This window comes from Planktothrix serta PCC 8927 (genome assembly GCF_900010725.2).
In the GTDB taxonomy this organism is placed as follows: domain Bacteria; phylum Cyanobacteriota; class Cyanobacteriia; order Cyanobacteriales; family Microcoleaceae; genus Planktothrix; species Planktothrix serta.
In genome coordinates this window covers 230686-288356 of the sequence record NZ_LR734883.1, presented here as the reverse complement: position 1 = coordinate 288356, position 57671 = coordinate 230686, and the positions used below count along the sequence as shown (strand labels likewise).

Sequence of the window (57671 nt, the reverse complement as noted above, 5' to 3'; positions counted from 1 at the left end):
GGAACTGCTGCTCCTTCTATTATACCGTTTCCTCAGTCCTCGGCTCCGACTGCGGTACGCTCTCGCCGATCTCCCGTTGCTCAGTTTTCCCCGTCTGAATCTCTTCTTCCACCGGGAAATAAACCCGTAAAACGGGTACGAAAAAAACGTCGGGTGTCTCCGATGGTCTATGCAACCCGTTTATTAATTTTAGGAATTGGTATTGGTGTGATTTCGGGAACGATTCTTTCGGCTTTAAATGCCTTGGGACGTTCTAGTGCGGAGGCGAATCAAACGGTCAGTTTAACCGCAGAACAACAAAAAAGTTTGAATGCTAATTCCTCTAATTCTTTAGCTCAATCTTTACAATTAACTCAAGAAGCATCGGATTTAAAAACAGCCATTTTAGGTTTAGCAAAAGATTCACCAAAGTTAAAACCTGGGGTGTTTTTAGTGGATTTAGATACAGGAAATTATGTCGATATTCAAGGAGAATTGCCACTTCCCGCCGCTAGTACAATTAAAGTTCCGATTTTAGTCTCATTTTTTCAAGCAGTTGATGAAGGCAGGCTCCGTTTAGATGAAGTCTTAACAATGGAGGAAAAACACATTGCTAAAGGGTCTGGAGAACTGCAAGATAAACCCGTAGGGAGTAAATTTACAGCCCTAGAAACAGCTACTTTAATGATTACTAATAGTGATAATACTGCTACGAATATGATCATTGATCGTTTGGGAGGGATTGAATCGTTAAATCAACAGTTTGCTTTTTGGCAATTAAAACAGACTCAAATGCAAAATATTCTTCCTGATTTGGAAGGAACAAATAAAACCAGCGCCAAAGATTTAGTCACTTTAATGGCGGAAATTAATCAAGGAAAGTTGGTTTCTGTGAAATCCCGTGATTTTATGTTAAGAATTATGCAGCAAACTCGCAATCGTTCTTTGTTACCCCGTGGTTTAGGAGAGGGAACGTTTATTGCTCATAAAACGGGCAATATTGACTCAGTTTGTGGGGATATTGGTTTAATTGATATGCTAAATGGGAAACGATATTTAGTTGGGATTTTAGTTGAAAGAGAAGCAGATGATCCCCAAGCAAATGAACTAATTCGTCAAGTTTCTTCTACTATTTATCAATATTTTGATACCTCAACCAACCCTCAACCCTCAACTGATCCCGATGAGGTTCAAGACGATCAACCCTAAATCGTAGGGTGCGTAAGCCAAGCGCACGCACCACCCAACAGTTTAAGGATAATTTTTATAAAACATAAACTGTTACGCACTTAAATTTTATATCTTAGCGAGCGGGGACGCTCGCACTGCAAAGATTCCACGATTTCGTACTATACAATTTAGACGCTGAACAGCTTAAAACAATATTGTCTCAAAACNGATTAATTCCGCTTCTCGATTTCCACTTTCTCCCCCCACTGGAGACATAATTGTTAATTCTCCTTGAGCATTTCTTTCAAATTTTAATTCTTGGTTATTTTGACAAAGTTGATAGAATTGTTCATCGCTAAGATGAACGCTATCTAAGTTTAATATCACAGGACTAATAACCATACTGTTAGTCTCAATGTGCGATCGCTATTTCTAATTATACTATAAAAATGTTTATTGTAACTTTTGGGTGAGATTCCAACAACCATTCCGATGTTCAAAAATATAAGCTCCTGGCTCTCCATAGGTGTAATCTAAATATTCTTCTCCTTCTCCCTTCGGATCATAAGCATAGTGAGCCTTGATATAATTAACTCGAAAAGTATTATTATTCATGCGGATTAAGTCAATTTGCAAGCGAGTATAAGGACTATTATCTACAGGAGAAGGTACAAGTTGTACCCAACGATAATCTCTTAAATCAATACTAAACTCATCATCTTTTTTTCTGAGAGTTCCTATCAGATAACTAGGATTTTTATAATCTCGAACTTCAATAATATCGGCTGTATAGGTTAAGCGTGTTTCATTTCCTTGATAATCTTGACCCCGGACAAAATGTTCAAAAAAAGTTCTGTATTCATCCGGTGAACAATATTCTGGTAAACTCGACGCTGTGACCATCCCTTTCGGTTGAATTTGAGCGTCAGCAGGCGGTAATAAATTAGAGATCATAGAATTTCTACAGCCTGTGATCAATCCCATACAGCTTACCAGAATAGTCATTGTTAAAACTGGGGGTAAAGTTGAAAATTGACTAAATTTTATAACCATAGAAAGATGCCAAAAATGAAGGTTTATGTCAAATCAAGAGAAGGAGAAAATACAATTTAAGACCGTTTTATAAGCCACAGGTAGACACAAAAAGTCTACTTCTAATAACTGACCATTCCTGAGCGGTAGCAGTTCCAGGCTGAAGTTTTTGTCCAAGCATTTCAGGATAGCGACTATAAAAAATTGTATCTGCTAAATAGTCATAGACACTAGAGTAAGACTTAGGCATTCCATTAAGATCGAAGTCCCAGCCAACATCAGATTTTTCCAAAGGACAAGCTTCCTGAGATGGTTTAATTAGTGGTGCAATTGCAGCGCGTAAATTATGCCATTCTCGAATATAATCTTGATCTGTATTTGTGAGTTTCCGACCCTGCAATTCAGGATTAGTTTGATAGAAGAAATGATCAGTATACTCATCAATTAAATCGGAAGGAGCTTGGCGATAAACTTGGGTTAACTCAGTATTAATACGCTGGGGGATTGCATTTGCTATTGTTGCATTAAAAAATAAAGTACCCGACAGCAGGCAAAGTACGGAAAATTTTGAGAGCGTTAGCATAGAAAACTAGATGAAGGTTATAGAGTTAATAACAATGAAGGACTCTATTTTTCCAGATACCGGATGATTAATTATTATAAATTTTGTAAAGTGGGGTGATTAATTTGGGATAGGTTCAAATATTCTAAGATTAATAATCGTAAGTAATCTAACATTCTCAAGTAAGATTTAAGATTTTCATATTGATCAGAAGTATTAAGATAAAATTGAGCAATGCTAGGAACATCAAACAGTCTGGTTCTGTGTAATTTTTCAATCGCTTGTTGTGGGTTTTCTATATAAAATCTAATTTTGATTTGATTTGCATATCCTCTAATATCTGTGGTTAAAAGTTCAATTTCTTCTAAAATCGTAAATTCTTCTTCAGATGTAGAAAATTCGGCAGCAATTGCTTTTCGTTCTGATTTAGTGTTTTGATAATCAATCGTTAGTTGATCTAAGAGTTGAATAATGTAATTTTGAGTTAACTCAGGATTTTGATTGGTAAGGGTAGTATTAGTCATCATTAACTCCATAGGTAACAATTTTTTCAATGCCAAATTGATCTGGACGAACAATTAAATATTCATTGCCTTTACGATAAATGGCTGAACCATCTTCACGATAACCTATTTTGGGTATTTTAACTGCTCCTTTTTTATTAAAGTTATGAGCCTGACGGAGTAGTTTTAAAGGATCAATATCCATCCAAACCCAGAAAGAAATGGGGTTTCTCTGTAATTGAAGAAACCCCGTTTCTCACTTTTGAATTATGGAGTCCAAGCGGTTTGGGAACCCTGACCCCAGAACCCGTCATATTTTTTAACTTTGATATCTCCGAGCACTTGAACCTGACAGGCTAAACGGCGCTGGCTACCGGACGAATGGGGAGGAAGGGAAAGGCGGGTTTTTTCTTTCCATTGGGGTTCGGAAACTTCCCCTTCAATTTCCACGCAACAAGTCCCACAAGTGCCAAATCCATGACAATTAATCACAGAAGCTTGGCCATTATAGAGATCAACACCATTCTCTAATAAGACTTTACGCAGATTCGCACCCGGTTCACAAGTGATGGTTTTTCCTTGAGCTTGAATTTGTACCATTTTTCCCTGAATAAAAGTTATGCAATGATTCTTAACTAAATTGTTACTTTTTTCAAGCCCCAAACGAGAGGATTAAAAGTAAAATCATAGTGAAAAATAAAAAATTAGCTGGAATGGATGATTACAAGCCCATAGAGGTCACACCACTAAACCCTAACCGTAAAATATAATCAAATGTTGATATTTGTGGCACTATCAATTAATTGTTAACGATAAATTTTAGAACCTATGACTAATCCACTTTTTATCTACGATACCACATTAAGAGACGGCGCACAACGGGAAGGATTATCGCTATCTCTTGATGATAAATTGCGAATTGCACGTCAATTAGATAGTTTAGGAATTCCCTTTATTGAAGGAGGATGGCCGGGAGCTAATCCTAAAGATGTTCAATTTTTTTGGAAGTTGCAAGAAGAACCGTTAGTTAATTCTGAAGTTGTTGCTTTTTGTTCCACAAGACGACCGAATAGTAAAGCCGCAGAAGATGATCATTTAAAAGCAATTTTATCAGCAGGAACGCGCTGGATCACGTTATTTGGGAAATCCTGGGATTTGCACGTTACTGAAGGATTGCAAACAACCTCAAGGGAAAACCTGGCGATGATTGAGGATACAATTCTGTTTTTCCGCAGTCATGGAAGACGGGTAATTTATGATGCTGAACACTGGTTTGATGGGTATAAAAAGAATCCTGATTATGCCTTACAAACGTTAAAAACGGCGGCAAAAGCTGGGGCTGAATGGTTAGTCTTTTGTGATACGAATGGGGGAACTTTACCCCATGAAATTACTCAAATTGTGCGCGATGTTATTCAAGCCACAAAAGACTTAGAAACGCCTTTTCCTCTGCAATTTGGAATTCATACTCATAATGATTCGGGAACAGCTATTGGCAATGCGATCGCAGCCGTATTAGAAGGGGTAAAGATGGTACAAGGAACCATTAATGGTTATGGCGAACGTTGTGGAAATGCTAATCTTTGTACCTTAATTCCGAATTTACAATTAAAATTAGACTATGATTGTATTGGAGATGAACAGATTAAAAAACTCACAGAAGTTAGTCGATTTGTGAGTGAAGTTGCCAATTTAGCTCCCGATGATCACGCGCCTTTTGTAGGATTATCTGCCTTTTCCCATAAGGGAGGAATTCATGTTTCTGCGGTACAGCGAAATCCTTTAACTTATGAACATATTCCCCCAGAAACGATTGGAAATCAACGGCGAATTGTCGTTTCTGATCAAGCGGGATTAAGTAATGTTTTAGCGAAAGCGCGAACCTTTGGAATTGATTTAGATCGAAATAATCCCACCAGTCGCAAAATTTTACAAGAATTAAAGGATTTAGAAAATCAAGGCTATCAATTTGAAGCGGCGGAAGCGAGTTTTGATTTATTAATGCGAGAAGCATTAGGAACTCGTAAAACCTTTTTTACGCTCAAAGGATTTCAGGTACATTGTGATAAATCCAGTGATGAAACTTGCCATGCTTTAGCAACGGTAAAAGTGACCGTCAAGGGTCAAGATATTTTAGAAGCTGCCGAGGGAAATGGCCCGGTGTCTGCTTTAGACGCAGCTTTAAGAAAAGCATTGATGAATTTTTATCCGATGATTGCTGAATTTCAATTGCGGGATTATAAAGTCAGAATTCTCGATGGGGGCTCAGGAACATCAGCAAAAACTCGTGTTTTAGTCGAGTCAAGTAACGGTCAGCAACGCTGGACAACCGTAGGAGTTTCTACTAATATTATTGATGCTTCCTACCAAGCCGTTGTCGAAGGATTAGAATATGGTTTATTGCTCAAACAACAGGAAACTCCTGTATCAGTGGTGACGGTGATTTAACCTCGTAAAAAACCAGAAACCGGGTTTCTTTCAGCCCTACCTGATAGCCAAAAGATCACCTAGAAACTCGGTTTCTTGAATTCTGATTCTATTTTTTTCTAAAATTTAATAAAAAATATAGTTTTTATTTCCCAGATTTGCTCTACTATAAAGGTAGAAATATTCCGTTTTAATTAGGGAAATGTAAACCAACAGTTGAACACCAGAGGAAGCTCAATTACAAATTAATGTAAACAATTAAAACAATTATCTGTTATTGAGTCATCCTCTTGTTCTCCAAGTTAATCCCCAAACAATATTGTTTAACTCTCAGGAGAAAAATATGCAGAATCAACAACAAGTATCAGGCGCTTTTGCCTTAATTGATAGTCTCAAACGTCACGGCGTTAAACATATTTTTGGCTATCCGGGGGGGGCAAATTTACCCCTTTATGATGAACTTTATCGAGCAGAACAGGCGGGAGATTTACAACATATTCTCGTCCGCCACGAACAAGCCGCAGCCCACGCCGCCGATGGTTACGCCAGGGCGACGGGTAAAGTCGGCGTCTGTTTAGCCACCTCTGGCCCCGGAGCCACAAATCTTGTCACTGGCTTGGCTACGGCTTACATGGACTCTGTTCCGATGGTGGCCATTACCGGACAGGTGCCGCGAGGGTCTTTAGGAAGTGATGCTTTCCAAGAAATTGATATTTATGGGATTACTTTACCCATTGTTAAACATTCTTATTTAGTGAGAAATCCGGCGGATATTCCTCGCATTGTAGCAGAAGCATTTTATTTAGCAAATAGTGGCCGACCGGGGCCAGTTTTAATTGATATTCCCAAGGATGTTGGTATTGCTAAAATTGATTATCATCCCGTTGAACCCGGTCAAGTTAAACTGATGGGATATAGACCTATAATTAAAGGAAATTCCCGCAAAATTCACCAAGCGTTAACGTTAATTCAGCAGGCAAAAAAACCCTTGTTATATGTTGGAGGAGGAGCGATTATTAGCAATTCCCACGCTGAAGTTCAAGAACTCGCTGAACGATTTCAAATTCCGATTGCCACAACATTAATGGGGAAAGGAGTCTTTGATGAAAATCATCCTTTAGCATTAGGAATGTTGGGAATGCACGGCACAGCATACTCTAATTTTGCCGTTTCCGAATGTGATGTATTAATTGCTTTAGGAGTGCGGTTTGATGACCGAGTAGCGGGTCAAGGCAATGATTTTGCTAAAAATGCTAAAGTGATTCATATTGATATTGATCCAGCAGAAATCGGAAAAACACGGCAGCCTGATGTTCCCATTGTTGGAGATGTGCGTCAAGTTTTAATTGATTTGTTGCGTCATGTTCATGAATTGGGGGATAGTATTAATCGAGAAAAAACTCGGTCTTGGTGCGAACATTTAACTCAATTGCGCTTAGAATATCCCTTGGAAATTCCCCAACCGGAAGGAGGTATTTCCCCGCAAGAAGTAATTGTAGAAATTTCTCGTCAAGCCCCCCATGCCTTCTATACAACGGATGTCGGACAGCATCAAATGTGGTCGGCTCAATTTCTAAAAACGGGGCCGCGTCGTTGGATTTCTAGTGGCGGTTTAGGAACAATGGGATATGGAATTCCGGCGGCGGTAGGTGCAAAAATAGCCCTCCCCCATGAGCAGGTAATTTGTATTAGTGGGGATGGAAGTTTTCAAATGAATATGCAGGAATTGGGAACAATTTCTCAATATAATATTGGCATCAAAGCTGTTATTTTAAATAATGGTTGGTTGGGAATGGTACGACAGTGGCAACATTTATTTTATGATGATCGCTATGAAGCCACAAATTTAGAAAAAGGGAGTCCGAATTTTGCCAAATTAGCCGATGTTTATAATATTCGGGCGCTGAATATTTCTCGACGGGAAGAGTTAGAAAATGCCATCAGCGAATTATTAGCTAATGATGGCCCTATGTTATTAGATGTGCGGGTAACGCGCAATGAAGACTGTTTCCCAATGGTGGCTCCTGGTCACGGTAACGAGGATATGATGGGTTTAAAACCTGCTATTTTGGAAACAAATAGTGAAGCGTTAGTGTGTCCAAATTGTGGAAAAATGAACCTGGCTGATTATAAATGTTGTACCCAATGTGGAACAAAATTAACACCGAATTTAGAGGTATCGAGTCTTTTTTAGAGTGATATTTTTTAACGATTGAGAACACAATGCTGAAGAAATCAGACTGAATACCGCTATAATTGATCAGGATTAATCTTTTGAACGGTGAGGTTTGTTGCAACTTTCACATAATTTTGTCATAATATAGCAGTTCTCTGTTAATCCATCAATCACCTAGATTTTAGGATTTTCACTGTTGCGGTGTTCGAGATCTGTTACCTAATTATTACCGATGCCATCCCCCCTCTTTCATGCAGCGACTGGATATTTTCTGGGTAAATATTTACCGAGAAATATCATCCCCCGATCCTATCAATTTCACCGTTTTGATTTCAATATTTTATATCCAGTTTTGATCGCAACCTGTGCCGATTTTGATTTTATTCCCCAAATTTTAACAGGAACAGGGTTTCATCGAGGAATTAGCCATAGTTTAATTTTTACGTTGGGTTTTAGTTTAATTGTAGCTGGGATTGCTAGTAAAATTTGGAAAATTTCTTATCAAAAATTATTGCGATTTACCTTAATTCTTTACAGTTCTCATTTAATCCTAGATTTTTTCGCCGAAGGACGAGGAATCAAACTCTTTTTACCCTTTTTAGATCAGTTTTTTAAATCCCCCATTCTGTTATTTCCCGGTATTCATTATTCTAAAGGATTGTTTGATCGGAGTCATTTTATCCCCATTTTATATGAATTGCTCCTATCTGCTGTTTTGTATAATCTGTTGACTCAATGGCAAGCTTATCAAGCCCACAAAGCCGCTAAATCTGCTATTAAGAATAATATCCATAGCCATCCTCAACTGCATTCCCAGAAATCGATTAAATCCTCCGATTCTTCTTTTTAATATTGTTGATAACAGTAAGGTGCGTAAGTAAGCTTTCAGCACACGCACCACTCCTGGCTCAATTTTTCCTAAGCTATTACGAATCTAAATCTAATACTAAGACGGGCAGGATGCCCATCCCACAAGAATATCCGAAAAACTGACTGTCAAATAAAATGCGTATCAGCTTAACTCATCATCCCGTAACAACTACAAAAATAAACACAAACAACCCGATTAATAAAAACCATAAAATCCCCTCTCCATTATCAACGGTTTGCTGTTTTTCTAACCTAAAAACACAACCATTTTTTAAACAAACCGCTTGATTTTCAGACGTTTTTCTGAGCTTGCAACCGACTTGAGGACAGGACATAATATTAACTCCTATTTAGATGATTTTTCAAGAGATCCAAGAAACCGGGTTTCTCGTTCAGGTTTTGTTGTGAAAATCAAGAGTTTTGATTCTGAAACCCGGTTTCTGTGTCATAACGTTGTTTTTTTGAGGGGAGGACAGTTATACAATAAAACGGCAGTTAATAACAGTGTCATCGCACAGAGTTGTAAAATAGTTACTGGTTTTTGATCCACTAAAACTGCAACAATAAACTGCACAACGGGAGAAAGTACCCCCAACATTCCCACTTGGGAACAGTCAATCATTTGAGAGGCTTTTGATTGTAAAAAACTAGCAATTGTGGCTAAGGCACATCCGCCAGCCAATACTAAGAAAGCACTGGAATTAACAGCCGTTAAGGGTTGAACATTAGCCGGAAAAACGCTATTGAAAATTACAATTACAATTAAAACCACTACAATTAAGCTTTGTTCCAACCAACTATAGGCGAGAGGGTTACTGACCATTTTTAAAGCGTGTTTACGTTCACACAAATACAGCCCCCAAGTTAACGCGATCAATACTGCAAAATAAGGGATTTCTTGAGCTTCATAGAAGAAAATAATCGCTGAAAATACGGAAATTCCCACACAAAACCGTTTAATTGTGTTAAGCTTTTCTCCTAATAAAATTGTTGATAAAACGGCTGTTGCTGCGGGAGCAAGGAACATTCCAATGGCGGCTTCTACTTGATGTCCCAGAGCGATCGCACCCATAAAAAAGCCTAAATGTAACGCTAAATAAAAAGCAGGTTTAGCGACTTTTGCAATGACATTTAAGCTGAAGTTACGGACTGTTTCCCATTCACCTATGATTAATAAAATCACTCCTGAAATGACAAAGGTGAATAAGCAGCGATCGAGAATTAAAAGCAGTGTTGGGAGGGGTACATACCGCCAACATAAGGGCAGTAAACCATAAAAGGAAGAAGCGATAATGGCAAAGGAAATGCCTATTGATTTCTGTCGCATAGCGGGTTTCTCTTGAACTCTGAAACCACGCTAGGTAAAATCATTAGTGCAGCAACAGCGCAAAACCACGCAGTTTAACTGCACCATTCTGCACCCTTCAGATTTAACGATAAACCGATGAGGAAACCATCATGGATATTAGCGATCGCACATCTTTTATTAAAAGTTCAACCTTACAAACTTTGATAACAGAACTTGGTGAAGAATGTCAAACCGTTATTCAGCTTTTAGATAAAATTCAGACACGAAACTCATTAAGTGATAGTGAAAAACTGGATAGTTTAGCAGAGTTATTAGCAGCAATCATTCATCTGCAAACCCATTGTGGCGAAGATTTGCAAACTTTAATTGCAGAAGAATTAGAACAGTTGCCTGATTCGGACTTGTTAGAATAATATTGTTAATGATACCGTTAAGCCTAAAAGCCTTAACTCTTGAGTTATCTTTAGATAACTTTAGCTTTTAGCCCGAAATTTATTTCCGGGCGCGGGGTTCTTCCGTTGACACCAATGGGTATTATTTACCCATACCCGTATCGAAAGATCTATTATTCTTCTTCTAAACTTTCATATAGTATCCCTTCTATATCTCTAGCTCCGTGAATAACTCGTAAAATCTCAATTCCCGTATTTGTAATTTGGTAAAAAACGAGATACTTTCTAAATCCTTTAATCGCTTGCTGTCGAACATTAGCTAACCTGGGGTGGGAAAGTTGGCTCAATTTTCCCATGTTTGGCATCTGTGCAAGTTGTTGAAAAGTTGTCTCGGCTGCTGATAAAAATAGATCGGAAGCATCTAAATTATTTAAAGCAATATAGGTGGCTAATTCCAACAAATCACGAATAACTTGCGGTCGTTTATTAATATTGCTCATTCACCTTGACCCGCATCATTATTTTTAGCGACTCGTTCCCGCACAGCTTGACGAATATCAGACCAATCTTCCGCCGTCATTGGTGTTACTTCCCCAGAGTCCAAACCTTCTAATAATAAAGTTTCTAACCGGGCTTGTTCTTTACGCTTTTGGTCTTGACGCACCAACTCCGAGAAATACTCGCTGGCTGTACCGTAAGCACCACTAGCTAACTGTTCTTCAATATAAGCCTGCATCGATTCAGGCAGAGAGATATTAATGCTTTTCATCGGCTTGACTGGCTCAATTTCTTTTTTTCATTATGGCAGATAATCATATAAAATGTCATCCTAAATCTCTTATTTATACCGCTTGATAATTAAACAGATTTGAGGTAATATTAAAAACAGCTACAAAATATCAGGCTTGTTGAAAAATGCCTCAATCTCGCAGTGTTAAAGCTACTTCTGAGGGAATCGCTAAAATTAAAGCGAGGATGGCTGAACTGGAAAAACCAATTCTCGAAGGAAAAACGGGAAAAAATTGCTGGACACAAGAGTATTTAGCGAAACAAGCTAACGTTAGTTTAGACACGGTTAAACGCTTTTTGAAAGGAACTGCTATTGATATCGGTTATGCGATCGCAATTGTAAAAGCGTTAAACTTAGAATTAGCAGATATTGTCAATCTCCCCAAACCTGAACCCGAACCACCACCACCTAATACTATTAACTGGTATCAAATTTGTGAATCTCGCCTCGACGCCTACGAAGAACGCTTTTTCAAGAATAACCCGTTAACGGGGATTAATTTTTATGTTCCTTTGGGGTTAGTGGAACCGAAACGGGAACAGGAAAAACGACACAAACAGGAAGTGAACCCAGAGGACGGGTCAGAATTTTATCAATTACCAGAAACGGAAATAACAAAAACCTACAGCGAACCGAATCAATTTTTTGAGGAAGTATTACGACAAGGAAATAGTAAAAGTAAAGGTCAACGGTTGGCGGTTATTGGGGAACCTGGGGCGGGAAAAACAACGTTATTATATCAAATTGCTCGATGGATTTTACAGGAAAATTTAGGTTATCCGATTTTAATTCGGTTGGCGGATGTTGATAAACCCATACGAGATTATTTAACTCAAAATTGGTTACGCGATGCGACGGGAAGTTTAACGGGGGTTTCGCCGGAATGGGTTTCTGGGTTTGAGAGGTTGATTACAAAAAAACAAAATTATTCGGCGGATTATTCGGCGGATATTTCGGTGGTTGAAACCGCGTCTACACAGACAAAACCCGCCGTCGCGGGTTGTGAGCCGTTGGATTTCTCATCTGTCCGCGAAGGCGGACATCGTTTGTATAGCAGCGAATTCCATTCGCCGGATACTTATTCGCCTTCTTCTTCGCCTTCTTCGGCGGATATTTCGGCGGTTGAAACCGCGTCTACACAGACAAAACCCGCCTGCGCGGGTTCGCAAATTGTGCCATTTTCCCAACAGGTTTACTTACTCCTCGACGCCGTTGATGAAATGGGGATAACGTCACCTTTGGTAACAATTAATCAACAGTTGGCGGAAGGATGGACGCAGGGGTTACGGGTGGTGTTAACCTGTCGGTTGAATGTTTGGGAGGGGGAGAAAAACGCTTTAAGGGATTTTGATGTTTATCGCAATTTAGATTTTAATTCCCAACAGATTCAGGAATTTATTGAACAATGGTTTAACGATAAAACCCAGAGTCAGGAATTATTAAAACAGTTAAATGAATCCAACCAAAACCGGATTAATGATTTAATTAAAAATCCCCTGCGGTTAGCGTTATTATGTCGGACTTGGACACTAGGGGAAAAATTACCGGAAACCCAAGCGGGACTTTATCAACGGTTGGTTAAGAGTCATTATCAATGGAAAGATGAACAGAAACCGTTTCAAATTCCTGAAGATGTGCAAGAATGTCTCCATCAACAGTTAGGAGAATTAGCGAAAACAGCGATAAATCGTGAACAATTTCGGTTTCGTTTAGAGGAAAAATTTGTTCAACAGTATTTAGGAAAACCGCAACGGGAAAATACTCTATTTGATTGGGCGTTAAAATTAGGATGGTTAAATCGGGTGGGGTTAGCTTCCGTTGAGGAAAAAGATTCAGACCAAGCGGTTTATGCCTTTTTTCATCCCACGTTTCAGGAATATTTTGCAGCTTTAGCGATTAACGATTGGGATTATTTTTTACCTCGAAATCATGTTAATTGTCCGGTGGAGGGGAAAGAGTATCGCATTTTTCAACCTCAATGGATACAGATAATTTTATTATGGTTGGGGCGGGATGATGTGGAGGCAAGGGAGAAAGAGTCGTTTATTCAGAAGTTAGTTAGTTTTGATGATGGCTGTGGAGAGTGGAGTTATGAAAAAGCAGATAGATGGTTGTATGAATACTTTGCCTATTGTTTAGCATCTGTAGGAATAGTTGAGTTTAAAGAATGTAGTTTATCGGATGAAATTATAGAACAGATTGTTAAATTGGGTTATGGTTATTTTAATATTGAGAAGCAAGAATGGATAACTTTTCTTTATCCAATTGAAGAAGTAGGCAAAGAAGTATTGGCATACACAAATAATTCTTTAATATGCAAAGCTTTAGAAAAAATCAATACTAAATTACTTCAAGTTTTAAAAACAAATAAAAATCAAGATTTGGCTATTAAGGTTGCTAATTTTTTATTTCAAATAAATCCTGGCAATAAAGTATTAGTAAAGGAGTTAGTTCGATTATTGGAAACTACTGAATCTGAAGATGAATGCTGCAAAATTGCCCTTATCTTGGGGGAAAATGCACCTGGAAATAAGATAGTAATAGGAGAGCTAATCCGGTTATTAGAAATGAATGAAAACAAAAATATATGTGAAGAAATTGCCGGAAATTTATGCTCAAATGTCCTTTTCTCAAAAAATGAATTACAAGTTTTGATTGAGACTTTAGAAACAACTGATCATAAAAACGATGACAGTTTTGTCACTCAGGATTTAAGCAGGATTGATCTTTTTAACAATAGAGTTATAAAGATGTTGATTCAAGTATTAAAAACAGCCCAAAATATTATGAATGTCATAAGTATTTGCTGTTTATTAACAAGATTGGCATCTGTCAACCAGTCATTTTTATTTGAATTAATTCGATTATTAAAAACCGACTTTTCAAAATGGTACATTAGGCAAATTATCATCGATATTTTTGCTAAATGTATCATTAAAAATGAAGTAGGAATATCTGAATTAATTAAAATATTGGTAGCTGATATAGAAGCAGATATTTTTTTACCGTACAATTTTTTTTTAGAAAATGCTGTCGGAAATAAATTTATAATACGAGAATTAATTCAGGTATTAGAAATTACTAATAATAAAAATGTTCGCCAGATTTTTGCTGAAATCTTATGGAAAATTGACCCTGGAAATGAGTTGGCAATACAGGCGTTAATTCAGATTTTAAATACTACTGAGAATGAAGATAATCGCAGTTGGGTTGCCAAGATTTTATGGAAAATCAACCCTGGAAATGAGTTAGTAATACAGGCGTTAATTCAGGTTTTAGAAACTACTGAGAATGAAGATAATCGCAGGATTGTTGCCGAGAGTTTAGGGGAAATTGACCCTGGAAATGAGTTAGCAATACAGGCATTAATTCAGATCTTAAATACTACTGAGAATGAAGATAATCGCAGGATGATTGCCGAGAGTTTAGGGGAAATTGACCCTGGAAATGAGTTAGCAATACAGGCATTAATTCAGATCTTAAATACTACTGATAATGAAGATAATCGCAGGAGGGTTGCCGAGAGTTTAGGGGAAATTGACCCTGGAAATGAGTTAGTAATACAGGCGTTAATTCAGGTTTTAGAAACTACTGAAGATAAATATACTCGCGGGAATGTTGCTAAGACTTTAGGGGAAATAATCAAAACCGAAAAACAGTATTCAGATGTGGTTTTTGCCCTCAAACATAACCTAATTAATGAAGTTTACAACAATAATTTTGATCTCTTTGAAAGCTGCTATAAACTCCTCTGGCAATACGCTCAAAATCTACCTTATCCCAAATTTTATCAAGCATGGCATCACAACACCATCACCCCCCATCCTGAAATTACCAATAATACCCCCGTAGGCAATACCCCAACAGTGCGACAATTAGAACAACAATTCACCGATATTTGTAGCCAACTTCCTCACCTCCCCGTCCACTGTATTAACATCAACAAACTACTAACCCTCAACACCAAAAACGAATTTATCCAAGCATTTTGTAACCGTCTTTATCAAAAACTCTTACCCGATGAAACTCCCCCCGACGTGCAGACCCCTGCTAACCTAGAAACCAAAATTATCCACCTGAAACAGCAACTCCAAACCTATCTGTTCATTCTGTTACTCGCAGATGGGACACCCACCCCCGAAGTCATCGACTGTTGCGACTATCTCACGGACGTCTTACACCTCGGTTGGATAACTCCCGACCCCCTCCCGTTACCATTCCCGCAACGTTCCTTTGTGACATCACAGGACAATTTATTAGAAGCAATTGAAAGTTGGGTTAAAGAATATTAACAAATGTGGAACAGGCATCTTACCTGTTAACTAAACCTTTCTAATAACCATTTTCCCTATTCTTCAGCACTATTAATATCTTAACTCAGTAGGTTACAGATTAACAAATTAGATATAATATAGAGGTGCAAAGCTTTAGCAACTCTTTTGAGTTAGCTGGAGCATTTCTTAGCCAATAACTGTTATTATCCTCAAATTTTATGGTAACTGTACACTCCGTATCAACTCCCCTACTCGGCTTGTCTTTAGAACAACTCACCGACTGGGTACAACAACAGGGACAACCTGCCTATCGGGGTAAGCAATTATATGATTGGATTTATCACAAAGGCGCGAAATCTTTAGGAGAAATCACCGTATTTCCGAAACAATGGCGAGAAACTGTTGGGGATGTTGAGATTGGTCGATCTAGTATTCATTATAAAGCGATCGCTCCCGATAAAACCATTAAATATTTATTAAAATTAGCCGATGGTCAAATTATTGAAACCGTTGGAATTCCCACCGAAAAACGCTTAACAGTTTGTGTTTCTTCCCAAGTCGGTTGTCCAATGGCTTGTGATTTTTGTGCGACGGGAAAAGGAGGGTTTACCCGCAATTTAGAAGCTTATGAAATTATTGATCAAGTGTTAACCGTCCAGGAAGATTTTCAACGGCGAGTTAGTCATATTGTGTTTATGGGAATGGGAGAACCTTTATTAAATATAGATAATGTAATTGCAGCGGTTAAATCCCTAAATCAAGATGTGGGAATTGGACAACGAATGATTACCGTTTCTACCGTTGGTTTACGAGGGAAAATTCGAGAATTAGCAGAATATGATTTACAAGTCACATTAGCCGTTAGTTTACACGCTTCCTATCAAAATATTCGAGAAGAATTAATTCCCAGCGCCAAAACTTATCCTCTATCTGAATTATTTGCCGAATGTCGAGATTATGTTAAATTAACGGGAAGACGAATTAGTTTTGAATATATCCTGTTAGCAGGATTAAATGATTTACCCGAACACGCCATTGAACTCGCCAGTCAATTAAGAGGGTTTCAAAGTCATGTTAACTTAATTCCCTATAACCCCATTCAAGAAGTTAACTATAAACGACCAGATACCCAACGGATTACTGAGTTTATGGATATCTTAAAACAGCGCCATATTGCGGTAAGTGTGCGGTATTCCAGAGGGTTAGAAGCGGATGCAGCCTGTGGACAATTACGCGCTTCTAAAGCTTAAAATTATTCAGGTTGAAAAAGATAAAAGGAGAAAAAAATGACAATTTCTGCTGAAATTTATGATGTTTTGATTGTCGGTGCGGGGCCAGTTGGATTAGCCACCGCACTCGGTTTGCTTCAACGAGGAATTGACAATATTTTAGTCATTGATCAAACTCATAATTTTCGTCCGGTCGGTCAAGTTTTAGATCTACTTCCCAACGGTTTAAAAGCATTAAATTGTATTGAACCTCAAGCGTATAAAGCGATAACAGCTAACGGGATGAGTTTTTCTCCTGCGAGTTCTAGTCAAGATAATAAACCTAAAATTTCGCCAGAATGGGTACAAAAAAATACTAACGGAGAGCGAATTTCAGCAATTCCCTTAAGTTTTGAATATTGGTTCAATCAATATGGAGAAGGTCGAGTTTCTACCGCTTGGTATGACTTACAAACACACTTAAGAAATTTACTTCCTGAAAATCAAGTTAAAGTTAATCATCGTTGTGTTAATGTTGTAGACGAACCGGAATTAGGCTGTGTCAGAATAGACTGTATTTGTGATCAAAAAACAGAGATTAATCCCTATGCTCATTGGGAACAAGAACAGCCTCAAAATCATCCAGAGCTTGAGAATTTACAAACTAAAACTCAAGCCTGTGAAATCAAATCTATTCGAGCTAAAATTGTGATTGCTGCGGATGGAATTAACTCTAAGATTCGTCAAGTTTTATATCAGAATACTCCCTACCAACCTGTCGCTCAACCTGAATATTCGGGGTTTTCAGCCATAGGATGTACCCACATTGCTGAAATTCCTCAATCTTTAAGAACAGAATTAGAAGAAACCTTCTTTTCTGATTGTCGAATTGTCACCTTAATTCAGGATGAAATTACTCAAAATTCTCAGAAATTAGAAGATCCTAGAATTATTTTGATTAATAGACCAACGGGTGAAATTGGCTATCTTCTCCATGCGGCTTTACCTTTAGATACTCTGGAACAATCTTCAGGAAATTCATTAATTAATTTAGCGATATCCGATTTAAAACAAGCTGATTTTCCCGATAGTATTCAACAGTTAGTGGGTTTATCTTCTCTGGAAACCCTATACAAACGTCCCTATTATATTCATCGAGTCACGATTTCTAATCAGCTAAAATTCCCCTCATCGGCTCATCTTTATTCTCCTAATTCTGATGTAGAAATTCAACCTTTCTGGAGTCAAGGACGAGTGGTATTAGTCGGGGATGCTATTCATGGAATGCCTCCTTTTGCGGCTCAAGGTGTTAATCAAGGGTTTGAAGATGCTTTAGTCATTGTTACTTTACTTGAGCAATTAGCTAAAAATAATCATTGGAATCAGCTTGATAAAATTAAAAAATATTTTCAAACTTATGAACAATTTCGTCGTCCTTTTATGGTGAAAATTCAACAAGCAACTATAGAACGTTTGCAATGGTCAGAAACGCAATTATCTGAATATAATCAAGCGGTTTATGGACGAGATTTTAATATGATTATCCAAGAACTTAAAGCATAGGGGATGAGGCGAAACACAAAGGTACTCTTGTCACTCAGAAACAGAGAAAGATCAAAATAATCACTATTTTCTCTTAAAACCTCTATCAAAAGATATAAATTAATCATTGATTTGACTTAACATTATTTATGTCTTTTGATTGAGGTAAATTCAAGTCAATTCTTCCTATCCTGAGTTAAAAGGTGGGTCAGGAAAATTTTATGGAAGAAATCACTTCAACTCAAAAATATGAACAGTCTCCTTCAGAAGAAAATCCCAGTGATTTAGAACGATGGGGTTCTTTAATTGGGGGAGGCGCGTTAGTGTTAATGGGACTCCAACAACGCTCTTTAAAAGGCGTTCTCATGGCGGTTGCTGGGGGTGGTTTAATGTATCAAGCCACTCAAAATCAAAGTACAATTCATCAAGCTCAAGAAGCATTGGGCTTAAATACTAACCAAAATATTCGGGTTGAAAAAACCGTTACGATTAATCGATCTGCTGAAGAATTGTATCAATTTTGGCACAATTTTTACAATTTGCCAAAATTTATGAAACATATCAAATCTATCATTGTTTATGATGAACGTCATTCCCATTGGGTCGCAAAAGCACCGTTAGAAACAATCGTTGAATGGGATGCGGAAGTGATTAAAGATGAACCCAATCATTTAATTGCTTGGTCTTCCGTCAACAATGCAGATATTGAAAATTCGGGGTTTGTTCGGTTTCAACCAGCACCCGCAGACCGAGGCACAGAAGTTAAAGTTGTGATCGAATATAACCCCCCTGGCGGTGTGGTGACAACCACTTTAGCTAAACTATTTGGAGAAGAACCTGAACAACAAATTGGGGATGATTTGAACCGATTTAAACAGTTAATGGAAGCCGGAGAAATTGCTAGAAATACTGATCAATAAATCATTGACATTAACGATTTAATAGTGGAGAATAAAACATGAGAGCAGTTTGTTGGCATGGTTCCAATGATGTTCGGGTTGATAATGTTCCTGATCCGAAAATTTTAAATCCCCGTGATGCCATTATTAAGATTACATCCACTGCCATTTGTGGCTCTGATTTACATCTTTATGATGGTTATATTCCGACGATGAAATCAGGGGATATTCTCGGCCATGAATTTATGGGAGAAGTCGTAGAACTTGGCCCCGAAGTCAAAAACTTAAAAATTGGCGATCGCGTTGTCGTTCCCTTTACCATTTCTTGCGGTCATTGTTTCTTTTGTAACCGAGATTTATGGTCACTGTGCGATAATTCCAACCCGAACAAATGGATGGCTGAAAAGTTTTATGGTCATTCTCCTGCTGGCTTATTTGGCTACTCCCATCTATTAGGGGGATACGCCGGAGGACAAGCGGAATACGCCCGTGTCCCCTTTGCCGATGTTGGGCCGATAAAAATTCCCGATGGGTTAACCGATGAACAGGTGCTATTTTTAACCGATATTTTCCCAACGGGTTACATGGCGGCGGAAAACTGCAATATTCAACCAGGGGATATCGTCGCCATTTGGGGATGCGGCCCGGTGGGTCAATTTACCATCCGCAGTGCCTTTATGTTAGGTGCAGAACGAGTGATCGCCATTGACCGCTTTCCTGAACGCTTGCAGATGGCGAAGGATGCGGGTGCAGAAATTATTAATTATGAAGAGGTTGATCCGGGGGAAGCGCTGAAGGAGATGACGGGAGGACGGGGGCCAGATGCCTGTATTGATGCGGTGGGAATGGAAGCCCACGGAACCGATGCCATGGCGCTTTATGATACGGTGAAACAGGCCGTGCGCTTGGAAACCGATCGCCCCTTTGTGCTGCGACAAGCGATCGTTACTTGCCGCAAGGGGGGTACGGTGTCGGTTCCTGGGGTTTATGGCGGATTTATTGATAAGATGCCGATGGGGGCGATTGTTAATAAAGGGTTAACGTTGCGATCGGGTCAAACCCATGTTCAAAAATATTTGCAGCCGCTTTTAGAACGCATTCAAAAGGGAGACATTGACCCAACTTTTGTGATTACTCACCGAATGGCTTTAGATGATGCTCCGAAGGGTTATAAAATTTTCCGCGATAAGCAAGAAAACTGTATTAAGGTAGTTCTTAAACCTTAAATATATTAGCAGTCAGTAGGGGCGGGGTTCCCCACCCTACGGCTGAACAACCATAACTGCATAATTTTCTAAATTCAGCAGTTCCTTAACAATATTTTGGAGTTCTAAAGGTTGAAACGATTGAATTTGTTCGGGATAAGTAACCGCTAATTCCGGTTTCGCTACGGTGAAATAATATCCATATAAACCGGCTAACTGTCCGGGGGTCTCCGTCGAAAAGGCATAATCATTACAGAGAAAGCGTTGACTCCGCCTTAATTCTGCTTCTGAAATCGGCTCGATCATTAACTCATGAATTTCCTCACAAATTAAGGCTTCTACCTTCTCTAAATCTTTATATTCTAATAAAGCACTAATTGTAAATAAACTGGACTCTTGTTGTAAGGAAAAATCGCTACAAATATCATGGACAAGCTGAAGTTTTTCCCGCAGTTTTTGGACTAATCGAGAGGTACGTCCTGACGCGATTACCGAAGACAGTAAGTCTAGCCCATAAGCTTGCCTTAATTGTTCAACTCCTGGCCCAGTCCAAGCTAAGGTTAATCGTGCTTCTTCGAGATAAGGTAAATGGAGTTCCCGGCGATGAATTCCGTGAATTTGGGGTTGAACCACCTGATACAAATGAGTGTAAGTTGTAGGCGGTAAAAAACGACTAAAGGCTTGATTAATCAAATCCAACGCTTGTTGTTCTTCCACACCGCCAACAATCACAACCACCATGTTTTCAGGTTGATAGCGACTTTGATGGAAACGGCGCATTTCCTGGGGCGAGTGCGACCTTATTTTCGCTTCTGTTCCTAAAACAGAACGGCTGTAGGGATGCCGTGCATACACTGTTTCCATTAAGGCTTGAAAACTCAGCCAATCGGGATCATCCGTCGCTTGACGAATTTCTTCTAAAACCACATCCCGTTCTCGATTAAACTCACCATCGGGGATTGTTGCGTGTAGCAATAAATCTCCCAAAGCGTGCAAGGTTTCCTCTAAATAGTGAACGGCAGTGGTAATGTAAAAATGAGCATAATCATGGCTGGTAGCAGCATTCGCCACACCCCCGCAACTTTCAATCACTTGATCGAACACACCTGGCCCAATCCAATCTGTGCCTTTAAAAATCATGTGTTCCAAAAAGTGGGCCATTCCTGACCACATATCCGGCTCATAAATGGCACCAGCCCGTACCCAAACATCAACAACGACAACTGGGGTTGCGGTCATCTGTTGATGAATAACCGTTAGACCATTGTTCAGCTTAAACGTGCTGGCGGGAAAGGTTGAAGCTGCTAAAACTTGAGACAAATTGTTAAGTATTAAACTCCACTTAATCTAGCCTACTCTAAATTAATCAGGAGGAACCGAGAAAATCTGAGTATGTTGATACAAATTTAGGACTGAAGAAATCCGGTTTCTGAGGGAGAACCCGATCATCCCCAAAAAATATCATCCGAGAGAAGAAATCAGCTAAATTTGAGCCTGACTGCTGCTCTCGGATGATATTTGGGTTAAACAGATAGCAGGATTAATTCTGCGTCCGTTTTAAACGACGGTGGTTCCGATGATCGGAATCAAAGCCTCTTGGTTAATGGCTGGACTCGGTTCAAAACTAGCCAGACCAATCGCAACTTGTGAGGCTTGACCTACCCCTAAGATGACATTGGGAACGGCGGTGGTGAGGAACTCATCTGTTGTCCGAACAATGAAATCACCGGGGGTCGAAAGAGCCAAGAAACCAAAGGAACCGGCTGCATCAGTAATTGAAGACGGCTCACCGGAATCGAACTCGTTGTTGTTGTTCAAATCGAGATAGATTTCGGCACCGGGCAGATTCGGTTCACCCGTTTGAACTACGCCATCACCATTCAAATCATTGAAAACAAATCCGGTAATGCTATCAGGTAGTACGGCTGTTGCTGTAGGAGCAAAAGCATACAAGAAATTAGCCTGAGCAGAACCTTCGGGAATCACAGGAGCATCAACTGTAGCTCCCGGTAGAGGTGAAGTTCTAACGTAGGCTGCGGTGGGAGGAACCGAAGTCACCGGGAAGGTGTTGGCGACAGACAGAGGATCAACTAAAAGCTGGTAGGCGAGATAGGGATTTTGAGCCAAAGTCTGGCTAGATTCCTGGCCAACGTTAGTATCTAAGCCTTTGATAATGTAGGCTCCATCGGTACCACTGACCGTGGACTTTTCGCCTAAGTCAAAGAAGTTATTGCCATTAGAATCAATAAAGACCGTAACGCCTTGAATTCCAGGTTCTGTAGCTTCTGGGAAGCCATTACCATTCAGGTCATTAATGACTTTACCGTAAACACTATTGGGAGCAACAACACCCAGATCGCCTCTGACGGTTGATCCGGCAAAGACATCAACCACTAAGGGAGTATTAGTTGTTTCTAACAGATCACCCAGAATCGAGTTTTCTCCTGTCACCTCAAAAGGTTGAGCAACTCTTAACAGGTAGGAACCAGCAGGTAAAACATTGAAGTTATAAAACCCGGCTTCATTGGTAAAGGTGCTCGGTTCGTTGGAACTGAGGAAACCATCGTTGTTCAGGTCAATGTAGACCGGAATATTCGGTAAGGTGGCATCCACAAAGGGATCGTATAGCTGATTCTCCGGGACAAACCCATTGGGATCGACAACGATATTGCCGTTATCGTCGTAGATGTAGTTGTAGATACCCTGTAAGTTATTATCTACAAAGACAACTCCAGAAATGTTACCGCTCAGAGACGGAACAACCGGGGTAACGGCTCCAGTATTGGCAATGTTAAATGTAGCTACCTCCGCCGCAGTTCCCGTCAGGGTGACTGCGGATGCTGGAGTTGTCCGGGTGAACCCGGTAGGGACAACTTGTCCAACCTGATAACTTCCCGCTACTAGGTTAGGGAAATCATAAAAACCGTTAATGTCGGTGACATCAACTTGTTCTAAGCTTTCAGGTAAACCATTGCCATTAGTATCTAAAAATACGGTGACATTGGGAAGTGCTATATCACCAGCATCGAAGATGCCGTTGAAATTAATATCATTAAATGTTGTACCGTTGAGAGTGCTCACGATTTGACTCCTCCACCAAAGTGTATTGCGAAACGCATCGAAGACCTAGACTGATTCCGTTTGACTTCGGGTAGAACCCGTTGCTTAACTTTTTAACTACACCGTTTTATCGGAATAAGCGAGTGTATCAAGTCCAAGCCAGATATGAATTCTACATTATCGTAGGCAACTATATCAGACTTCCTGGAGATCTGGCAATTTGGATCGCCCAATTGAATTGCATCTTCCCCTTAGAATTAGGTTTGATCAACACCAGCACCCTAGAGACGCATAACCAGAGACAGTCATAGCGAAGGCTATTGGCTTGTCTGTGAACAAATTGGGGTGCAGTCGGTTCATCAATTCTCAGGGTTGATTTTGCTATTAATATTAATAAGCATCTTGCAATTCATGAAAATCAGGGGAGATATAATCTTTTCTTAAAGGCCAACCCACCCAATCTTCAGGCATTAGAATCCGTTTCAGATTGGGATGACCTTCGTAGACGATACCATACATATCGTAGGATTCTCGCTCCTGAAAATCGGCTGCTTTCCAAATCCAGTAAACTGAAGGGACTCTGGGATCATCCCGTGGAACGAAGACTTTGACGCAGATTTCCTGCGGTTGTTCCACGTTGTCATCAATTTTGACTAAATGATAAACACTAACTAAGGCATCTCCTGGGCCTGCGTCATAGGCACATTGACAGCGCAAGCAGTTGAAGCCGTAGGCATACAAAGCGGTAGATAAGGGGATCAAATACTCTCGATCCACTTTAATCATTTCTACGGATGAGGCATTAGGGCCTAGAGATTCATGTTCAAAGCCGTTTTCACTCAACCATTGAGAGACTTTCCCGGCTTCAACCAGGGGTGCTTCTGCTTCTGAGTTAGCCACGTTTTTCCTCCTTTGTCCGTTCGGCAATTAAAGCGGGAGGAACAGCCATTCCCATCGCTTGCGTTAACTGTTTAGGGGGAACTTGACGAGATTCAGTAACTAAATATTGGCCCGTTAAAATCGGTTCAACGGGTTTCATATTGTGAGGGCGGGTGTAATAGCGATGGGTTTGTTGAAGATTAGCCCGTTCTTGTAAAGAATCGTCGGCAATTTTCTTACGAAGTTTGATCACCGCGTCGATAATCGCCTCTGGACGAGGAGGACAGCCGGGGATATAAACATCCACAGGAATTAATTTATCCACACCGCGCACCGCCGTTGTGGAGTCCATGCTAAACATTCCTCCGGTGACGGTACAAGCTCCCATGGCAATCACATACTTCGGTTCGGGCATTTGTTCGTACAAACGCACCAGAATCGGAGCATATTTCATGGTAATGGTTCCGGCGGTAATCAGTAAATCCGCTTGTCGAGGACTCGACCGGGGAACTAGACCAAAACGGTCAAAGTCAAACCGAGAACCGATTAAACCCGCAAATTCAATAAAACAACAGGCTGTCCCGTATAAAAGCGGCCATAAGCTTGACAGCCTAGCCCAGTTGTAGAGGTCATCCACTGTTGTCAGGATCACGTTTTCCGAGAGTTCCTGAGTGACTTGGGGCCGCTCAACTGGATTAATCAGGGTTTCTTTGTTGGGTGAAACGCTTTGAGTCATGGTTTTATCACCTGTTATGACCATTCCAAGGCACCTTTACGCCAAGCGTAAACCAGTGCAATGACAAGAATTGCAATAAAAATCAAGGCTTCAATAAAAGCCAATAGTCCCAAATTGTGGAAGGCAACGGCCCAAGGGTAGAGAAACACGGTTTCAACATCGAAGATCACAAACACCAAGGCGAACATATAGTATCGGATGTTGAATTGAATCCATGCTCCACCGATGGGTTCGTTCCCGGACTCGTAGGTGGTGCGACGGGCACCACCACGGCTTTTTGGCCGTAAGACTTTGGAGACAACCAAAGCCAGGATAGGAACTAGGCTACTGATGATTAAGAAGCCTAAAAAGTATTCGTAGCCATTGAGAACAAACACAATGAATCGGTATCGCTCTAGTTTTGTAACTGATTTTTTACATTTTGACATACTCCCGACCCCAAATGTGCGTCTGTTGTTAATCCTGATATCGGAATGTCTGTTGTGATTTGCTCAAATTTTGTAATATTATTTAATAGTTATTCTAATAATCCCAAACTCATCCCTGCTCAAGTTACTCGTTATGCCAGCAACTGAAGTTACAGCCCTTGATCGTCATGAGTGTAAGGCTTGTGGCTATGTCTATGAGCCGGCAAAAGGGAGTTCTAATGTTCCTGCGGGGACAGCCTTTACTGATTTACCCCAAAAATGGCGTTGTCCGGTCTGTGGCGCTCCCTCAAGCCAGTTTGTCAATATTGGTTCTGTGGAAAACCCTTCTGGGTTTGAGGAGAACAGAGGCTATGGCTTTGGGGTGAATACCTTAACCGCCCAGCAAAAGAATCTCCTGATTTTTGGGGGATTGGCCTTAGGGTTTTTGTTCTTTATCAGCTTATATGGCCTGAATTGAGGAATTAAAATTTCATTAAATCTGATGCACATTGTTAAATTTCTGCAAAAAATCGTTATAATCTTGACAGTTGCTCTAATTTGTGCTAGCTGTCGTTACCTACCCCAACTCAGTTACAACCCTTGGGAACTGGTTCCTACAGAAACTCAAGGGAATTTAGCCGATATTGCCTTTACAGGAACGAACCCGAAACAGGGTTGGATTGTCGGGAGTGACGCGACGCTGCTGGAAACCACCGATGGGGGCGACCATTGGCAAGTAAAGCAACTGGATTTAGGGGAAGAAAAAGTTCGATTCAACTCGGTTAGCTTTAACGGCTCTGAGGGTTGGATTGTGGGACTCCCCTCAATTTTGTTGCACACCACCAATGAAGGCAAAACCTGGGATCGAATTCCCTTAAATGCCAAGTTACCCGGTGCGCCTTATAGTATTGTGGCTCTAAGTCCCAATACCGCCGAGATGATAACGGATTTGGGGGCAATTTACCAAACTCAAGATGGCGGGAAAACCTGGAAATCCTTGGTTGAAGATGCGGTGGGTTTTGTCAGAAATCTCTCCCGTGCTGAGGATGGTCGCTATATTAGCGTTTCTTCCAAGGGGAATTTTTATTCTACTTGGGAACCGGGATCTAAGGCTTGGGAACCCCATAATCGTTACAGTTCTAAACGGTTAGAGAAAATTGGCTTTGGTCAAGATGGCCGTCTGTGGATGATTGCGCGTGGGGGTGAATTACGGTTTACTGATCCTGAGAATCTCTTGGAGTGGGGTGATCCGATTAACCCCGAATCTTCCACAAGTTGGGGATTTTTGGATTTAGCCTATCGCACCCCGGAAGAAATTTGGGTCAGTGGTGGTAGTGGTAACCTCCTGTGTAGTTTTGACGGAGGCCAAACTTGGCAAAAAGATCGGGAAGTGGAAAATATCCCGTCTAACCTTTATCGAATTAAGTTTCTCGGCCCGGAACAGGGTTTTGTCCTGGGTCAGAGAGGAACGTTACTTCGCTATAAAGGGTCGGCCCCACAAGCAGTTTAAAACAATAATCGGTAAATCAATCGAGTAGGCTTGTTCCACACTCCCTGCTCCCGTATCATTAGATTTGAGTGTTCAACCGTTGCTTGAGGAGATTTAACGATGTCAGGAACAACTGGAGAGCGTCCTTTTGGCGATATTATTACCAGTATCCGGTATTGGGTGATTCACAGTATTACAATTCCGGCTTTATTTGTTGCAGGTTGGCTGTTTGTCAGCACGGGTTTAGCTTACGATGCTTTTGGTACCCCTCGCCCCGATGAGTATTTTACTCAGCAACGGCAGGAAATTCCGATTGTAAGCGATCGCTTTAATAGCAAATCACAAATTGGCGATTTTACGAGTAAATAGTTGACAAAGGAGTTTAATAAAATGGCAACTGGTAGCAGTTCCAATGAACCGATAACTTATCCGATTTTTACAGTCCGTTGGTTAGCCGTTCATACTTTAGCAGTACCTACGGTTTTCTTCCTGGGTGCGATCGCGGCTATGCAATTTATTCAACGATAGGAGACTCACAATGGATCGGAGTAATAATCCTAATCGGCAACCTGTTGAGTTGAACAGAACTTCACTCTATTTGGGTTTGCTGTTGATTTTTGTTCTCGGTATTTTATTCTCCAGTTATTTCTTTAACTAACTGGATTTTTCTCGATTTAACGATTTTGGATCTTGCCAATCGGAAACGTATTTTTTGACAAAATATTTATCCTAAATCTAATATCCAAAATCTAAAATCCCTTGTCAATTAAGCTTTGAATTAACGAGGTCATAACTGTGTTGCAATCAGGCAAAATTCCATTGTGGTTAGTTGCCACTGTTGCTGGAACTGGTGTTTTAGTGGTAGTTGGTTTGTTTTTCTATGGTTCCTATGTGGGTATAGGTTCTTCCTTCTAAGACCGATGTAGGGGGATCAGCAAGCTTATTTTTAGCAGCAATCCTCCTAAAACCCTCATATTCATAACAAAATCCCGCTCCCTTTGGTTGAGTGGGATTTTTGTTATATAGCAGGGAACAGGGAACAGGGAACAGGGAACAGGTAGGTTCATAGGGGTGTACGGCGCACGGTTTTAGCATCAGTCTATGTCCTAAGACCCCAGGCGCGACTGTTATAGCAGGTTAAGCTACAATAAAAATAGATTCCAAGGAGTTTTTTATTGATTAATTCTGTGAGTGCTTCTGTCTTTGATGCTGAACGTTTACTCTTTACTCCGACGCCATCTAATTTAGATGCGATTCCGATTATTTTTGCTTTTCCCAATGAATATACCGTTGGCATTACCAGTTTAGGTTATCAACTGGTTTGGTCTACTTTAGCAATGCGTTCAGATGTAGAAGTCAGTCGTCTATTTACCGATTTACACGAACCCTTACCTCAACATCCTGAACTGGTGGGTTTTTCCTTTTCTTGGGAACTCGATTATGTCAATATTTTTGAGCGTTTAGAATTCTTAAATATTCCCCTGCGTTCGGTTCATCGCACAGATCAACATCCCTTACTTTTTGGCGGTGGCCCCGTATTAACCGCTAATCCAGAACCCTTTGCCGATTTTTTTGATATTATTTTACTCGGTGATGGCGAAAACTTATTAGGCGATTTCATAGACGCTTATCAACAGGTTCGTCACGAATCTCGTTCAACTCAATTACGACATTTAGCCCAAATTCCAGGAATTTATATTCCCAGTTTATATGAAATATCTTATCACAGTTTAGAAGGTGAAATTCAAGAGATTAAACCTGTAGATTCGAGTATTCCTTCCCAAGTCCAAAAACAAACCTATCGAGGCAATATTTTATCCGCTTCAACGGTTGTAACAGAAAAAGCCGCTTGGGAAAATATCTATATGGTAGAAGTGGTTCGCAGTTGTCCTGAAATGTGCCGTTTTTGTTTAGCCAGTTATTTAACTTTACCCTTTAGAACAGCGAGTTTAGAAGCCTCTTTAATTCCAGCTATTGAACAGGGACTCCAAGTAACCCGGCGTTTAGGTTTATTAGGCGCGTCGGTAACACAACACCCCGAATTTGATGAGTTATTGAATTATTTAACTCAACCGAAATATGATGATGTGCGTTTAAGTATTGCTTCAGTTAGAACAAATACCGTTACAGAAAAATTAGCAAAAACCTTAGCAAAAAGAGAGACTCGCACCTTGACAATTGCTGTAGAAAGTGGTAGCGATCGCCTCAGAAAAATTATTAATAAAAAATTAGAAAACGAGGAAATTTTACAAGCCATTATTAACGCAAAAAATGGCGGTTTACAGGGGATGAAAATCTATGGGATGGTAGGAATTCCTGGGGAAGAATTAGAGGATGTAGAAGCCACTGTAGACTTGATGACAGCCTTAAAAAAAGCAGCACCGGGCTTTAAATTAACCCTCGGTTGTAGTACCTTTGTTCCCAAATCTCATACACCCTTTCAATGGTTTGGGGTAAATCCCAATGCAGAAAAACGACTAAAATTATTAGAAAAACAATTAAAATCAAATAACATTGATTTTAGACCGGAAAGTTATAAATGGTCAGTAATTCAATCTCTACTTTCTAGGGGCGATCGGCGGATTTCCCATCTATTAGAATTAGTTAGAAACTATGGAGACTCATTAGGAAGTTATCGCCGAGCCTTCAAAGAATTACGCGGACAATTACCCACTATGGAATATTATGTTAACCAAAATTGGGATTTAGATCAAGTATTACCTTGGCAACATCTTCAAGGCCCTTTACCCGTCGCTACCCTAAAAAAACACCTCGCCGACTCTGTAGGGTGCGTAAGCAAAGCGCACGCACCATCAATTATTTAGGTAAATAACCCTCATATTATTTAGGTAAATAACCATCAATTATTTAGATAAATAACCATCAATTATTTAGGTAAATAACCATCAATTATTTAGATAAATAACCATCAATTATTTAGATAAATAACCGTCATATTAGTTATAGCAGGTCGCGCTGGTTTGTTTACAAGGGTCAAGCCTTGAATGTTACCACCAAGACACAAAGACACAAAGAAGTTGTTGTCAACATTAACCTGCTCATTGCTATAGGTAAATAATTAAAATTTTATGATTTTGTTGATAACATTAAATTATGGTGCGTGCGCTGCGCTTACGCACCCTACGGTTTTAAACAATTGAATAATTCATTAACCGATAATTGGTAATCTTTTAATATATCTAAAACGGGTAAAATTTGTTCTCCTTCAAATACTTCGGGTTGTTGTTTGGGTTTAAATACTAATACTAATCTTTCCTGCGGTTCAATTAACCAACCTAATTGTGTTTGATGTTTTAAACAGAATAAAATATTATTAATCACACGGGTTGTATTTTGGTCTGGGGATAATATTTCAATTGTCCAATCTGGGGCAATATTAACATCATTAGCGATTTCCCCTTGTTCATCTAGGGGGATATTCTGCCATTCTAATACAACTATATCAGGAACAATAGAACGCCCGCCAAAACTACAGCGTAATTCAGGAAAAGCACAAGCTAAATGTTTGGTTTCAGCGACTTGGCTAATAGAATCAATGAGACATTTTTGAATGCGACTATGTTTTCCTTTTGGCATTGGTTTTTGATAAACAACTCCGTTAATATATTCTTGGGCGGGTTTGGTTTCCGGTTGGGTTAAAAATTCCTCTAGGGAGAGAGATTGAATTTGGGGTTTATCTTCAGTTTGAATCATAATTTCATTATTTAATTTAGTGATTTATAGTAAGGGTAAATTAATTATACAAAAAAATGAACAAGATGCCAATGATGAATATAGATACCAGCGAGCCTGTCTATTGACTCAAAACTTCTGATTTACCTATTAATTTTTTTAATAAACCGAATAACTTCCTGTAAATCAATATAAATAAAATATAAAATAGCCGCGTCTCCTAGTCTCAATTCACCGTATTTGATCCCCCATTCTTCTTGAAAGTTTGTTAAGTCTTGGTCAAAAGAAACAACATATCTGGGCTTAAAATTTATCGTGCCATCATCATTTTTACTTATTGTATTCATCACTTCTTTGTAAACATAGGATTGTACATAGCTTTCTATCGTATCTTTTTTTGAAAACTCAATTTCAGTTTTAATCTGATCAGGATCTAACTCTTCATAAGAATTAATCCCTCCTTTATCTTTAAAAAAATCCTCTAAAATTGGATAAATAAATTCTTCATTCACTCTCTGACGAACTTGCGAACTTAGTGAAACAACAGGATTAAAAAGGCTAATAACGGTATCCGCAGAATCATGTTTAATCATACCAATCCTTGCTTAATATAAAAATCTTGAAGTGTTTTGAAATTAATTTCAACCAGTTTAATCTTGCTTTTGTTAAAGTCAGTATTATCTACTTTTACTGGAGGTATCTTTTCAAACTCTAGCGGGTTATTAGAAAAATAAGGTATCCAAAACTCACTTTCAGTTTTTGCATTCCAATTTTGCTGTATTGTCCATTCATAGACTAACTGTTTCTGTATATCATCTTTTACTTTGTTTTCTCCATTTTTATCAGGTGAGTACCTTTCATAATCCCAAATACCCATATATTTATAATCAACAATTGTGAGGAAAGAAAATGATTTATAGCGTATATAATTAATAATAAATAGTCTAAATTTTTCTAAATTTTGTTCAAACATATAGCTAAACGTTTTCCCTGTTTGCTCATTAGTTTCTTTTTCACGAAGCTCATAAAATTTATCAAGAATTTTAGGATGATTAGCCTGTAAACTTGGATAATTAACAAGAAATATACCATAGGCAGATTTTTCTTGCCTATAAATTCTTTGATTGATTTTATAAAAGTCTTCTATTCCGTATTCTTTTTCTTTTAATACTAAATCAGGTCGTAAATAACGTATTTTTGTCAAATCATTTAATGTCAATTCAAATGGATTGAGAGTGACATTAATTAATGGTTTAAGTTTTCCTTCAATATCTGCAAAGATTGCTCTTTCTTTGTATTCAGGTGTATTGAGTACATAAGTTTGGCACATATCCTCCCATATATCATAGAAACTGCTAAAACCCCAGTAAATACCTTTATTATCTTCTTGTCGCTCTCCGTATAAAAACGCCTCTACTGCTTCAAAAAAATGCCAATAATCATCATCTTTATAGGCTGTTTTAGTGTCAAGATCTTCCAGTGTTTCCCTCAAAATATCTACGGTTTCGGCAAATGTATCTTCGCCAAATAAACTACTATTAGGTTGCAAATAGTTTTCTTTAAACTCCTCGGCAAGCTCGGCAGCCCTATCGGAAATATTTTCTAATTCTTCCAACTCTCTTTTGATTTCGGTATAAATAAAACAAAAAAGTTGTAAAATTGGCGGACTTTCTTTGACTAAGATATTTTTGGCTATATTCATTTCGTCAATATAAATCACATCATGATCAAGATAGACAGCTTGGTGCATATACCGATGAATCTTTGAGTAGTCAATTTCTGGGCTTCTCATTTGTTTTTTTTCTAAAGATGAAATTCGCAATTCATCGTAACCCTCTATTATTTTATCTAACGAATTGAGTTTGCCATAAAAAACTACCTGTTCATTATTTTCATTAATAAAACTAAATCCGTTTTCATTTTCAATAATTCCGTCTCGATCAATGGTTATGTCTTTGCTCTGCATATAATTCTGTTTTCTTTGCAGATACGTTTTGAAAGTTCGGTACATCTTGAAGAAGAAACCTTTGACTAAGTTAAAATCTGTATGATCAAAATCATCGAATCCTAACGGAAGCCAAAACTCTAAGCGATCAGTTTCCTTATTTCTCTGAAGACCAACAAACGAATAGCTACTGTAGCCACGTTTTTGATCTGTTTTAATAATATCTATATTACTGAGGTCAAACATTTACAAATCCAATTATTTTTTTAACAAATTTTTGAACAACCTCTTTTTGGGTAAACTGTCCAAATGTAACTAAATCTCTTTCAGTCATTTCTAAAAGTTCAGTCAAAGGCTTACGATTGTTACTAAAAACACTATCCCAGATAAAGAACATCAATTTATTTTTGATGTGTTCTTCCGTTATAGTTTCTTCATTAATAAAGAAGTAACCAATCTGTTTATCCTCAATTTTCCTAACTGTCTTGTAATGACTGCGGATGAATTCATTTAACTTATCAACAAAATTATTCCATGCACAAGTATCATTGTTGTAAAGTTTTATTTTTCGGCCGGACACTACGTTTCTTTGTCCATCATCTTCAATATTTACAAACTCCCAATCCCAACGGCGTTTAAAGGCACTATCCATGAAGTAGATAGAGTTGTCAGAAGTATTCATGGTAGCCAAGAATGATAGATTTGGGGGCAATTTAATTTTGCACTCTTGAAGTCTAACCCTTTCTTCTTTGCTTAAATCGCTGAAAATATAGTCAAGATATTTATTGTATTCATTTTCATCTTTACAAGAATTTCCATCATACTCAAATGAGTATCCCTTTTCTTTAGAAAGAAAATATTGTTTAAAGCTTATTGCTTGCAACAATCCAGTTTTTTCTAAATCTGAAATTGTTATTGGATATTGTGACCAACCGTTTTTGTTTCTATCAAGAAGTTGAAATACAGTACCAAAAATTGCTGCTGAATTACCTCTATTAAGTTCATCAATTATCAAAACAACATTTTCAGGTTGTTTTATGATCTTACTGTGCTTTTCTTTCAGAATAGACATTTCTTCGCTAGAGAAAGCGTCTTGACGAGTTTTCCCTATTTCTTTCTTGTATTCCTCTGTTAGTTCTTTCTTGTCTTGCTCAAACTTAATACAGCTTTTTATGATATTTTTGTATGCTTTAGCTAGTGCTTTTAAAAAATGTCCTGAGTAGTATTTATACTCGACCTTGCCACTATCGTCAGTTAATGGCATCAGTTTACCCATAAAATCACCATAAGTGTATTCTGGGTGAAACACAGTTGGAATAACATTTGATTGGTCAGTTATCTTCAACTCATCAGGAATTATTTTATTTTCAACTCTATAGCTTTTTCCGGTTCCAGGACTTCCGAATAGGATTTTTTGAATGGGACTGCTGGACATAATGTCTAATCGTTTTTTGGGAAATTGATAATTAAATTGGCGATCGCAAGACAGTCAAAACAAAACCGTCTGAGTTTAAAATCATAATAGCAGCTTTTGTTCATAGAGCCAATCAAAGATAGAGTAATCACATATAAATTTCTACTTGACGGTATGGCTTAAATGTGTATAAAAATGGGACAGCTAATAAATTACAATTCCTGTCGTGCGAGCGTCCTCACAGTTAGGACACTTCTAAATTCTGAAACTCATTCAGTCACTGCTTACTGTTCCCTGTTTCCTGTTCTAAAAGTGCGTAGTGCTATAGTCCTTTACATATTTGTTTCTGGATGCTTACCTTCCCAGTCTAATTTTTTCCCATAACTGTTGATACTGTTTAATAGAATTTGCCGAAAGCGGTTGGAGAAAATCACTGTTTTCTAAAATAGAAGCTTTCGGAAATAATAGGGGATTTTCTCTTAAAGATTGGGGTAACTCTTGGGGGTTCATTCCTAGAATAATTGGGGATGTTGTTCCCGTTAATAAGGAGAGTTGAGTTGCAACTTGGGGCGACCAACAAAAATCGATCCAATTATCTGCTAAAGTTGCCGTAGGAGACGCTTGAACTCCCGCAGGTTTCACCCACAAATCTAACCATAACGCCGTACCAGATTTAGGAACAACGGCGGCTAATTCATTTTGATATTGAACCTCTGGAGGAATATCCGTAGACCAACCCACTGCTAACCAAGTATCACCTAAAATTAACGGTTTCAGATAACTATTAGAATCATAAAGTCTAACATTTTGATGCAGTTTAAGCAGTTCAGCTTCTAGGTTTTTAACTTTGCTTAAATCGGCAGTATTATAGGAATAGCCTAATTTTTTTAACGTTAAACCAATCACTTCCCGCGCTTGATTGGGTAAAGAAATCCGATGACGCAATTCTGGCCGCCATAAATCACTCCAGTCTTCAGGCGTCCATCCCAACGCCTTAAACTTATCAACCCGATAAATAATCACCGTACTTCCTGAACGATAAGGCGCCGCCCAAATTTTCCCCTTAGAATCATATTTACCTTCAGAATTCCGCCGAACAATATTTTGCCAAGGGGAGGGAAGTTGTGACCACTGCGGCCATAATTTCGGGTCGAGGGGTTGAATCAGTTGTTGTTGAATGGCAGAATTTAACCAATAGTCTCCAATCATCACTAACTCAGTTTGAGGTGACTGCTGAGTTGGGGGTTGAGACTTCCATTTTTGTAATAATCCAAATAAATCTTGCAGTTGCAGTTGGGGAACAAAATCAATCACACCTTGATCAGATTGTTGTCGAAATTTGCTCACCATTTGCACCGGAACAGAACCTCTGAGAATTTGAACCATGAGTGCCGTAGCTTGTTTACATCCCACTACGACACTACTCAAGGTTAAGGTACTGATTCCTTGGAGAAAAAACCTTCGCTTCACGGTCGCTACTCAATCCGTTTCTCTAAATACTGGCCGATCATGGTTTGTTCCCCAGCCCGTGAAATAATCGTTTGTCGGGTGCGGTATCGTTGACCTACCAGTTTAATTTCTTCTTCAAATACAGAACCATTGTACTCGGTTCTGAGGCATAACGTATTAGCATCAACCAGATAATATTGGGCGACAACGGGTTTAGGCGTCATAAACCCCTGATCTCGATAGAGTAGGGTTTCAGAAACACCAAAAACCGTTGCTCCTTTCGACAATTTCTTTCCTGAGACGGAATTAGAACTTTTCCAGTTGACCTTTGACCCACAGGTGAGGATGATCGAATCCTCTAATTCGTGTAATTGAGCAATATTGATCAGGTCAGGACAACCTTGGTCTAAAAATTCTATGGTAATCTCGCTGGCAACTTCTTGGGTATCTCCCTCTGGAAGTGTATAGTAGCGCCGTTCTGAATGCCAATTTCCAACACTGCGACGAAAATACTCCGCCACTTGGGATGCTAGATCAGAAGGGTTTTGTTGTATCAGGGCTGTCATGGGCTGCTCCTAAACACGAGATTAACTGATGGAATCCCCTCACAGGAGGGACAAAAGTAGAACTTTTGTTACAATTCTTAATATAATCATAACAAACTCAAACTGACAATGATTTTCTTCTGCTTCGGTGAAAAATCTACATAAAGTAGAATCCCTCGGTTGGTAATATCTATCGGAAAGCAGAATTACGTTAGAAATACACTAAGTATCTCTATTTTTCAAGTTCCCGGTGATAAAAAATCAAAATTCCCTGACAAAACTTTAAAATTTAGCGATTTTGCGGGCTTTAGAAAATGAGGACAACAGGACGATTTTTGAGAAATGCGGTTTTTTGTCTGAGAGCCAGGGAATTTTAAGTTAATTTTTGAATTTGAGTAAAATTGAAAGCATTATCAATGACATAAAATTAATTTATGTTAATTAATTTTTAATAATGAATTAATTTTTGAGCAATTTAGTCAACTATTGTTAATTAGCTTAAGCCCGCCTTATCTTAACCATAAGAATGAATTATATTTGATATTGCTGATTCTCAAAAAATCTGAAATTTGATTAAAAATAATTCCATCTTAAAGTTCTATTTTTATCACTTGTTTAACGATCAATCCCAAAAAACGAGCAATTGCCTTGAGTCTTCTACAATGGTATATCCCCATCCTAACCCAAATAACTTGAATATAACGAAACAATAGGATAGATCATCCGCATGAAAAGGTGAATTTCTTTGAGTCTGCAAAAATACTTAACAGAAAACTTCAGCAAAAGGTTAAATAATTTAGTAAATAATTGGGTCTTGGCTGATTTGCTGTCTAGTATTAGCTTAGGAGATTTTTTACTTAAACAGGAGTATTTCTATGGATAGGCTAACTCAACAAGTCATCGCTTTGAGTGATAAGGTAGATTCCTTATACGAAATGATTAAACATCTGACCAATCAAGTCTCTGACCATTTATCTCAGGACGAATCCACCGAACTCGTCAAAGCCACCCCTAGCCTTCTTGAGTACGGTTTTTCGGCTTCCCTCTCAAATCCCCCCCAAACCCGACAAAGTACATCGGTACAAGAACATAAAGACATCCTAATCGATGACGAATATATAGAAACGAGTTACTACAGTCGAGAGCCCACCCTCACCGCCGATATTCAAATTCAACGACTCACCGCACAGCTAACGGCCGCCTACAACCGAATTGCAGCCCTAGAAGAACAGTTATTATCCAAAAGAACAACTCATTTTTGAAATGATTGGCATCGAAACTGGAAACCGGAATAAAGATGGGTGGGGTTGACAGTCAACAGCTAACTGTCAACTGTCAACACCCAACACTATCTGTTAGACGTAATAATCTTGAATGGCTTTGACTTCAATCGGAGTAGACTTTAAGGAACGAATAGCAGCAACCGTTGCTTTAGCTCCAGCAATTGTTGTAATAATCGGGATTTTATACCCTAAAGCAGAACGACGGATCAGAATCCCATCGCTGCGGGACTCTTCCCCGGAAGGCGTAATGATTGCCAATTGCACCGCCTGATTTTTAATCGCATCCAAAATATTCGGTCGTCCTTCATGGAGTTTCAACTCCATATCCACTTTCACGCCATTTTCCCAGAGGACTTTGCGAGTCCCAATGGTTGCAGTGACTTTGAACCCTAACGCCAAGAAATCCTGAACCACAGGTACAATGGCCTGTTTATCCCGATCATTCATGGAGACAAACACCGTTCCTGATAAGGGTAGCACTTGTCCGGCGGCGAGTTCTGCCTTCGCAAAGGCTTTACCGAATTCGATATCAATGCCCATGACTTCCCCGGTAGACCGCATTTCCGGCCCTAGTAGCACATCTGTTCCAGGGAATTTGGCAAAGGGTAACACCGCCTCTTTGACAGAAACGTAAGTGGGGAGTTTTTCTTCGGTAAAGCCTAATTCTGTTAAGGTTTTACCCGACATCACCCGTGAGGCAATTTTGGCTAAGGGAACCCCAATGGCTTTAGAAACAAAGGGAACTGTCCGAGACGCACGGGGATTGGCTTCTAAAATATAGACCTTTTCCCCTTGGACGGCAAACTGAATATTCATTAACCCGACCACATTTAAGGCTTTGGCGAGTTCAATAGTTTGGCGGCGAATGGTGGTCAGGGCGGCTTCTGATAAGGTTTGGTAGGGAATGGAACAGGCGGAGTCCCCAGAGTGAATTCCGGCTTGTTCGATGTGTTCCATAATGCCACCGATGACAACGTTTCCTTGTTGATCGGCGATCGCATCCACATCCACTTCCACCGCATTTTGTAAGAACTGATCGACTAAAATCGGGTGATCCGGTTCGACGTGAACGGCAAACATCATATATCGTTCTAATTCTTCATCAGAATAAACGATTTCCATCGCCCGTCCTCCTAATACATAAGAAGGACGCACAACCACTGGATATCCGATGCGTTTTGCTACTTTTAAGGCTTCTTTAAAACTGCGAGCCATGCCGTTTTCGGCTTGTAAAATATCTAATTCCCGCAAAATCTTTTCAAACCGTTCTCGGTCTTCGGCAATATCAATGGAGTCGGGAGAGGTACCCCAAATTTTGGTTTTGATGGTTCCCATTTTTTCTAAAGCCCGTTGTAGCGGTAATGCCAACTTCAAAGGGGTTTGACCGCCGAATTGAATAATAATTCCTTCGGGTTCTTCCGCTTCAATAATATTCAGAACATCCTCTTTGGTTAAGGGTTCAAAATATAAGCGATCGCTGGTATCATAATCTGTGGAAACGGTTTCTGGGTTAGAATTCACCATAATTGTTTCATAGCCATCCGCCCGTAAAGAATAGGAGGCATGACAACAACAATAATCAAATTCAATTCCCTGTCCGATACGGTTGGGGCCACCGCCTAAAATCATCACTTTGGGTTTTGTAGACGGTAAAATTTCGTCTTCTTCCCAATAGGTTGAATAATAATAAGGTGTTGTCGATTCAAATTCGGCCGCACAGGTATCGACCATTTTATAAACGGGTTTTACGCCTAATTCTTGGCGATATTCCCGGACTTCATCTTCAGTCGTTTTAGTCGCAAAGGCAATTTGGCGATCGCTAAATCCTTTCCGTTTTACCGCCAACAATTTATCTGCGGTTAACTGTTTTAAACTTGTGCGTTTGAGGAATTTTTCTGTTTCTAATAATTCCTGCATTTTATCTAAAAACCAAGGATCAATTCCCGTGAGTTCATAGATTTCTTCAACCGTCATTCCCAAGATCATCGCGTTACGAACGGTTAAAATTCGTTCGGGGTTAGGCGTGCGTAAACCAGAGCGAATATGATCTAAACTGGAGAGTTTTTCTGAGCGATCGCATCCCCAACCTGCTAACCCGGTTTCCAAAGATCGTAGAGCTTTTTGGAAGGATTCACAGAAGGTTCCTCCAATTGCCATCGCTTCCCCAACAGACTTCATTTGAGTGGTTAAAACAGGTTCAGAACCGGGGAATTTTTCAAAGGCAAACCGGGGAATTTTTGTCACCACATAATCAATCGTGGGTTCAAAGGAAGCGGGGGTTTTCTTAGTAATATCGTTGTTAATTTCATCTAAGGTATATCCCACTGATAATTTCGCCGCAAATTTAGCGATCGGGAATCCCGTTGCTTTAGAAGCCAAGGCAGAAGACCGACTAACACGGGGATTCATCTCAATGACAATCACATCTCCGGTCATGGGATTAACGGCAAATTGAATATTAGATCCTCCCGTTTCTACCCCAATTTCTCGGATAATTTTAATCGAAGCATCCCGCAGTCGTTGATATTCTTTATCGGTTAAGGTTTGGGCGGGAGCAACGGTAATTGAATCCCCTGTATGTACCCCCATCGGATCAATATTTTCAATCGAACAAATAATCACCACGTTATCAGCGAGATCCCGCATCACTTCTAATTCGTATTCTTTCCAACCAATGAGGGATTGTTCGATTAAAATTTGAGAATTGGGAGACGCATCTAAACCGGATTGAGAAATTTCTTCAAATTCTTCTTGATTATAGGCAATGCCGCCTCCGGTTCCTCCCATCGTAAAGGCAGGACGAATAATTAATGGATAAGTGCCAATTTGACGCGCTACATCTCGCGCTTCATTCATGGTATTGGCAATTCCTGAAGGGCAACAAGCGACACCAATTCGTTCCATTGCTTCTTTAAACAGTTGCCGATCTTCGGCTTTTTCAATGGCTTCTAATTTAGCACCAATCAGTTCGACTCCATATTTTTCTAAGGTGCCATTTCTCGCTAGAGCAACGGCTAAATTAAGGGCGGTTTGACCTCCCATTGTGGGTAATAAAGCATCGGGACGTTCTTTTTCGATCACCTTGGCGACGACTTCAGGAACGAGGGGTTCTATGTAGGTGCGTTCCGCCGTCTCTGGGTCAGTCATAATTGTTGCGGGGTTAGAGTTGACTAACACCACCTCATAACCTTCTTCGCGTAGGGCTTTACAGGCTTGAGTTCCCGAATAGTCAAACTCGCAAGCTTGTCCAATTACAATTGGCCCAGACCCTAACAGCAAAATTTTCTTTATGTCGGTACGTTTCGGCATTATGAATTCCAGTATATGAGTTGTGGGACAGGCATCTTGCCTGTGCGTGATTGAGTATATAGCTTACTCGTAAATCTGTTGAACATTTCAACTTACGAGGGGGTTTGGGGGAGCGGTAAGTCCCACACTGAATTTCTACTGCCCTCAAAAAAATAACCAGAAATCAGCGTGGGATACTTCGACAGGCTCAGTAACAACATGGACTCCCTCAAGTTAATTTTGTATGTCCCAATCCCGACAAAATTAACAATACCATGTTAGAATTTATCAAAGGGTTTTGAAAATAACAATGTTTCAGGCATATAAGTATCGCATCTATCCAACAACCGAACAGCAAACAGCATTAGCGAAAAGCTTTGGTTGTTGCCGTTGGTATTGGAATTATGCCCTAAACTTGTGCCAAGAAACCTATAAAACAACAGGAAAAGGGTGTTCAAGAAAAGCTATTCAAGGATTGTTACCTCAACTGAAGCAGGAATATCCTTGGCTAACAGATGCCTATTCTCAATGTTTACAAGTTGTCGCTCTCAACTTATCTACCGCTTACAAAAACTTCTTTGAGAAACGGGCAAGATTACCTCGGTTCAAATCCAAACATAGCAGACAATCAATCAGTTATCCCCAAAATGTTAAGTTTGAAGGGGATTACCTGAAATTACCCGGCAAAGTGGGGTTAGTTTATTGTTTGCGCCATCGTCCTTATGAAGGTAAAATCAAAACTGTTACTGTTTCCCAAAATTCTGACGGGAAATACTATGCTTCTGTGTTAGTTGATGACGGCAAGGAAACACCCAACCTATCAACCAATGGAAAAGCGATTGGGATTGATTTAGGATTAACCCATTTTGCAATTACCAGTGATGGGGACAAATATAGCAACCCCAAACACTTTGTTAAACATCAACGCAACTTAAAACGGAAACAACAAAAACTTTCTCGAAAACAGAAAGCTTGCACTGAGCGTAGTCGAAGTGGAAGTAAGAGTAGACAAAAAGCTAGATTAAAAGTAGCCAAAGTCCACGCTAAAATCTCTCGCTGTCGAGAAGATTTTCTACACAAGCTATCCCGCAAGATAGTCAACGAAAACCAAGTGATTGCTGTAGAAGATCTAGCAGTTAAGAATTTGGTGAGAAATCATAAATTAGCTAAGGCGATTAGCGATTGTGGCTGGGGAATGTTCTGTACAATGTTGAAGTACAAAGCCGAAAAAGAAGGGAAAACCTATCTTGAAGTTGATAGATTTTTCCCTTCTTCTAAAACTTGTCATGTCTGTCTAAATCAACTAGGTAGTTTACCACTTGATGTTAGAAGTTGGACTTGTGAACATTGTCAAACAACCCATGACCGTGATATTAATGCTTCAATTAATATCAAAAATGAAGCCTTGCGGATACTGTCGTTAGGAACTAGCGACACTGCTAGTCTGAGGGGATGTCAGTCATCTGATGAAATTTCTGTTTCTTCAGATGCTATCCCCATTGATGCTAGAAGCCCACACTTACTCGTAGAGAAGTGTGGGTAGTTCACCGTCTTGTCAGTTTAGCCAACTTGTTTTTAGCTGCGAGTCATTATGCCTAGAATGCCCGATGAATATGTGGTTCACCTCATGATTGAGGGAGGCCATCGAGAAGAAATTAAGTTTCCCACAATGCAAGAGTTTCAAGTGTGGTACAACAAAGTTTTACTGCCAAAATTTGATAGTAGTGAATTTGTCAATGTTCCTATCAAACAACGGGCAGAAGATAACACTTCTAAAGAATATATGGTTATTCGTCCCAATGCTATTAAAGCGATTCGAGTTGAACCTGTGTTCAATTCCAGTCTTGACCGTCGCATGGTCGATGAACCTGATATTTAAAAATTGTTGACTGTTGACTGTTGACTGTTGACTGCAAGAACTCTTAAGTGATGAATGTTGAAGTAATTGGAATTGATCTCGGTGGAACGGCGATTAAGTTGGGACGGTTTGGGGCTGATGGCACTTGTCATCAATCCTTGACTGTTCCTACGCCTCAACCCGCTACTCCTGATGCGGTCATTGATGCGATCGCAAATGCAATAGCACAACTTAGAGAAAATGTCAATAGTATTGTAGCAATTGGATTGGGAACACCGGGCCCTGTGGATGGGACGGGAAAAATTGCCAAAGTAGCGATTAATTTAGCCGGATGGCGGGATGTTCCGTTAGGTTTGAGGTTAGAAGAAAAAACGGGTTTACCTGTAATTTTAGCCAATGATGCCAACTGTGCGGGGTTAGGAGAAGCTTGGTTAGGGGCGGGGCGACGGTTTCAAAATTTAATTTTATTAACATTAGGAACAGGGGTTGGTGGGGCGATTATTTTAAATGGAGAATTATTCGTTGGACATCAGGGTGCGGCGGCAGAATTAGGGTTAATTAGTATTAATTTTGATGGCCCGGTTTGTAATAGTGGAAATCGAGGTTCTTTAGAACAATATACTTCAGTTCAAGCTATTCGTCGAGAGACGGGATTAGAACCCGCAGAATTAGCGGAAAAGGCTTTAGCAGGAGATGAAAATGCGATCGCTTATTGGCAACAATACGGTAAATTATTAGGAATAGGATTAGCGAATTTAATTTATGTCTTAACTCCACAGGCGATAATTTTAGGCGGGGGAATTAGTGCGGGGGCTGATTTATTTTTACCTTCCCTAAAAGCGGAATTAGAACAACGGGTTTTATTGATTTGTAGAGAGGGGTTAGAAATATTAATTGCGGAATTAGGAAACCAAGCGGGAATGATTGGGGCAGCAAAATTAGCGTTTCAGAAGTTTGTTAAGATTGAGGTTCAAATTGATTTATAACAACAGTTAGTAATAGTTTTAACTCAACAATTATGCTAAAAACAGCCTTGAAATAAATTTCAGGCTCAAAGCTGAAACCCGTTAAAACGGGTTCGTGAATATTAGTATTTAGTCATCTTTAGATGACTTTAGCTTTTAGCCCGAACTTTAGTTCAGGGCTATTTTTTAGGGTAATAATATTATCATTCTGAAATAACATCTATTTTAAAGTGCTCTGTACTATTACACTATGGAATTAATCGCCATTCAATAAACATCTTAGTAATCACCCATAACCCCTGTTCAGGACGAATTTCACAACGAATGGGAGCAGAATCATAATTTGTTAGGGGAATACCTAAAATCGATGCTTGGGATTGAGTACCAATAATTGCAGAAAATACATCGTTACTATTTTCGATAATACTATAAACATTAATCGATAAGCAAGGAGATACTAAAGATAAATTATCAAAGGCTCGTTTTTGGCTACGAAGAAATTCCTGCTTAGTAGAAACTCCATATAAATCTCCTTGGTAATGATCTGAGATAGTAAAACCGAGTTTGATAATATTTTTTGTATCATAAGCCTCTTTAAATCGCTTAAATAGCAAGAGCGCATTATCAGGAAGATGGGGTGGATTAGCTTGTTTTTCATGCCACATCCGAATCCAATTATAACCTTGAATTGCGGTTGGAATTAAAGTAATAGGATCTACCATTTGAAATCTTTTACTCCCCTCGAATTAAATAAACTTCAACTTTTTGATATTCTTAAGAGAATCATGGCTAAATTCAATCTTCCAAAGCATCTAACGCCCTCATAAACTCTTCTTCCGATACCCAATCATTTGACTGTTCAGCTTTTTTGATTGAGGACACAAAACCTGGAATAGATTGTAAATACAGACTAGCATAGTGATTAATTTTCTCAATCACTGCAACTCTATCTCTTTCATCGAGTTTAGCGATATCTTCCTCAAAAGATTTGGTTGATTCAATTAGAATATCCACAATCAGGAACCCTTTATTTTTGACTAAACTATAAGTCTTGTTGTTAATATGTTATATTAACACCCATCCAAAATGTGATGAAAGAGTTACAAATTTAAACGCGATGATCAGGATTGATGTTGGGTGTCAGGTATTGGGGATGAGACACCCAAATGTTCCGATGGGTAAAAACCCACTTTAGGAAATAGGAAGAAACCGAAAAGAAAAGTCTACACTAAAGGATAGAAGCATTATTGTTCTGCATGACTGTTAATCTTATGTCAGAATCTCTAAAATCGATTGCCCAACACTACCATGAACGCACGAAATATGACCCCGAAACCCTGGCGTTGAAAAGCCAAACCCTGGACTGGGAAAAACAGCCTATTCCCTTTAAAGAGTATAAAATCGGCACAGTCTTTGATCTCAAACCCTACCTGCGGGATACAGACGAAGCTCCCTCTAGTGACCCTAAAATCCGACTTTGGCAACGTTTGTCCCATTTTTTGCTGCATAGTTATGGTTTAACCGCCAAACTCCCCACGATGGCCGGAGTTCATTATCTTAGAGCGGCACCTTCGGCGGGGGGGTTGTATCCGGCGGAAATTTATTTAATTTCTAGGGGAACTGCAATTCTCCCACCGGGATTGTATCATTACCAAACACAAACCCATTCTTTAGTACAATTTTGGGAAAATCAAGTTTGGCATGAGTTACAGGACGCTTGTTTTTGGCATCCTGCGTTAGCAAATACCCATTTAACCTTGGTAACAACGGCGGTTTTTTTCCGTTCTTTCTGGCGTTATCAAGATCGGGCTTATCGGCGAATTTGTTTAGATACAGGTCATTTATTAGGCAATATTGAATTAATGGCGACGATGAATGATTATCGACCTCATTTAATTGGAGGATTTGCCGATGATATCCTGAATCAATTGTTATATTTAGATGGAGAATCTGAAGGAGCGATCGCTGTTTTAGCTTTAGCAAACTTACTGGAAATTGACGAAAATTTACCCCTTTCAAGAACTGCTTTACCCTCTGCAACTCAAACGGATTATCCTAATATTCCAGAGGGAGAACTGTTAGCGTATTTGCATCAAGCTACTAAGTTAGAAACGGATTCTTCTGGAAGTCAAGGTTGGAAACCGACTCAAACAGATGGAATTTTGGAAGATAAATATAACTTCCCGTTTTGTACCAAAATTTCAACGGTGACGAGTTCAATAGATTGGGGTAAAAATTTATCGGGTTTGGAAAAAACGGTTTTGAAACGGCGATCTACACGGGCTTATAAAGGTTCAGAATTAATGTTAAATGAACTTTTAGCCCTTTTAGATTTTACCTATCAACCTTACCATTATATTCATCAAGGGTTAGATGGTTCTCCCGATTATTTTGATCTGAGTTTAATTGAAACGTTTATTGCTGTATCTGGGGTTAATGGTTTGGAGGATGGCTGTTATTATTATGCTCCCAAAGCTCAGGAATTAAGGCAAATTCGCTTTAAAAATTTTCGCCGGGAGTTGTATTATTTGTGTTTACAACAAGATTTAGGCCGAGATGCGTCGGTAGTCTTATTTCATACGGCAGATTTGAAAAAAGCGATCGCTAATTATGGAGATCGAGTTTACCGTTATTTACATTTAGATGCAGGTCATCTCGGACAACGCTTGAATTTAGCTGCCATTCATCTGCGTTTAGGGGTAAGTGGAATTGGAGGATTTTTTGACGACCAAGTTAACGAAGTTTTGGGTATTCCTACAGATGAAGCTGTGCTTTATATTACCACATTAGGCAGACCGAGGTAGGAACAAGGGGAGGAGGTTTTGGCTGTTTCCCAGACTGACACTGAAACCTAGACGCTTAACTCTTTTCCTCCCTGTTCCCTGTTCCCTGAGTTACATTTGTTGAGCTAGAGCGCAGCGATCGCATAACCCAAAAAACTCTAGGGTGTGGTAATAAATTTTAAAATTGTGGGATTGTTGAAGTTGGGTTTCTAGGTGGTGGACAGGACATTCATCCAGGGGAATAGAACGTCCACATTCAACACAGGTGAGGTGATGTTCATCCTGCTGCATACAACTGTACACCGCCTCCCCGGTTGTTAAGGTGCGGACATGAATTAACCCTTCGCGTTTTAAAGCGTCTAAAGAGCGATAAACCGTTGCTAACCCCATCGTTTGGTTGGTTTTACGCAACTCTAAATAAAGCTCTTGAGCAGAAATGGATCGTTTTAGGGTTTTGAGTTCGACGAGAATTCGGTCTTGACTCCGGGTGCGACGAGGTTTCATTATCAATGTTGTGCAAGTCTGTTGCCTGTTTCAGGGCTATTCTACCAGGATACAACAGATATAGCAGGGAACAGGGAACAGGGAACAGGGAACAGGGAACACCGCAGGAAAAGAGGGACATAAGTTTAGGTTGGAGCATCAGTCTATGTCCTAACACCCCAGGATCGACTGCTATAAGCCTTGCTCCGCGTTAAATAAACATCTCAAAGGCATTATTAGAAATCAACTCGGCTTGTATCCCATTCAGCATCAGTAAAGGTTGATTTCCAAAATAAACTAAAGTTGATGTTCCTTCTTGAGTTAGGGTGAGTTGATCGAAGGTTAAACCCTGACTCAAGAGAATCAAATCTTGTCCAAGTTGAAAATCAGTGATTTGATCTAATCCTGTATCCGCAGCAATTACAAAGCGATCGCTTCCACTCCCCCCAATTAGACTATCATTACCTAAATCACTAAACAACCAGTCATCATTCGCACCTCCTTTGAGGGTATCCGCTTCTTTACCGCCATAGAGGGTATCATTACCTTCACCCCCACACAGTTGACCGATACCTTCATTAGCGGACAGAATATCATTTCCTGCACCCCCCTCTAATTGTTCTAATTCGGAGGTATCTGTAACATTCACAACCTCACCTATACCGCCATAGAGGGTATCATCACCGTCCCCACCGCAGAGAATATCACTTCCTTGATCTCCATACATCAAATCATCGCCATTCTCCCCATAGAGAATATCGTCATCTTCCCCCCCATAGAGGGTATCATTGCCTTCGCCCCCGATTAAAGTATCGTTAAACAGGTTGCTATAAATAACATCATCCCCTGATCCGCCCCACAACAGATCCTCGGAGGGATCAGCTATCATATCTTGGGGGAAGTAACCGCCAAATAGGGTATCATTGCCTTCATCTCCATAAACGGTATCACGGCCTAATTCACCGCGCAGTAGGTCATCTTGTTGACCGCCAAAAATAAAATCATCTCCTTCCCCTGCATAAATCGTATCGTTACCGATACCGCCTTGAATCAGATCATTATTTTCATAACCATAGAGAACATCTTCTTCTTCCCCTTGAGGGGTGACATTGCCATCGGTTACACTGCCAATCAGGGTGTCATTGCCCTCATCGCCATATAGGGTATCATTGCCTTGATCGCCAAAGATCAGGTCATTATTTTTCCCGCCATATCCGATATCATTACCATCATCTCCCAGCAGGGTATCATTATTTTCATTAGCGGAGAGAAAATCATCTCCTGAGCCTCCACTTAGCCAGTCTTGTCCGGTAAGATCACGACCGAATATCGGGGGAATATCATCAATACCTCCAAATAGGCTATCATTTCCTTCTTGACCTTGAAGGGTATCATTATCAAAACTACCCCGAAGTTGATCATTCCCTAGTCCGCCTTCCATCCAAGCGGTGCCTTCTCCTCCATCAATACTATCATTGCCTTCACCGCTATAAATATTGTCATTTCCGGGTAACGCATCAATTACATCATCCCCTCCAAAGGAGAAGATGTCATCATTGGCGGGAGTTCCAACTATATTATCATTCTCATTTGTACCGTTAATAGTTGTTGTGGCAATATTGGGAGAACTTAATCCTAAAACCGGACGTTGTGGAAAGACCACAGTGGGTAATTCAGGAAGCGGAGGACAAAGATTACACTCATCATCGGGTACAACAATTGGAGGGGATAAAGGCGCTATTGTANATTTGAGGTGTATATTGAGTTATAGTATTAACATTTAATTTAGTATTTCCTAATTGTATTTCTGCTGGACTTCCGTGAGAAATAATATGGAGAGATTGAATATTTTTACGGTGAGCCAGAAGAAAAGTTATTTCTTCAATTCCATCTTGCTTGGGAGAAAAAACAATAACTTCTGCGGTTGGTTCAACTTCCTGTAATAAGATTTGATAATCTTCAACACGAGTATCAATAAAAACGATGGCTTTTTTTTGCTGTTGTAATGACATACCGAGATAGTCCTAATTTTAATAAAGGATGAGATTGTAGTTGATTTTTTAGATGCAAATATCGCTGTCACCGAAACCTTTTATCCAGATTTTAGGTTTAGGCTAATCATCTATATTTCAAAGGGAATCCAGAGCTTAAACAGCCTATACAGCTAAGTTTAAGCTGTTCAAATCAATTTCATTGTAGCGAGTGAAATTTCTTTCGTGCTTATACCTAAGATATAGATCTTCAAAAACTCAAACTTTACTATTTTTGTATAATTTTTCAAAATAAATCCTGATTTCCTATGAATATTTTTAAATTTCTGTTCTTGATCTAGTTATAGTGCTATGCACTTTTAGAACAGGAAACAGTTGTTAACTGATCAATTTCTAACCTGATTTAGGACTCTATCCTTTCTATTAATCTGATTAGGTCAAAAGATAATATTCCTATCCTACTTCCAAAACCTTATTTCTTTCCAAAACAGTCAAATTAGGAATAGGTAAAGGTTTTCCGTCTGCTTGATACTCTTCTATTAAAATTTCTAACACTTCTTGAGCATTTTTTAACGCTTCTTCGTATGTTTCTCCGTGTGTATGAAATTGTTGAGTTGGGAATTCAGGAAGATGGACTAAATAGCAATGATCTTCATCAGACCAGAGAATTACAATGGTATAAGGCAGTTTCATTATTCTAACTCCTGTTCTTGAATTTTTCTTAACATTTCTAGTTTTTTATAAACTTCTTTTTCTTGATAAAGTTTAGCATCATTCCCATCTTTTCCTGAAATCGTAATTGGTTCGCTTGGTATTAAAGGATGAATCCATCTTGTATGACTTCCTTTTCCTGAACGATAAACAAACCCTGCTTTTTCTAATAAGCTTTTAAGCTCTCGAATTTTCTTGGGCATGATTAATATAGCTATAAGCTAATTCAATTTCTAACCTCATTAATAACTCATTCCTTATTACTTAAATACTCCTGAGAATAAACCTCAGCCATTAACTTTGGCCAGACTAACAGAAAAAATCCCATCCAAGCTAACAGAGGAATAGCCACTAAAATCGTAATCCAAATAATATGGAATAGAAACCAACTTCCTGAAATTAAGGTAATTCCAGTTAACAGAATTGACCAAGGTTGACACCACCAGGGTTTATAATTCCAGGGGTTAAATGCTTGGGTTTGAGAAGATTTTGGATCAATCATTGTATTTATTAACTCTATAACTCAGAAAATTATTGCTGATGGGGTTAAGTCCCTACCTTTTACAAATTCTGCCATGCTTCATCCTCCTCTGGCTGTAACCAATCTTTTTGTAAGGAAGATTCACTGATCACACTCATTTCTAACTTATCTTGCTGGTATTTGGCTTTAAGGAATTGCAGAAAATCCCAAACTTCTTGTAAAATAAAGTCAGGACTATTTTCTACTTCCTTAATTAACAATTCTTTCCTGTTCATATTTTTTGTTATTTTTTAATAATTTAGAACAACAAGATGATCTAAACAACAGAATTCTCCGGTAAAGCGGTTTGCATTTGCGCTAACCAAATCACCAAGGATTCTAACTGTTTATCCGCACTTAATACCGCTAATCCTCGCACTGTAACTTTACCTTTACTATACACAAACCGAGTGTGTAAACTTTCCGATAAATTGGCTTTTAATAAATTCCAGGCGGGTTCCTCCATTGGCGTTTCTAATAAAATATGTTGTTTCCCATCAGGTTTAATTCGAGAAAAGCCTAATTTCTTAGCAATTTGTTTGAGTTCCATAATTCTAATTAATTGCCGCGCAGGCGTTGGAATTGGGCCATAGCGATCGCACCAATCTTCCTCAATTCGAGATAATTCATCTCGACTTTGACAAGCCGCCACTGACCGATAGGCAGTCATTTTTTGATCTAAATCAGGGATATAATCAGAAGGAATAAAGGCGGTTAAACTTAAATCAATTTGAGTATCATCAACCTGCGGGATTTCTTGACCTTTGACTTCTTGAATGGATTCTTGTAACATTTCACTATAAAGATCAAACCCGACAACATCCATTTGACCTGATTGTTCAGCCCCTAAAATATCACCCGCGCCCCGAATTTCTAAGTCTCGCATCGCTAATTGATAGCCCGATCCTAACTGGGTAAATTCTTGAATAGCCCTCAATCTTTTGCGAGCATCATCCGTTAAATTAACCCGTCCATCGGCGGTGGTGGGATAGAATAACCAGGCGTGAGCTTGCACTCCTGAACGTCCGACGCGACCCCGTAATTGATACAATTGAGCTAACCCGAAACGGTGAGCATCTTCAACTAAAATCGTGTTAACTCTGGGAATATCTAACCCCGATTCAATAATCGTTGTACAGACTAAAACATCCGCTTCTCCCGCACTAAAAGTTAACATAATCGATTCTAATTCAGAAGCGTCTATTTGTCCGTGAGCGATCGCTAATCTTACCCCTGGAATCATCTCTCGAATTTGAGCAGATTTTTCTTCAATTCCTTCTATTTTAGGGACAACATAAAACACCTGTCCGCCCCGATCTAATTCTTGACGAATGGCTGTTCTTACGGTTTCTAAACTTAACGGAGCTAAATGGGTTTGAATCGGGCGACGCGAAGGCGGAGGCGTGGTAATTAAACTCATTTCTCGAATTCCCGATAATGCCATATATAAAGTTCGAGGAATAGGAGTAGCGGTTAAAGTTAAAACATCAACATGGGTTTTTAAGCTCTTAATTTTTTCCTTTTGGTTGACTCCAAACCGTTGTTCTTCGTCAACGACTAATAACCCTAAATCTTTAAAATGTACCCCTTTTCCCAGTAAGGATTGAGTTCCGACAATCACATCAATTTCTCCGGTTGTTAACCGTTTTAAGATCTCTTGTTTTTCGGAAGCGGTGCGAAAACGATTAATTAAAGCAACTTCGATGGGATAGGGAGCAAATCGTTCTTTTAAGGTGTGATAATGTTGTTGAGTTAAAATCGTAGTCGGGGCTAATAATGCCACCTGTTTTTCAGCAGTAACAGCCTTAAAAATTGCCCGAATTGCTACTTCTGTTTTGCCAAATCCCACATCTCCACAAACTAAACGATCCATCGGCCGATCGCTTTCCATATCCCGTTTTACGTCTTGGGTGGATTTAATTTGATCGGGAGTCGCTTGATAGGAAAAAGAGTCTTCGAGTTCCTGTTGCCAAGGCATATCGTGGGGGAACGCATAGCCTGTTTGTTCGGCGCGTTGGGCGTATAATTTTAATAAATCAACGGCTAATTTATTTAAGGATTTTTTGACTTTTTCTTTGGTTTTTTCCCAAGCTTGTCCAGTCAGTTTATTCAGGTGGGGAACTTTGCCCCCGGTACTTCTAAACCGCGATAAACTCCCGACTTGATCGGCGGCAACCCGTAACGTCCCATCTTCATATTGTAATAACAAATATTCACGGGTTTCGTTATTAATAACCAGGCTTTCTAATTTAGTAAATCGCCCTACACCATGTTGACGATGAACAACAAAATCTCCGGGTCGGAGTTTATTCAGTTCAACTTGTTTAGAAGCCGCCCGCCGTCGTTTTCTAATATATCCGTGTGTAGCGAGGGAATGTTGCCCATAAAATTCTCGGTCAGTAATTAAAACTAACCGAAATGTCGGTAAAATAAACCCTTCTAATTCGGCAAGTCCAGTATATTTTAAAGCAATGGGAGTATTTTTAATTAAGCCATCAATGGCGGGATAATCACGGGGGTTAGGAATGAATTTAGAGGGACAATCATGTTCTGATAATAAAGCAACCGACCGACTGGGTTGGGCAGAGACTAAAAAGACTGAAAAATGTCGATTTCGTTCATAACGAATTAATTCTGCTAGTTTAGCAAATTGATGGGGAGTGGCGGGAACGGGACGAGAGGATAAATTTAAACTAGGAACATCAGTAATATTAACCAGAGTGGGTTGATAATCCCCTAATTCTGATAGATAAAGTTTATCAAAGGATTCGATTTTTTGCAGAGATTCAGCAAACGGACGATGAATTTTAGGTAATTTTTGGGGTAAGGCTTGCCATTGTTCTTCAATATGTTCTAACCAGCGATCGCTATGGGCACAACATTGATCCGGTTCATCAATTGCAATTAAGGTGGTATCTGTTAAATAATCTAATAAAGAAGCGGGTTTTTCAAAGGCTAAACCTAATAAGGGATGATAGGATTTTGGAGGTTTATAATTAGAATTATCGAGTTGAAATTCGGGAATAGGAGTTGGGGGAATGATTTCAGTAATTAAGGTTTCAGCCTCAGCTAAATTCCCTTGAATCATTACATCAAAATTCGTCGGGGTCAGAATTAGACTTTCAATTTTATCTAAAGATCTTTGGGTGGTGGGATCGAGTTCTCGAAGTTGTTCTAATTCATCCCCAAACCATTCTAAACGCACAGGCAATTCTGCCGCCACTGGAAAAATATCAACAATATCCCCTCGCCGACTCCATTGGCCTTCGGTTTCCACCAAGGAAACTCGTTCATAACCTAACTTGGCGAACTGTTCATCTAGGGTTTTCCCCTCCGACGTCATCCCCCGATACACCGTTAAACAATAGGGTTGAAAGACCTCAACGGGGGGTAAATGGGGCTGTAAACTCCGTTCTGTGGCCACGATCGCAACGGGAATCGGGGAAGGAGTCTGCAACCGTCCGGCTAAATCTGCTAATACCTGCATTTGGCCCCAGGTCATTTCTTCGGAGGCCACCGACTCGTAGGGGGACGCCTCAGAAGTCGGGTAAAAGTGAACCGTAGCCCATCCCATCGCCTCCAGTTGGGCGGCCCAGCGTCCCGCCTCCTCTAAAGTTGCCGTCACCACCAATAAATTTAATCCCGACTCCTGGGCTAAGGTGGACGCGACTAACCCCTTGGGAATGCGAGAGATCCCGTTGAGGTAGAGAGCCTGAAATTTATTGAGTTTGATCAGGAGTTCAGCCGTTAAAGGCGATCGCCCCAATGCACGCACGATAGAGGAAAATGTCATATTAGAGGAGGGAACAGGGAACAGGGAACAGGGAACAGATAGAGAAACACTATCGTTCTCCTATTTTAAGGAATTCCAGAAGATTCGATCTCGAAAGGTTGACATCTTTCCAACACCAACGATCAAGCTTATGGTGTGGGATTCCCAAGACTCACGACTTGGATTTTCTGCTTCCGTCCCTTCCGGGTTTTCGCACCTGCCTCAACAGATTTACTCTGTTCCGGTCTTACAGTCGCTCCACAGACTGATACGGCCAGCCCGGCCGCCAAAATGTTATTTGCCGCATTAATATCACGGTCATGATGTGTCCCACAATTAGGACAATCCCATTCCCTGATATTTAATGGTAATTTATCTAAAATGTGTCCACAGTTTCCACAACGTTTGGAACTGGGAAACCATCGGTCTATTTTAATCAATTTTCGCCCGTACCATTCAGCTTTATAGGTTAACTGACGGACAAATTCTGCCCAATTCGCATCATTAATTGCTCTAGCTAATTTAGTATTTAAGACCAGATTTCTCACGGCTAAATCCTCAACCACTATCGTTTGGTTTTCCCGAATCAGTTGAGTGGTTAGCTTGTGAGTAGAATCCCGTCTACAATCGACAATTTTGGCATGAATTCGGGCTACTGTTTTTCGAGCTTTCTCTCGATTTTTTGATCCCGGTATTTTTCGACTCAAAGATTTTTGAGCCAGTCGAAGTTTTTTGTATAACTGATTAAAGTGTTTAGGATTGGCAACCTTAACTCCATCAGATGTTGTCAATAGACTAGAAATTCCTAAATCTATTCCGACATTTTTATCGGTTGGCTCTAACTTGTTATGAGTTGGGTCATCAATTCTTACGGAGACAAACCATCGACCACTAGGGTCTAACTTAACTGTTATAGTTGAAGGTTGACATTCTTTTGGAAGTTGACGACTCCACCGTATCGGTAACGGTTGTTTATTCTTAGCTAGATAAATTTCACCGTTTTTATAGGTGAATGCAGCTTTGGTAAATTCTGCACTACCTCCCTGACGTTTTTTCTTGAAGTTCGGATATTGAGCCCGACCTGCGAAGAAGTTGGTAAAAGCGGTTTGCAGATGTCTTAATCCTTGTTGAAGTGGAACTGAGCTAACATCATTTAGAAAGTTCAGTTCTTCTTCTTTTTTCCATTCAGTTAACTGGGAAGATGTTTCACAATAACCTACTCGTTCTTTTTTTTCATACCAGGCTTGGATTCTGGCTGCTAATGCTTTATTGTAGATTAGTCGAACACACCCCAATGTTCTCCTCAACAGGTCTTCTTGTTCAGGAGTTGGATAGAATCGGTAGCGGTAGGCTTTTTCTGTCATACAAAACATTTTAATACGGAATCTGTAATTTGTTTTTTGATGTCCCGCCATTCATCCCGACACCAACGTTCCTTATGGTGCGGGTCTTCTGGCTCCCATTTTCGATAATATAATTTTCCCCTCTCAACGCAGATGACACAATTCTACCTTTGGGGTTTAGGATAATGACATCTCGATGTGATCGGTTATTTTGATCTTTTATCGTCCTACCCTGACTCCAAAATGCCATCTGTGATCCAAGAAATTCTGATTGTTTTCCTGCTGATTGTAGCGAATGGCGTTTTTGCTATGTCAGAAATCGCCATCCTTTCTGCTCGTAAAGTTCGCTTACAACAGTTAGCCAATCAAGGGAATAAAAAAGCAAAAGTTGCTTTAGAATTAGCCAATTCTCCCAATCGTTTCCTATCAACGGTGCAAGTCGGAATTACCTTAATTGGTATTTTAGCAGGTGCCTTTGGAGGAGCAGCAATTTCTGCCCGATTAGACACCCAACTTAAGCAAATTCCGATTTTAGCCCCCTACAGTAATGCGATTAGTTTTACAATTGTTGTCATCACGATTACCTATTTATCATTAATTGTAGGGGAATTAGTGCCTAAACGGTTGGCTCTCAATTCTCCAGAATCGATCGCAACTGCCGTTTCTATTCCGATGCGTTGGTTATCTAAGATTAGTTCCCCCGTGGTTCATTTATTGAGTATGTCTACAGAATTAATTTTAAGGCTTTTAGGCAGTCACGCCTCAACAGAACCGGAAGTCACAGAAGAAGAAATTAAAATTCTAATTGAACAAGGCACAAGATCAGGAATTGTTGAGGAAACGGAACAAAGTATTGTCGGCCGAGTATTTGAATTGGGCGATCGCCAAGTTAGAACATTAATGACACCTCGCCCCGATATTTTTTGGATTGATATTGATGATTCCGCCGAAGAAAATCGTCAGAGTATTTCCGAAAGTTCCTACACTCGGATTTTAGTTTGTCAGGAAGAGTTAGATCATGTTTTAGGGTTTGTTAAGGTCACGGATTTATTAACCCAATTATTATCCGGTCAAAACTGGGATTTAACCGCAAATATCCGCCGTCCCTTATTTGTTCCTCAAACCACTTCTGTTTTAAAGATTTTAGAATTATTTAAACAGGGTGAAACCCATTTTGCCGTGGTCGTAGATGAATATGGGGTGATTCAAGGATTAGTCACTTTAAATGATATTTTAATGGAATTAGTCGGGGATATGCCCTCCTGGGATAATCCCGAAGAACCTCAAAAAGTTCAACGAGAAGATGGATCTTGGCTCTTAGATGGAATGTTACCCGTTGAAGAATTTTTGGAGTTATTTGGTTTAGAAGATTTATTAGAAGAATCCGAAGGAAACTATCACACCGTTGGGGGATTTGTGATTACCCAGTTAGGCAAAATTCCGGCGGCTGCGGATCATTTTGAATGGCAAAATCTCCGCATAGAAGTGATGGATATGGATGGAAACCGGGTTGATAAAGTGTTAATTATACCCCCGCTTCTACAGGAAAACAACGAGCTTATCTAACCTGGAAAGAAATAAATTTTTCTCTTGATTAAGCTAGAATTTAGGAAGCGTGCGATCGCTATAAACCTATGCAGGTTAGTGTTTATAACTTCTTTGTGTCTTTTGTGTCTTTGTGGTTAAATTAATCTTTTCTGCTATAATTTCAGGCTATTTATGATTAAAAAATCTCTATTCAAAATCCTGCTCTTGTTATTCTGTTGGACAATCTTACCCTTATTTTTAGTAGAAGTCTTAATGATTGTCCTAGAACCCTATTTATCTCAAGGACTATATCAATATGATCCCGATTTAGGGTTTAAAATCCGTCCTTACGCCAATGGAAATAATCAATTTGGGTTTAATGATCGCGATTATTCCCTACAAAAAGAACCCGGAAAATATCGAATTTTAGTCATCAGTGATTCCTTTAATTGGGCGGGAGGAAAAGAGGGAAACTATACCGCTTTATTAGAAAAAAGATTTGCACAATATTATCAAAATTCTCAAGTAGAAGTGATTAATACCGGATACCCCGGAACCCATACCGGGGAACAATTAGCGATGTTAAAAAAATATGCCCTCCAATATCATCCTGATTTAGTCGTATTAGGTTTTTTTGTGGGGAATGATTTTATTGATGCTAAACCCAACCGCAAACGAATTATTGTTAATGATATTTATATTGATATTGATCAACGTAAAGAATTAAAACTATGGGGTTATCCGATTATTAAGCAATCTCGTTTATTGTTATTTATCCAACAAAAATATAAAGTATTTCAAGAAGCAAAAAAAGCCCAACAACACTCACTTTTACCGTCCTCCTCTCTCTATCAATTTCAAGAAGTTGCTAATCAATCTCAACCCGAAAAATCCCTCGGTATTTTATCCCTAGAAACCTTTCTGGACACGGAAAAAACCCGGTTAGATTTTTGTAAACGTCAAGATGTACAAAAAGGGGTTTGGAGTGATAATATTAACTACATTCTCCAAAGCATTAATGAAATGAATAGGCTGTTAAGCCAGCAAAATATTCAGTTTATTGTTGCAATTTATCCCGATGAGTTCCAAGTTAATCCTAATTTATTAAACCAAATTGCTCAAAAACATGAATTAAATTTAGCCAAATATGACCCCACCTGTATGCAGAGTATTTTGATTCCCTATCTCAAAT

Annotated in this window: 56 protein-coding genes and 1 pseudogene (2 of these 57 only partly in view); 24 read left to right on the top strand and 33 right to left on the bottom strand. The window is 39.4% G+C overall.

Features of this window, described 5'->3' with window-relative positions:
- Window positions 1-1188, top strand: partial view of a serine hydrolase gene (locus tag PL8927_RS25340; RefSeq protein WP_083626404.1) — the 3' portion only. Its footprint begins 312 nt before the window's first position; 1188 of the gene's 1500 nt are visible here — the last part of the coding sequence; its start codon lies off the left edge, out of view; it ends in the stop codon at window positions 1186-1188.
- A gap of 189 nt (window positions 1189-1377) precedes the next feature.
- Here the strand turns inward: PL8927_RS25340 and PL8927_RS25335 are convergent.
- The 6 genes and pseudogenes from PL8927_RS25335 to PL8927_RS25310 all read right to left on the bottom strand — a co-directional run.
- Window positions 1378-1551: pseudogene (locus PL8927_RS25335) on the bottom strand (Uma2 family endonuclease); the annotation flags it as partial.
- A gap of 51 nt (window positions 1552-1602) precedes the next feature.
- Window positions 1603-2154: a hypothetical protein gene (locus PL8927_RS25330; protein ID WP_156093329.1), complete on the bottom strand. Its 552-nt coding sequence runs from the start codon at window positions 2152-2154 to the stop codon at window positions 1603-1605.
- A gap of 115 nt (window positions 2155-2269) precedes the next feature.
- Window positions 2270-2764, bottom strand: coding sequence for a hypothetical protein (locus tag PL8927_RS25325; RefSeq protein WP_083626398.1), 495 nt, complete (start codon window positions 2762-2764; stop codon window positions 2270-2272).
- A gap of 74 nt (window positions 2765-2838) precedes the next feature.
- Entirely contained in the window at window positions 2839-3267 is a 429-nt protein-coding gene (locus tag PL8927_RS28705; RefSeq protein ID WP_083626395.1) for a hypothetical protein, read from the bottom strand.
- Window positions 3260-3451, bottom strand: coding sequence for a hypothetical protein (locus PL8927_RS25315; RefSeq protein WP_197047552.1), 192 nt, complete (start codon window positions 3449-3451; stop codon window positions 3260-3262). Before PL8927_RS25315 ends, PL8927_RS28705 begins: the two co-directional genes overlap by 8 nt.
- Window positions 3452-3513: 62 nt before the next feature.
- A complete protein-coding gene (locus tag PL8927_RS25310) occupies window positions 3514-3846 on the bottom strand; it encodes a 2Fe-2S iron-sulfur cluster-binding protein (RefSeq protein WP_083626389.1) in 333 nt (110 codons plus the stop codon).
- A gap of 228 nt (window positions 3847-4074) precedes the next feature.
- On the opposite strand from PL8927_RS25310, the gene cimA reads away from it, so the two are divergent.
- The 3 genes from cimA (at window position 4075) to PL8927_RS25295 (ending at window position 8699) form a co-directional block, all read left to right on the top strand.
- Window positions 4075-5694 carry a citramalate synthase gene (cimA, locus tag PL8927_RS25305; RefSeq protein ID WP_083626387.1) on the top strand — a complete coding sequence of 540 codons (1620 nt, stop codon included), beginning with the start codon at window positions 4075-4077 and terminating at the stop codon, window positions 5692-5694.
- Window positions 5695-5992: 298 nt separating this feature from the next.
- Complete coding sequence (ilvB, locus tag PL8927_RS25300; protein WP_269322036.1) at window positions 5993-7867, top strand: biosynthetic-type acetolactate synthase large subunit; 1875 nt, start codon at window positions 5993-5995, stop codon at window positions 7865-7867.
- Window positions 7868-8081: 214 nt separating this feature from the next.
- Window positions 8082-8699, top strand: a complete 618-nt coding sequence (locus PL8927_RS25295) for a metal-dependent hydrolase (RefSeq protein WP_083626381.1) — start codon at window positions 8082-8084, stop codon at window positions 8697-8699.
- A gap of 175 nt (window positions 8700-8874) precedes the next feature.
- Here the strand turns inward: PL8927_RS25295 and PL8927_RS25290 are convergent, their stop codons facing one another.
- Window positions 8875-9054, bottom strand: a complete 180-nt coding sequence (locus PL8927_RS25290; protein ID WP_083626378.1) for a hypothetical protein — start codon at window positions 9052-9054, stop codon at window positions 8875-8877.
- A 110-nt stretch (window positions 9055-9164) separates the two neighbouring features.
- Complete coding sequence (locus PL8927_RS25285; protein WP_083626376.1) at window positions 9165-10046, bottom strand: EamA family transporter; 882 nt, start codon at window positions 10044-10046, stop codon at window positions 9165-9167.
- A 131-nt stretch (window positions 10047-10177) separates the two neighbouring features.
- On the opposite strand from PL8927_RS25285, the gene PL8927_RS25280 reads away from it, so the two are divergent.
- Entirely contained in the window at window positions 10178-10441 is a 264-nt protein-coding gene (locus tag PL8927_RS25280) for a hypothetical protein (protein ID WP_083626373.1), read from the top strand.
- Between the two features lie 152 nt (window positions 10442-10593).
- Here PL8927_RS25280 and PL8927_RS25275 read toward each other — a convergent pair whose 3' ends face one another.
- Window positions 10594-10920: a type II toxin-antitoxin system RelE/ParE family toxin gene (locus PL8927_RS25275; RefSeq protein WP_083626370.1), complete on the bottom strand. Its 327-nt coding sequence runs from the start codon at window positions 10918-10920 to the stop codon at window positions 10594-10596.
- Window positions 10917-11189, bottom strand: a complete 273-nt coding sequence (locus PL8927_RS25270; protein WP_083626367.1) for a type II toxin-antitoxin system ParD family antitoxin — start codon at window positions 11187-11189, stop codon at window positions 10917-10919. The genes PL8927_RS25275 and PL8927_RS25270 overlap by 4 nt, the downstream gene beginning before the upstream one ends.
- A gap of 146 nt (window positions 11190-11335) precedes the next feature.
- Between PL8927_RS25270 and PL8927_RS25265 the strand changes: the two genes are divergently transcribed.
- From PL8927_RS25265 to PL8927_RS25245, 5 genes are all read left to right on the top strand, one after another.
- On the top strand, window positions 11336-15502 hold the full coding sequence (locus tag PL8927_RS25265) for a HEAT repeat domain-containing protein (RefSeq protein ID WP_083626364.1): 4167 nt from the start codon (window positions 11336-11338) through the stop codon (window positions 15500-15502).
- Window positions 15503-15702: 200 nt separating this feature from the next.
- Window positions 15703-16734, top strand: a complete 1032-nt coding sequence (gene rlmN, locus PL8927_RS25260) for a 23S rRNA (adenine(2503)-C(2))-methyltransferase RlmN (RefSeq protein ID WP_083626361.1) — start codon at window positions 15703-15705, stop codon at window positions 16732-16734.
- A gap of 36 nt (window positions 16735-16770) precedes the next feature.
- Window positions 16771-18255, top strand: coding sequence for an FAD-dependent oxidoreductase (locus PL8927_RS25255; protein ID WP_083626358.1), 1485 nt, complete (start codon window positions 16771-16773; stop codon window positions 18253-18255).
- 200 nt (window positions 18256-18455) lie between these two features.
- Complete coding sequence (locus PL8927_RS25250; protein WP_156093328.1) at window positions 18456-19154, top strand: SRPBCC family protein; 699 nt, start codon at window positions 18456-18458, stop codon at window positions 19152-19154.
- Between the two features lie 38 nt (window positions 19155-19192).
- Window positions 19193-20359, top strand: coding sequence for a zinc-dependent alcohol dehydrogenase (locus tag PL8927_RS25245; protein WP_083626355.1), 1167 nt, complete (start codon window positions 19193-19195; stop codon window positions 20357-20359).
- A 36-nt stretch (window positions 20360-20395) separates the two neighbouring features.
- On the opposite strand, the gene PL8927_RS25240 is transcribed toward PL8927_RS25245, so the two are convergent.
- The 5 genes from PL8927_RS25240 to ndhC all read right to left on the bottom strand — a co-directional run bounded on the left by PL8927_RS25240 (window position 20396) and on the right by ndhC (window position 25441).
- Window positions 20396-21658: a M16 family metallopeptidase gene (locus PL8927_RS25240; protein ID WP_083626351.1), complete on the bottom strand. Its 1263-nt coding sequence runs from the start codon at window positions 21656-21658 to the stop codon at window positions 20396-20398.
- A 237-nt stretch (window positions 21659-21895) separates the two neighbouring features.
- On the bottom strand, window positions 21896-23419 hold the full coding sequence (locus PL8927_RS25235; RefSeq protein ID WP_197047551.1) for an SdrD B-like domain-containing protein: 1524 nt from the start codon (window positions 23417-23419) through the stop codon (window positions 21896-21898).
- Window positions 23420-23788: 369 nt separating this feature from the next.
- On the bottom strand, window positions 23789-24298 hold the full coding sequence (locus PL8927_RS25230) for an NAD(P)H-quinone oxidoreductase subunit J (protein ID WP_083626345.1): 510 nt from the start codon (window positions 24296-24298) through the stop codon (window positions 23789-23791).
- Window positions 24291-25013: an NADH dehydrogenase subunit K gene (locus PL8927_RS25225; protein WP_083626341.1), complete on the bottom strand. Its 723-nt coding sequence runs from the start codon at window positions 25011-25013 to the stop codon at window positions 24291-24293. Before PL8927_RS25225 ends, PL8927_RS25230 begins: the two co-directional genes overlap by 8 nt.
- A gap of 14 nt (window positions 25014-25027) precedes the next feature.
- Window positions 25028-25441: a photosynthetic/respiratory NAD(P)H-quinone oxidoreductase subunit C gene (ndhC, locus tag PL8927_RS25220; protein ID WP_456319750.1), complete on the bottom strand. Its 414-nt coding sequence runs from the start codon at window positions 25439-25441 to the stop codon at window positions 25028-25030.
- Between the two features lie 133 nt (window positions 25442-25574).
- Here ndhC and PL8927_RS25215 point away from each other — a divergent pair, with 133 nt between their 5' ends.
- The 7 genes from PL8927_RS25215 to PL8927_RS25185 all read left to right on the top strand — a co-directional run bounded on the left by PL8927_RS25215 (window position 25575) and on the right by PL8927_RS25185 (window position 29734).
- The gene (locus tag PL8927_RS25215; RefSeq protein ID WP_083626338.1) at window positions 25575-25898 is read left to right on the top strand and encodes a rubredoxin; all 324 of its coding nucleotides are present in this window, start codon (window positions 25575-25577) and stop codon (window positions 25896-25898) included.
- A gap of 24 nt (window positions 25899-25922) precedes the next feature.
- A complete protein-coding gene (locus PL8927_RS25210) occupies window positions 25923-26930 on the top strand; it encodes a photosynthesis system II assembly factor Ycf48 (protein WP_083626335.1) in 1008 nt (335 codons plus the stop codon).
- A 99-nt stretch (window positions 26931-27029) separates the two neighbouring features.
- Complete coding sequence (psbE, locus tag PL8927_RS25205) at window positions 27030-27278, top strand: cytochrome b559 subunit alpha (RefSeq protein ID WP_083626332.1); 249 nt, start codon at window positions 27030-27032, stop codon at window positions 27276-27278.
- A 21-nt stretch (window positions 27279-27299) separates the two neighbouring features.
- Window positions 27300-27437, top strand: a complete 138-nt coding sequence (psbF, locus tag PL8927_RS25200; protein WP_083626330.1) for a cytochrome b559 subunit beta — start codon at window positions 27300-27302, stop codon at window positions 27435-27437.
- Between the two features lie 10 nt (window positions 27438-27447).
- Window positions 27448-27567 carry a photosystem II reaction center protein L gene (locus tag PL8927_RS25195; protein ID WP_083626327.1) on the top strand — a complete coding sequence of 40 codons (120 nt, stop codon included), beginning with the start codon at window positions 27448-27450 and terminating at the stop codon, window positions 27565-27567.
- 137 nt (window positions 27568-27704) lie between these two features.
- The gene (locus PL8927_RS25190) at window positions 27705-27824 is read left to right on the top strand and encodes a photosystem II reaction center protein J (protein ID WP_083626324.1); all 120 of its coding nucleotides are present in this window, start codon (window positions 27705-27707) and stop codon (window positions 27822-27824) included.
- A 272-nt stretch (window positions 27825-28096) separates the two neighbouring features.
- Entirely contained in the window at window positions 28097-29734 is a 1638-nt protein-coding gene (locus PL8927_RS25185; protein WP_083626574.1) for a B12-binding domain-containing radical SAM protein, read from the top strand.
- 316 nt (window positions 29735-30050) lie between these two features.
- Here PL8927_RS25185 and PL8927_RS25180 read toward each other — a convergent pair whose 3' ends face one another.
- The 6 genes from PL8927_RS25180 to PL8927_RS25155 form a co-directional block, all read right to left on the bottom strand.
- The gene (locus PL8927_RS25180) at window positions 30051-30623 is read right to left on the bottom strand and encodes a Uma2 family endonuclease (RefSeq protein WP_083626322.1); all 573 of its coding nucleotides are present in this window, start codon (window positions 30621-30623) and stop codon (window positions 30051-30053) included.
- A 122-nt stretch (window positions 30624-30745) separates the two neighbouring features.
- Window positions 30746-31195 carry a hypothetical protein gene (locus PL8927_RS25175; RefSeq protein WP_083626320.1) on the bottom strand — a complete coding sequence of 150 codons (450 nt, stop codon included), beginning with the start codon at window positions 31193-31195 and terminating at the stop codon, window positions 30746-30748.
- On the bottom strand, window positions 31192-32793 hold the full coding sequence (locus PL8927_RS25170) for a hypothetical protein (protein ID WP_083626317.1): 1602 nt from the start codon (window positions 32791-32793) through the stop codon (window positions 31192-31194). The genes PL8927_RS25175 and PL8927_RS25170 overlap by 4 nt, the downstream gene beginning before the upstream one ends.
- Window positions 32786-33982, bottom strand: coding sequence for a hypothetical protein (locus PL8927_RS25165; protein ID WP_083626314.1), 1197 nt, complete (start codon window positions 33980-33982; stop codon window positions 32786-32788). Before PL8927_RS25165 ends, PL8927_RS25170 begins: the two co-directional genes overlap by 8 nt.
- 333 nt (window positions 33983-34315) lie before the next feature.
- Window positions 34316-35431 carry an extracellular solute-binding protein gene (locus PL8927_RS25160; protein ID WP_231506137.1) on the bottom strand — a complete coding sequence of 372 codons (1116 nt, stop codon included), beginning with the start codon at window positions 35429-35431 and terminating at the stop codon, window positions 34316-34318.
- Window positions 35432-35436: 5 nt separating this feature from the next.
- Complete coding sequence (locus PL8927_RS25155) at window positions 35437-35976, bottom strand: phycobiliprotein lyase (protein ID WP_083626312.1); 540 nt, start codon at window positions 35974-35976, stop codon at window positions 35437-35439.
- 854 nt (window positions 35977-36830) lie between these two features.
- Here PL8927_RS25155 and PL8927_RS25150 point away from each other — a divergent pair.
- On the top strand, window positions 36831-37217 hold the full coding sequence (locus PL8927_RS25150; RefSeq protein ID WP_083626309.1) for a hypothetical protein: 387 nt from the start codon (window positions 36831-36833) through the stop codon (window positions 37215-37217).
- A 93-nt stretch (window positions 37218-37310) separates the two neighbouring features.
- Here the strand turns inward: PL8927_RS25150 and carB are convergent, their stop codons facing one another.
- On the bottom strand, window positions 37311-40547 hold the full coding sequence (gene carB, locus PL8927_RS25145; protein ID WP_083626304.1) for a carbamoyl-phosphate synthase large subunit: 3237 nt from the start codon (window positions 40545-40547) through the stop codon (window positions 37311-37313).
- A 289-nt stretch (window positions 40548-40836) separates the two neighbouring features.
- On the opposite strand from carB, the gene PL8927_RS25140 reads away from it, so the two are divergent.
- The 3 genes from PL8927_RS25140 to PL8927_RS25130 are packed head-to-tail and all read left to right on the top strand — an operon-like array spanning window position 40837 to window position 43370.
- Entirely contained in the window at window positions 40837-42069 is a 1233-nt protein-coding gene (locus PL8927_RS25140; RefSeq protein WP_083626301.1) for an RNA-guided endonuclease InsQ/TnpB family protein, read from the top strand.
- A 48-nt stretch (window positions 42070-42117) separates the two neighbouring features.
- Entirely contained in the window at window positions 42118-42405 is a 288-nt protein-coding gene (locus PL8927_RS25135; RefSeq protein ID WP_083626298.1) for a hypothetical protein, read from the top strand.
- Between the two features lie 50 nt (window positions 42406-42455).
- Complete coding sequence (locus PL8927_RS25130; protein ID WP_083626294.1) at window positions 42456-43370, top strand: ROK family protein; 915 nt, start codon at window positions 42456-42458, stop codon at window positions 43368-43370.
- A 227-nt stretch (window positions 43371-43597) separates the two neighbouring features.
- Here the strand turns inward: PL8927_RS25130 and PL8927_RS25125 are convergent, their stop codons facing one another.
- Together PL8927_RS25125 and PL8927_RS28175 are read right to left on the bottom strand one after the other, a co-directional pair.
- Complete coding sequence (locus PL8927_RS25125) at window positions 43598-44071, bottom strand: hypothetical protein (protein ID WP_083626291.1); 474 nt, start codon at window positions 44069-44071, stop codon at window positions 43598-43600.
- Between the two features lie 73 nt (window positions 44072-44144).
- Window positions 44145-44363 carry a hypothetical protein gene (locus PL8927_RS28175; protein WP_197047550.1) on the bottom strand — a complete coding sequence of 73 codons (219 nt, stop codon included), beginning with the start codon at window positions 44361-44363 and terminating at the stop codon, window positions 44145-44147.
- 257 nt (window positions 44364-44620) lie between these two features.
- Here PL8927_RS28175 and PL8927_RS25115 point away from each other — a divergent pair, with 257 nt between their 5' ends.
- Window positions 44621-46153 carry a SagB/ThcOx family dehydrogenase gene (locus tag PL8927_RS25115; RefSeq protein WP_083626288.1) on the top strand — a complete coding sequence of 511 codons (1533 nt, stop codon included), beginning with the start codon at window positions 44621-44623 and terminating at the stop codon, window positions 46151-46153.
- 90 nt (window positions 46154-46243) lie between these two features.
- Here PL8927_RS25115 and PL8927_RS25110 read toward each other — a convergent pair whose 3' ends face one another.
- The 9 genes from PL8927_RS25110 to PL8927_RS25070 all read right to left on the bottom strand — a co-directional run bounded on the left by PL8927_RS25110 (window position 46244) and on the right by PL8927_RS25070 (window position 54973).
- Window positions 46244-46636 (bottom strand): Fur family transcriptional regulator, encoded by a 393-nt coding sequence (locus PL8927_RS25110; RefSeq protein WP_083626285.1) that lies wholly within the window; start codon window positions 46634-46636, stop codon window positions 46244-46246.
- Between the two features lie 190 nt (window positions 46637-46826).
- The gene (locus PL8927_RS25105) at window positions 46827-48278 is read right to left on the bottom strand and encodes a calcium-binding protein (RefSeq protein ID WP_083626282.1); all 1452 of its coding nucleotides are present in this window, start codon (window positions 48276-48278) and stop codon (window positions 46827-46829) included.
- A 40-nt stretch (window positions 48279-48318) separates the two neighbouring features.
- Window positions 48319-48627 (bottom strand): DUF4347 domain-containing protein, encoded by a 309-nt coding sequence (locus PL8927_RS25100; RefSeq protein WP_083626279.1) that lies wholly within the window; start codon window positions 48625-48627, stop codon window positions 48319-48321.
- Between the two features lie 432 nt (window positions 48628-49059).
- On the bottom strand, window positions 49060-49299 hold the full coding sequence (locus PL8927_RS25095; protein WP_083626276.1) for a type II toxin-antitoxin system HicB family antitoxin: 240 nt from the start codon (window positions 49297-49299) through the stop codon (window positions 49060-49062).
- Window positions 49299-49520, bottom strand: a complete 222-nt coding sequence (locus PL8927_RS25090; RefSeq protein WP_083626273.1) for a type II toxin-antitoxin system HicA family toxin — start codon at window positions 49518-49520, stop codon at window positions 49299-49301. Before PL8927_RS25090 ends, PL8927_RS25095 begins: the two co-directional genes overlap by 1 nt.
- Before the next feature lie 47 nt (window positions 49521-49567).
- On the bottom strand, window positions 49568-49819 hold the full coding sequence (locus PL8927_RS25085) for a DUF6737 family protein (protein ID WP_083626271.1): 252 nt from the start codon (window positions 49817-49819) through the stop codon (window positions 49568-49570).
- 59 nt (window positions 49820-49878) lie between these two features.
- Window positions 49879-50073, bottom strand: coding sequence for a DUF2281 domain-containing protein (locus PL8927_RS25080; RefSeq protein WP_083626268.1), 195 nt, complete (start codon window positions 50071-50073; stop codon window positions 49879-49881).
- A gap of 41 nt (window positions 50074-50114) precedes the next feature.
- Window positions 50115-53630 carry a transcription-repair coupling factor gene (gene mfd, locus PL8927_RS25075; protein ID WP_083626266.1) on the bottom strand — a complete coding sequence of 1172 codons (3516 nt, stop codon included), beginning with the start codon at window positions 53628-53630 and terminating at the stop codon, window positions 50115-50117.
- 128 nt (window positions 53631-53758) lie between these two features.
- Window positions 53759-54973 (bottom strand): RNA-guided endonuclease InsQ/TnpB family protein, encoded by a 1215-nt coding sequence (locus tag PL8927_RS25070; RefSeq protein ID WP_083626569.1) that lies wholly within the window; start codon window positions 54971-54973, stop codon window positions 53759-53761.
- Between the two features lie 222 nt (window positions 54974-55195).
- On the opposite strand from PL8927_RS25070, the gene PL8927_RS25065 reads away from it, so the two are divergent.
- Together PL8927_RS25065 and PL8927_RS25060 are read left to right on the top strand one after the other, a co-directional pair.
- Complete coding sequence (locus tag PL8927_RS25065) at window positions 55196-56518, top strand: hemolysin family protein (protein ID WP_083626263.1); 1323 nt, start codon at window positions 55196-55198, stop codon at window positions 56516-56518.
- A gap of 153 nt (window positions 56519-56671) precedes the next feature.
- Window positions 56672-57671: the 5' portion of an alginate O-acetyltransferase AlgX-related protein gene (locus PL8927_RS25060; protein WP_083626261.1), read on the top strand. The gene runs 194 nt beyond the window's last position; the window shows 1000 of its 1194 coding nt (coding positions 1-1000); the start codon lies at window positions 56672-56674; the stop codon falls past the right edge of the window.

Bases quoted from the DNA above. Each gene is read 5' to 3' on its own strand.
- PL8927_RS25315 (WP_197047552.1), bottom strand. From the start codon at position 3,451: ATGGATATTGATCCTTTAAAACTACTCCGTCAGGCTCATAACTTTAAT.
- PL8927_RS25080 (WP_083626268.1), bottom strand. From the start codon at position 50,073: ATGAACAGGAAAGAATTGTTAATTAAGGAAGTAGAAAATAGTCCTGAC.
- PL8927_RS25115 (WP_083626288.1), top strand. From the start codon at position 44,621: ATGTCAGAATCTCTAAAATCGATTGCCCAACACTACCATGAACGCACG.
- PL8927_RS25090 (WP_083626273.1), bottom strand. From the start codon at position 49,520: ATGCCCAAGAAAATTCGAGAGCTTAAAAGCTTATTAGAAAAAGCAGGG.
- PL8927_RS25290 (WP_083626378.1), bottom strand. From the start codon at position 9,054: ATGTCCTGTCCTCAAGTCGGTTGCAAGCTCAGAAAAACGTCTGAAAAT.
- mfd (WP_083626266.1), bottom strand. From the start codon at position 53,630: ATGACATTTTCCTCTATCGTGCGTGCATTGGGGCGATCGCCTTTAACG.
- PL8927_RS25265 (WP_083626364.1), top strand. From the start codon at position 11,336: ATGCCTCAATCTCGCAGTGTTAAAGCTACTTCTGAGGGAATCGCTAAA.
- PL8927_RS25150 (WP_083626309.1), top strand. From the start codon at position 36,831: ATGGATAGGCTAACTCAACAAGTCATCGCTTTGAGTGATAAGGTAGAT.
- PL8927_RS28705 (WP_083626395.1), bottom strand. From the start codon at position 3,267: ATGACTAATACTACCCTTACCAATCAAAATCCTGAGTTAACTCAAAAT.
- PL8927_RS25225 (WP_083626341.1), bottom strand. From the start codon at position 25,013: ATGACTCAAAGCGTTTCACCCAACAAAGAAACCCTGATTAATCCAGTT.
- PL8927_RS25215 (WP_083626338.1), top strand. From the start codon at position 25,575: ATGCCAGCAACTGAAGTTACAGCCCTTGATCGTCATGAGTGTAAGGCT.
- carB (WP_083626304.1), bottom strand. From the start codon at position 40,547: ATGCCGAAACGTACCGACATAAAGAAAATTTTGCTGTTAGGGTCTGGG.
- PL8927_RS25250 (WP_156093328.1), top strand. From the start codon at position 18,456: ATGGAAGAAATCACTTCAACTCAAAAATATGAACAGTCTCCTTCAGAA.
- PL8927_RS25135 (WP_083626298.1), top strand. From the start codon at position 42,118: ATGCCTAGAATGCCCGATGAATATGTGGTTCACCTCATGATTGAGGGA.
- PL8927_RS25310 (WP_083626389.1), bottom strand. From the start codon at position 3,846: ATGGTACAAATTCAAGCTCAAGGAAAAACCATCACTTGTGAACCGGGT.
- PL8927_RS25245 (WP_083626355.1), top strand. From the start codon at position 19,193: ATGAGAGCAGTTTGTTGGCATGGTTCCAATGATGTTCGGGTTGATAAT.
- PL8927_RS25330 (WP_156093329.1), bottom strand. From the start codon at position 2,154: ATGACTATTCTGGTAAGCTGTATGGGATTGATCACAGGCTGTAGAAAT.
- PL8927_RS25280 (WP_083626373.1), top strand. From the start codon at position 10,178: ATGGATATTAGCGATCGCACATCTTTTATTAAAAGTTCAACCTTACAA.
- rlmN (WP_083626361.1), top strand. From the start codon at position 15,703: ATGGTAACTGTACACTCCGTATCAACTCCCCTACTCGGCTTGTCTTTA.
- PL8927_RS25165 (WP_083626314.1), bottom strand. From the start codon at position 33,982: ATGTCCAGCAGTCCCATTCAAAAAATCCTATTCGGAAGTCCTGGAACC.
- PL8927_RS25255 (WP_083626358.1), top strand. From the start codon at position 16,771: ATGACAATTTCTGCTGAAATTTATGATGTTTTGATTGTCGGTGCGGGG.
- PL8927_RS25070 (WP_083626569.1), bottom strand. From the start codon at position 54,973: ATGACAGAAAAAGCCTACCGCTACCGATTCTATCCAACTCCTGAACAA.
- PL8927_RS25275 (WP_083626370.1), bottom strand. From the start codon at position 10,920: ATGAGCAATATTAATAAACGACCGCAAGTTATTCGTGATTTGTTGGAA.
- PL8927_RS25295 (WP_083626381.1), top strand. From the start codon at position 8,082: ATGCCATCCCCCCTCTTTCATGCAGCGACTGGATATTTTCTGGGTAAA.
- PL8927_RS25285 (WP_083626376.1), bottom strand. From the start codon at position 10,046: ATGCGACAGAAATCAATAGGCATTTCCTTTGCCATTATCGCTTCTTCC.
- PL8927_RS25155 (WP_083626312.1), bottom strand. From the start codon at position 35,976: ATGACAGCCCTGATACAACAAAACCCTTCTGATCTAGCATCCCAAGTG.
- PL8927_RS25125 (WP_083626291.1), bottom strand. From the start codon at position 44,071: ATGGTAGATCCTATTACTTTAATTCCAACCGCAATTCAAGGTTATAAT.
- PL8927_RS25175 (WP_083626320.1), bottom strand. From the start codon at position 31,195: ATGATTAAACATGATTCTGCGGATACCGTTATTAGCCTTTTTAATCCT.
- PL8927_RS25270 (WP_083626367.1), bottom strand. From the start codon at position 11,189: ATGAAAAGCATTAATATCTCTCTGCCTGAATCGATGCAGGCTTATATT.
- PL8927_RS25110 (WP_083626285.1), bottom strand. From the start codon at position 46,636: ATGAAACCTCGTCGCACCCGGAGTCAAGACCGAATTCTCGTCGAACTC.
- PL8927_RS25085 (WP_083626271.1), bottom strand. From the start codon at position 49,819: ATGATTGATCCAAAATCTTCTCAAACCCAAGCATTTAACCCCTGGAAT.
- PL8927_RS25180 (WP_083626322.1), bottom strand. From the start codon at position 30,623: ATGATTCAAACTGAAGATAAACCCCAAATTCAATCTCTCTCCCTAGAG.
- psbE (WP_083626332.1), top strand. From the start codon at position 27,030: ATGTCAGGAACAACTGGAGAGCGTCCTTTTGGCGATATTATTACCAGT.
- PL8927_RS25095 (WP_083626276.1), bottom strand. From the start codon at position 49,299: ATGAAACTGCCTTATACCATTGTAATTCTCTGGTCTGATGAAGATCAT.
- psbF (WP_083626330.1), top strand. From the start codon at position 27,300: ATGGCAACTGGTAGCAGTTCCAATGAACCGATAACTTATCCGATTTTT.
- PL8927_RS25130 (WP_083626294.1), top strand. From the start codon at position 42,456: ATGAATGTTGAAGTAATTGGAATTGATCTCGGTGGAACGGCGATTAAG.
- PL8927_RS25170 (WP_083626317.1), bottom strand. From the start codon at position 32,793: ATGTTTGACCTCAGTAATATAGATATTATTAAAACAGATCAAAAACGT.
- PL8927_RS25065 (WP_083626263.1), top strand. From the start codon at position 55,196: ATGCCATCTGTGATCCAAGAAATTCTGATTGTTTTCCTGCTGATTGTA.
- PL8927_RS25210 (WP_083626335.1), top strand. From the start codon at position 25,923: ATGCACATTGTTAAATTTCTGCAAAAAATCGTTATAATCTTGACAGTT.
- ndhC (WP_456319750.1), bottom strand. From the start codon at position 25,441: ATGTCAAAATGTAAAAAATCAGTTACAAAACTAGAGCGATACCGATTC.
- PL8927_RS25325 (WP_083626398.1), bottom strand. From the start codon at position 2,764: ATGCTAACGCTCTCAAAATTTTCCGTACTTTGCCTGCTGTCGGGTACT.
- cimA (WP_083626387.1), top strand. From the start codon at position 4,075: ATGACTAATCCACTTTTTATCTACGATACCACATTAAGAGACGGCGCA.
- PL8927_RS25195 (WP_083626327.1), top strand. From the start codon at position 27,448: ATGGATCGGAGTAATAATCCTAATCGGCAACCTGTTGAGTTGAACAGA.
- PL8927_RS25140 (WP_083626301.1), top strand. From the start codon at position 40,837: ATGTTTCAGGCATATAAGTATCGCATCTATCCAACAACCGAACAGCAA.